Source organism: Brachybacterium vulturis (assembly GCF_043641765.1).
In the GTDB taxonomy this organism is placed as follows: Bacteria; Actinomycetota; Actinomycetes; order Actinomycetales; family Dermabacteraceae; genus Brachybacterium; species Brachybacterium vulturis_A.
On the sequence record NZ_JBHZRO010000001.1, the window covers coordinates 1 to 56,246 of the forward strand.

Consider the following 56,246-nt stretch of genomic DNA (forward strand, 5'->3'; position numbering starts at 1 on the left):
AGCGCCTCCATGCCGAGGAGCAGGCCCGCCCCCGCGCGGAACGGGCCGCGGAGCAGCGCGCCAACGCCTACCGACGCGCCTACCCCGGCCGCTACGCCCGCCGGATCATCCCTCCCGGCCCCACCCCGGAGGAGAGCGACCCACCCTTCTGACCACCTGGGGGTGAGCGTGTCCATGGCCGAGGGCGGGACCGAAAGGGATCACGAATCCGTTCTGACATCGATGTGAAGCCGCATGGTGACCTGCGATCGGGTCGCCGCACGCCCGTCCATCCGTCGGCTGACGACGCCGCGTCCGGCCCGGGACCTGCACGTTCGCCGCGGGCATCACATCGATGTCATCCCGGAATGCAACGCCCGCCCCGGAGACGGCCAGGCAGCCCCGGGACGGGCGCTGACGACCGGACTGCTCAGACCGGCTGCACCTTGCCGGTCATGCCATGGGGATCGATGACGTACTTCGTGGCGACCCCTGCATCGAACTTCTCGTAGCCGGCCGGGGCATCGTCCAGCGAGATCGCTGCGGCATTGACGGCGTCGGCGATCTGCACCTTGTCGTGCAGGATCGCCTCCATCAGCTGCCGGTGGTACTTCATCACCGGGCACTGACCGGTGGTGAACGCCAGCGCCTTCGCCCAGCCCAATCCGAGGCGCAGCGAGAGCGAGCCCTCCTGCGCCGCCTCGTCCACACCGCCCGGGTCACCGGTCACGTACAGACCGGGGATGCCGAGCGCACCACCGGCACGCGTCACATCCATCAGCGTGTTCAGCACCGTCGCCGGCGCCTCCTGCGCATCCTTGCCATGCCCGCGGGCCTCGAAGCCGACCGCATCCACTCCCGCGTCGACCTCCTCCCGGCCGAGGATCCGGGCGATGCCCTCGCGCGGGTCCTCCGTCGACACGTCGATCGTCTCGCAGCCGAACTTCGCCGCATTGGCCAGACGCTCAGCGTTCATGTCCGCCATGATCACCACCGAGGCGCCCAGCAGCTGAGCACCCACGGCGGCCGCCGTGCCCACCGGGCCGGCACCGGCGATGTACACCGAGGAGCCGGGACCCACCCCGGCGGAGACCGCGCCGTGGAAGCCGGTGGGGAAGATGTCCGAGAGCATGGTCAGATCGAGAATCTTCTCCATGGCCTGGTCCTTGTCCGGGAACTTCAGCAGGTTCCAGTCCGCATACGGCACCAGCACGTACTCGGCCTGACCGCCGACCCAGCCGCCCATGTCCACGTAGCCGTAGGCACTGCCGGGACGGTCGGGATTCACGTTCAGGCAGATCTCGGTGCGGCGGGTCTTGCACATCTCGCAGCGTCCGCAGGAGATGTTGAAGGGCACCGAGACCAGGTCGCCCTTCTGGATGAACTCGACCCCGGGACCGGTCTCGATCACCTCACCGGTGATCTCGTGCCCGAGCACCAGGTCCTTGGGAGCCGTGGTGCGGCCGCGCACCATGTGCTGGTCGGAGCCGCAGATGTTCGTCGTGACCACTTTGAGGATCGCGGCATGGGGGAGTTTCCGGCCCACATTGTCCGGATTCACGCCCGGTCCGTCCTGCAGCTCGTAGGTGGGGTAGTCGATGTCGATCACCTCGACCTTGCCCGGTCCCTTGTATGCGACTGCGCGATTGCTGGACATCGATGAGCCTCCTTGCCCTCTCGGGCGGCTCCCGATGCGCCATCGCACCTGTCGCCGAGCCGCACGTTCCCCCAGGCTCCGTGAACTGCGTCACAAAGTCAACGGGTGGCAGGGGCGGCCCGCGACGGGCTCGCCAGCTCAGACGAGGGAGACCTCTCGACCGGTCTCGGCCGACTCGTAGATCGCCTCGAGGATGCGCACGATCTCGACTCCGTGCCAGGCCGGAGCGATCGACTCGGCCCGCCCCAGGGAGGTGTCGACGAAGTTCTGGATCTCGTTGGCGAACCCGACCCCGAACTCGAAGCTGCGCGAGGCGATCTGCGGCTCGATGTTGACCACCGAGTCGTGCATCTCCGTCGCGATGTGGAGCGAGGGCTCGAGCTCCGCGCCCCCCTTCTCGCCAAAGACCGAGACGTCGATCGAGTCCTTGGTGGCATGCAGCGAGAACGAGCAGTCCAGCAGCAGCGAGGCGCCGTTCTCGAAGCGGATCACCGCGTTGGCGAGGTCCTCGACGGTGTTCTTGTCGGGGTCGTAGTCCGCCGCCTTGTAGCGGGGCATGGTGGTGACGTTCCCGCGGCTGCCGAGCTTGTCGTAGGTGTTCCCGCTGACCGAGACCACTGTGGGGCTGCCCATCAGGTACCAGCACAGGTCCAGCACATGGATGCCGATGTCCAGCAGCGGGCCGCCTCCGGAGAGCTCCTTGTCCGCGAACCAGCCGCCGGGATTGCCGACGCGGCGCAGGCAGCTGGCCTTGGCGTAGTAGATCTCGCCCAGCTCGTCCGCATCGATGAAGGACTTCAGCACCTGGCAGTTGGGCGAGTGGCGGCGCACGAAGCCCACCTGCGCCACCCGGTCGCTCTGCGCGGCGACGCGCTGGATCTCCTCAGCCTCGGCCAGGGTGCGGGCCAGCGGCTTCTCGACCAGCACATGCTTGCCGGCCTCGAGCGCGGCGATCGCCCAGGAGGCGTGGGAGTTGTTCCAGGTGCAGATCGAGACGCCGTCGATCCCCGGATCGGCGAGCAGCTCGTGAGGGTCGGCGTAGGCGCGCGCCGCGCCGAACTGCGCGGCCACCGTCTGCGCCCGCTCGAGATTCATGTCGGCGACCGCGATCAGCTCGACCTCAGCGTTCTGGGAGTACGCGGTGAGGTGGGACTGGGCGATGCTGCCGGCGCCGATGACGCCGACTCGGAACTTCGTCATGGGTGATGCTTCCTTCGTCAGGGGGGGGACAGGCGTGGTCAGGTGAACAGGCTCTTGGCGTAGGCGATCCCGCGCTCGCAGCCCAGAAGGCAGTCCTCCCAGCCCTCGAACTCGATCGCGGCGTAGCCGGAGAAGTCGGAGTCATGGATGGCCCGGGCCACGGCCCGCAGATCGATGTCGCCGCTTCCCACGACCGCCCCGCGCAATGGCTTGCCGCCACGGCTGCGGAACCACCCCTCGCCGGGGGCGGCGTCGGCCGGTCGCACGTAGAAGTCCTTGATGTGCACGACCATCGCGTACGGGAGGTTCTGGGCGACCGAGACCGCGGGATCCTCGTCGACGCACACGAAGTTGCCCACGTCGAGGGTGGTGAGGAAGTTCGGCTCGTCGACCGCGTGGATGATGCGACGGATCCTGTCCGCGGCCTGCACGAAGTATCCGTGGTTCTCGAGGCTGGTGGTGATGCCCTTCGTCGCGGCGTACTGCGCGATCTCCTTGCTCGCCGCGACGATCTGCGGCACCACCCGCTCGAACAGCGGGGTGTCGTCCCCCTCGTGGCCGCCGTGGGGCACCACGTCGTGGCGCATCCGGGTGATCCCCAGCCGTGCGGCGAGATCGACGTACTCCTTCACCCGCGCGGTCTGCGCCGGGTCGCCGGAGGAGAGGTCGGCGCCGATGGCGAGGTTGCTCAGCAGGACACCGGCCGCGGCGGCGTGGTCGCGGATGCGGTCCACGTAGGTCGGGTCGGAGGCGAGGTTGGGGATCGGGGAGGCGGGATCGTCGGCCAGGACGGCGAGCTCGAGATGCTCCCCCTCGCTCGCGGCGATCCAGTCGATGACCTGCGGCAGGGTCATCTCCCCGGTGGAGAGCTTCGCGTGGAAGCTGTAGGAACTGAAGCCGAAGGTGATGTCGGCGGTCATGGGGCGTCCTTGCAGGTCGGGGGGGTGGTCAGGACAGGGTGGCGTGGAAGCGGTGCCAGGGGGCCGGGACCTCGGGGATGCCGGTGATCTGCGAGGAGCCGTGGGCGAAGCCCAGGCCGAGCGCCCCGATGAGGGCGCCGTCGGTGGTCAGCCGCGCGGGCACCAGCTCGGGGGTGAGCTCGGTCATCAGCAACCGGCCGACGGCGCGGCGCAGCGGCGTCAGCAGGGTCTCGCCGGCGCGGGAGAGGCCGCCGCCGACGACGACCCGTTCGGGGTCGACGGTGAGCAGCACGGTGGCCAGCCGCGGGGCGATCTGGGTGCAGAAGTCCTCGACCTCGGCCTGGGCGGCGGCGTCCCCGGCGGCGGCACGCTCGAGGAGCGCTCGTCCGTCGTCACCGCTGGACCAGGTCAGCCGGCCGCGCACCGAGCTGTCGGTCCACCGCATCCCGCGCTGGCTGCCGAGCTCGCCGGCCAGGCGATGGGCTCCCTGCAGGATCTCGCCGCCGACCACGACGGCGACGGAGATCCGGTGGCCCAGCTGGAGGAGCACGATGCTGTGGGCAGGCGGGGCGAGGTGGTGCTCGGCGAGCGCGGCGAGCTTGATGTCGTTCTCGACCGCCACCGGGCAGCCCAGGCGCTCGGCGAGCACCGTGCCGAGATCGAGACCCTCCAGGCCGGGCACCGCGAGGCTCCGGGTGATGCGGCCGTCGGGCCCCAGGATCCCGGGGACGGCGACCCCGACCGCGGTGGGAGTCGTCCCGGTCTCGTGCAGCGCCTGCGTGAGCGGGGCGAGGGGGTCGGAGCCCGTGGCGGGCGCGGAGGAGCGGGCCAGGACGTGCCCGGCGGCATCGGAGACCAGGCAGCGCACGGTGCTGGTGCCGATGTCGAAGGCGGCGACCGTCGCCGCGGAGGCGTCGAATCCGAAGCGGCGCGCCGGACGCCCGGCCCCACCCGGGGTCGCGGCCGGGGCGGGCGCGACGAGCCCGGTGGCGCGCAGGTCCTCCAGCACGGCCTCGACGGTGGGGCGGGAGAGTCCCGTCGCCGCGGCGAGCTCGGCCAGGCTCAGCGCCGCGGTGGCCTCCCGCAGCACGACCACGCAGTCACGCGCATTGGCGAGGCGGACCGCAGAGGGATGGGAGAGCGCCGTGGCCATCGGTCCCTCTCGCGTCGCAGGTCCCCACCACTATTACGTAAGGGGGTTGCACATTGTGCGTGTCCAGTGTGCTCCCCGCGGCCGGAGCCGTCAAGCGGTCAGTGCTCCTCGCCCATTTCCTGCAGGGTCGCGACGAGGGTGGTGACGGCGTCGTCGGAGGCGGTGGGCAGCGGCGTGCGCACGGCGCCCTGTGCGAGGCCGAGCTCCCCGAGAGCACGCTTGATCAGGGAGATGAAGGCGGGATCCGCCTCGATCTGCCCGAGCGGACCGGCGAGGCGGTCCCACGACTGGACCGCTGCGGACCAGTCGCCCTCGCGCGCCTGGCGCCAGAGCTCGACGCAGCGGGCGGGGGTGAGCCATGACGAGGCGGCGACCCAGCCGTTCGCCCCTTGGGTGAAGCCCTCCAGGGCGAGACCGTCAGCGCCGACGAAGACCTCCACGCCGTCTCCGAGGGCCCCACGCAGCTCCCGTATCCGCGTCGCCTCGCCGGAGGTCTCCTTGACGCTCCAGAACGCCTCGTGCTCCAGGAGCGGCACGAGATCCGCGGGGAGCAGGTCCACGCCGGTGGAGTGAGGGTTGTTGTAGACCATGACCGGCAGCTCGGAGGTCGCGAGGACGGGGGAGAGCGCCGCGACCGCGTCGGCCGCGGCGAGACCGCCGTAGAACGGCGGGGTGACCATTGCGGCGGAGGCGCCGAGCTCTGCGGCCTGCGTGATCAGGGCGGAGACCTCGTGCGGCCGGTAGGCCATGCAGCCCACCACCACGGGCACACGGCCGTCGACCGTGGTGATCAGGTGGCGGATCTGGGCCTCGCGCTCGGAGTCCGTGAGGGCGAGCGCTTCGCCGGTCGCGCCGAGGGCGAGGACCCCGTCGACCCCTGCCGCGAGCACCCGCTCGATGCTGCGGGCGTACATGGCGAGGTCCTGCGCACCGTCGGGGGTGAAGGGAGTGGTCGAGACGGCGAAGACTCCGCGCATCGAGCTGTGGGTCATGGTGGGTCCTTTCGGAAGGGGCGCCGGTCAGCGCAGGGTGATCCAGATCGTCTTGGTCTCGGTGTACTGCGCGAAGGCCTCGAGCCCGTTGTCCCGGCCGCCGAAGCCGGACTCCCTGTAGCCGCCGAACGGGGTGGTGATGTCCCCTTCGGAGTAGCCGTTGATGGAGACGGTCCCGGCTCGTACCGCACGCGCCGCGGTGAGGGCGTCGTCGAGGTCACGGGACCAGACGGTCGCGGCGAGGCCGTAGGGAGTGTCGTTCGCGATCCGGATCGCGTCGTCCAGGTCGGTGAACGGCAGCACCGCCACGACTGGTCCGAAGATCTCCTCACGGGCGATGGCCATGTCCTCGCGGACGTCGGTGACCACGGTGGGCGGGTAGAACCAGCCACCGGACTCCTGCCGCGTCCGAGCGCCGCCGGTGCGCACGGTGGCACCGTCGGCCACCGCGTCCTCGACGAATCCGGCGACCCGCACTAGGGCGGGCTCCTCGACCAGGGCACCGATGGTGGTGGTCGGGTTCAAGGGGTCGCCGACCACGTTCCTCTCGGTGGCCGTGACCAGATGCCCCACGAAGTCATCGAGGATCGAGGTGTGGACCAGGATCCGTGAGCCGGCGGTGCAGTTCTGGCCCATGTTGCCGAAGGCCGCCTCGGCGAGGTCGTCCGCGACCAGCTCAAGGCGGTCGGCATTGTCGGCGGTGACGATCTGCGGGGCCTTGCCGCCCAGCTCCAGCACGATCTTCTTGAGGTTCGACTCCGCCGAGTAGCGCAGGAACTCGCGGCCCACCTCGTTGGAGCCGGTGAAGGAGATGGCATCCACGTCGCCGTGGAGGCCCAGCGCCCTGCCGGTGACGTGGCCGAGGCCGGGGACGACATTGAGCACGCCATCCGGGAGCCCCGCTTCCGTGGCGAGCTCCGCGAAGCGCAGGCTGGTCAGGGTGGTCAGCTCCGGGGGCTTGACCACCACGGAGTTGCCCGAGGCCAGCGCCGGGCCGAGCTTCCAGGCAAGCATCGCCAGCGGGAAGTTCCACGGCAGCACCGCACCGACCACGCCGATCGGCTCGTGCACGATCATGCCGAGGGTGCCCTCGGCGGTGGGGGTGGTCTTCCCGAAGACCTTGTCCGCCGCCTCGGCGTACCAGCGGATGGAGTTGATGGTGTCGGGGAGGTCGAACTCGCGGCAGTCGGTGATCGGCTTGCCGGCGTCGATCGCCTCCGTGAGCGCGAGGTCCTCGAGGTTCTCCTCGAGCAGTGCGACCAGGCGCATCAGCACCTCGCGGCGCTCGGAGGGGTGCGTGCGGCTCCAGACGCCGGACTCGAAGGCCGCGCGGGCGGAGGCGACGGCGCGGTCGACGTCCTCTGCATCGCAGGCGGCGATGTCGACGAGTTTCTCGCCCGTCGCCGGGTTGATGCTGGCCAGGGTGGCACCGGAGACGGCGGGCACGAAGGCGCCGTCGAGATAGGCGAGGGTGCGGACGGGCTCGGGGAGCGTGGCGGTCACGGGAGGTCCTCTCGTCGTCGAGCGCCCGGTCGGGCGGGACTGTCGTTCACACTACCATGTGCAATTGCACAGGGTGAGGTGCTGGTCAGGAAAGTTCGTCGACCGTGAGGGGGAGGGCCAGCGGACGCTTCGCGACCGCCCGGGAGGCCTCGTGACGGGTGCGCTCGTCACTGCCGAGGCACAGCATCGCCGCCCCGCAGATCCGGCCCTGGCAGATGCCCATCCCCGCCCGGGTCACGCCTTTGAGGGAGCGCGGGTCCGTCGCGCCCAGCTCCTCGCGGGCCGCGGTGATCTCCCCGAGGGTGACCTCTTCGCAGCGGCATACCACGGTGTCGGCGCTGGCCGCCTCGATCCAGCCCTCCGGGGCCGGGTGCGCATGGTGCATGACGCCGGCGAAGAGGCGATGGCGGATGCGCGCGGAGAGGTCCCGGCGCGCGGCGAGGGAGGAGTGGCCGACGGGGGAGCTGCCGACGGCGCGGCCGGCGGCGGCGCGACCGGCGAGCCGGCCCTCGGCCACCGCACCGCTCGCCCCGGTCACTCCCGTGATCTCTCCGGCCAGGAACAGTCCGGGCACGGTCGAGGCCTGCTCGGCGTCCACCACGCCCACCAGGGACCCGTCGACATCCAGCCGGGTCGCGGCGCCGGCCTGCAGCAGCAGCTCGGCCTGGGGGACGAATCCCCAGCCCAGCCCCACCACGTCCACGTCCTCGAGAACTCGGGAGGTGCCCGGGATCGGGGCGCCTCGGCGGTCGGTGCGGGAGATCTCCACCGAGCGGACCCGGTCCTTGCCGAGAATCGCCGAGACCACGTGGCGTCTCCGGTAGGGGACGCGATGGTGGGCGAGGAGCGCTGCGTACTGGGCGCCCTCGAGGCCCTTGCCGGGGACCAGCGCCCCGGTGATCCCGCGCGGCACCCAGCCGCTGAGATCGCCGGACTCGCAGATCGCGACCACCTCTGCCCCGGCCTCGAGCACCGAGGCGGCGGCGGCCAGCAGGAACGGACCGGTCCCGGCCAGCAGCACGCGCCTGCCCGGGGCCTGCTGCTGGACCTTGATGAAGGCCTGCACCCCGCCCGCGGCCATCACCCCCGGGAGCGTCCAGCCCCGCACCGGGAGCTGTCGGTCGTAGGCGCCGGGGCACAGCACCACCGTCTCGGCCGCGAGCGTCCTCGGGATCGGCGTGGCGGGGCGGGCCTCGGGGGTGGGGGCGAGGTGGACGAGCAGCCCGCCGTCGGCATCGACGTCGAGGGCATGGACGTGGGTCGAGGTCAGCAGGCGCAGGCGTCCGTCCTCGCGCTCCGCGAGGACGTCCTCGTGCAGGGCACGGTAGGTCGACCAGCCGTGGTGCCAGCGCGGGGCAGGGGCCCCGGGAAGCTCGTCCTTCGCCCCGTGGCGCCAGAACTGCCCGCCCAGACGCGGCCCGGCATCGATCAGCACCACGTCCTCGCAGGTGCGGGCCGCTTCGACGGCGGCGGCGAGACCGGCGGGACCGCCGCCGATCACCACCACCGCGACGGGCTGCGGTGCAGCGGGAGTGGATGCAGCGGGGCGCTCAGTCATCGTCGGTCCCCGTCCGCACGTCCATCCCGTCGGCCACCTCGACCAGGCAGGTGCGCTGGCCGCGCCGCCCGTCGACCGTGGCCAGGCAGTCGAAGCAGACCCCGATCCCGCAGAAGAGGCCGCGCTGCTCACCGGTGCGGCGGGTGGTGCGCCAGCCGGCGTCCTCGCCCTCGAGCATCAGGGCCGCGGCGACGGTGCGGTGGGCGGGGACGGTGAGCGGCGTGCCGTCCACGGTGAGGCGGACGGCGGGGTCCGAGGGGGTGCTCATGCGGTGCCTCCTGTGGAGAAGCGGGCCGGGTCGAAGGGGGAGAGGTCGAGGTCGGGGCGGTGGCCGGCGAGGGCCTGCGCGAGGAGCTTGCCGGTGCCGACGCTGAGCCCGATCCCGGCGCCCTCGTGACCGCCCGCGTGCCACAGGCCCGGTGCGCGGGAATCGGGGCCGATCGTCGGCACGTGGTCCGGGGAGTAGGGGCGGAAGCCGTGGTAGTGCCGCAGCACGCGCACGTCGCGGAGGAAGGGGAACAGCGCCGCGGCGTTCGCAGCGATGCGGCGCAGCGCCTCACGGCTGAGCGCGTCGGAGAAGCCCACCTGCTCGCGCGAGGAGCCCAGCAGGATGCTCCCGGCGGGCGTGGACTCCACCACCGGGGAGGACTGCAGGGAGGCGTCCGAGCTGCCGACGTCGTCGATGTACTCCGCGGCGTAGACCTTGTGGAACACCCGCGGCGGCATCGGCTCGGTGACCATCACGTAGCCGCGCCGGGGGGCGATCGGCAGCTCCACCCCGGCCAGCGCCGCGAGCTGGGCGGCCCAGGGCCCGGCGGCGTCGACCACCGCGCCGGCGGGCAGGTCCCCATCCGTGGTGCGGGCGCCGACGATGCGCTCGCCGTCCCGCAGCAGGCCGGTGACCTCGCAGTGCGGGAGCACCTCGGCGCCCAGCCCACGGGCGAGGGAGAGCAGATGCGCGACCAGCTGCATCGGCATGACCTGCGAATCGTCGGGGTACAGGGCCGCGCCCACCGCATCGGGGGAGACGTGCGGCTCGAGCTCGAGCAGCTCGGCGGCGTCGATCTCCTGCACCCTGATGCCGTACTCGCGCTGCGCGGCCAGCACCCGGCGCAGCGAGACCATGCTCGAGTCGCGGGAGGCGACGATGATGCCGCCCTTCTGCTCGAACTCCCAGCGGTGGCCGTGCTCGGCCAGCTCCCCGTGCCAGAGGCCCAAGGAGTAGTTCGCCAGGTCCAGCTCGGGACCGTGCTCCTTGTCCGAGACCAGGATGTTCCCCTCGCAGCGGGAGCTGGTCCCGCCGCCGGGGGCGCCGCGGTCCACCACCCGCACGGACAGCCCGAGCAGGGCGCAGTAGTAGGTGATCGCGGCCCCGATCGCGCCGGCCCCGATCACCAGGACGTCGGTGCCGCGGGTCATGTCGGGGGCACCAGATCGAGCAGCGGCGAATCGGTCCCGCCGGTCTCCTCGTCGCCCGTGGACCACAGCCGCGAGGTGTGGCCGATGTGCTGCACGATCAGCCCGTAGGCACCCTCGCCGTCCCCGGCGGCCAGCAGGTCCAGCAGCCGATGGTGCTCCTGCGCGGAGCCGACGAGGCGGCCGCTGTCGGCCAATCGGCGCAGCGCCCGCATGCGGGTCTGACCGCGCAGCCGGGTGGTGAGGTCCACCAGTCGACGATTCCCGGTGTGCTCGAGGAGGCGGGCATGGAACTCGCGGTCGCCCTGGAGATAGCTGTGCAGGTCGCCCTCCCGGGCCCCGTCGGCGATGCGATCCGCCAGCTCGCGCAGGGAGGCGAGGTCCGCCTCCGGCACGTGCCCGGCCAGCGCCCGCATCGCGGGACCCTCGAGCAGCTGGCGCACCTGGGTCTGCTCCTCGAGATCGGCACCGGTCATCTCCGTGATCCGGAAGCCCTTGTTCTTCATGGTGGTCACCAGGCCCTCGCGGGCGAGATCCATCATCGCCTCGCGCACGGGGGTCGCCGAGACGCCCAGCGGTGCCGCCAGGGCGGGGGCGGAGTACAGCTGCCCCTCCTCGAGGTCGCCCAGGATGATCGCGCTGCGCAGCGCATCGGTCACCGAGGCGCGCAGACTCTTGTACTGCTGGATCTCTCCCAGTGGGATCTCGCTCGCGGACATGGGGTGCTCCTGTCGGGCCGGCTCGTGGACCCTCACCGTAATGGCCGTCGGTGCGCTCACAGCTCGAAGCCCTCGGGATACGGATCCGTGGGATCCAGCATGTACTGCGCGGTGCCGGTCACCCAGGCGCGTCCGGTGACCAGGGGGAGCACCGCGTCATGGCCGCCGACGGTGGTGGTCCCGACCAGTCGGCCGACGAACCTCGAGCCGATGAAGGACTCGTTGAGGAAGTCGGTCTCCAGGGCGAGCTCGCCACGGGCGTGGAGCTGCGCCATCCGGGCACTCGTGCCGGTACCGCAGGGGGACCGGTCGAACCAGCCCGGATGGATCGCCATCGCGTGACGGGAGTGCTGCGCGGTCGACCCGGGCGCGGCGAGGTAGACGTGGTGGACCTCGCGGATGTCCTCCCGCTCGGGGTGGACCGGCGCGTCGGCGGCGTTGATCGCCTCCATGATCGCCAGGCCCGCCGTGAGCAGACGACCCTTCTCGGCCCGGTCGAAGGGCAGGCCGAGGTCCGCCAGCTCCACGATCGCGTAGAAGTTCCCGCCGAATCCCAGGTCGTAGCGGACGCTGCCGTGGCCCGGGACCTCGATGCTCGCCTCGCGGCGCATCAGGAACGAGGGGACGTTGCGCAGTGTCACCGCGTCGGCGCGGCCGTCGCTCACCGCGACCTCGGCGACCACCAGCCCGGCGGGAGTGTCCAGACGGATCGTGGTGACCGGCTCGGTCACCTCGACCATGCCGGTCTCCACGAGCACGGTCGCGACGCCGATGGTGCCGTGACCGCACATCGGCAGCAGGCCGGAGACCTCGATGTAGAGCACACCCCAGTCGGCGTCGGGCCGTGTCGGGGGCTGCAGGATGGCCCCGCTCATCGCGCCGTGGCCGCGCGGCTCGCGCATCAGGAGCTTCCGCAGCCCGTCGCGATGCTCCATGAACCACAGCCGGCGATCGGCCATCGTGGCCCCCGGGATCGGGGGGACGCCGCCGGTGATGACGCGCGTGGGCATGCCCTCCGTGTGCGAGTCGACGGCGTGGTAGACGTGTGTGGTGCGCATCGGGAGCTCTCCTTCGAGGGGTCAGCGGGCGACGTCGGCGTCGGCGTCGGCGGGGGTGGAGCTGGTCCAGAAGTCGGCGTCGGAGATGCCGAGACCGGCCGGATCGAAGGACGGGTCCAGGCCCTGCTTCCGCTGACGGTCGTAATCCTTGATCACTGTGTACACCACAGGGCTGAGGGCCAGGATGATCAGCATGTTCGTCCAGCCCAGCAGGCCGTAGCCGATATCGCCGATCAGCCACATCGCATCGGCGGAGACCAGCGCGCCGAAGGCAGTGATGGCCATGGCCCCGGTCTTCAGGACCGCACTGGGCCAGCCTCCGGTGGAGCCGCAGAGGTAGCCGAGGTTCGTCTCGGCGATGTAGTAGAAGGCGACCATCGTGGTGAAGGCGAAGAAGAACAGGGCGATCGCGACGAAGGCGGGGCCGAAGCCGCCGACCGCGGAGTCGATGGCGGTCTGCGTGTAGGTCACTCCCGCCTCGACGCCGGGGATGTTCTCCACGAGGGTCTGCCCGCGATGGACGACATTGAAGGAACCGGTGATGATGATCATGATGCCGGTGGCGGTGCAGACGACGATCGTGTCGAGGAAGACCGACAGGGACTGCACCAGGCCCTGCTTGGCCGGATGGCTGGTGGAGGCCGCGGCGGAGCCGAAGGTGCCCTCGCCGACGCCGGCGACGTTCGAGAAGACCGCGCGTCGCACGCCCCAGGCGATCGCGGCGCCGGCGATGCCGCCGAAGATCTGGTCGCGACCGAAGGCGGAGGCGAGCACGAGCTCGATCGTGGGCAGGACCTGATCGAGGTTCAGGACGATGATCACCGCGGTGAAGAGGATGTAGACGAGTGCCATCACCGGCACCATGATCTGGGCGGCGTGGATGATGCGCTTGGTGCCGCCGATGACGGTGAAGCCGAGCAGGCCGGTGAGCAGGATCGCAGTGACCCAGGTCGGCACGCCGAAGGCGACCTCGACGGAGGTGGCGATGTTGTTGGACTGCACACCGGAGAAGACGAAGCCGTAGAAGAACATGTAGCCGACCGCGAGGGACACGGCCAGCCACTTCAGGTGCAGCCCGAACTCGACGTAGAAGGGTGCGCCGCCGCGGTGCTCACCGTCGATGCGCCGCTTGAAGACCTGGGCGAGGACGGTCTCCGCGAAGGCGCTGGCGGAGCCGAGCAGGGCGGTCACCACCATCCAGAACAGGGCTCCGGGGCCTCCGGCGGCGATCGCCGTGGCGACGCCGGCGATATTTCCGACGCCGACGCGGCTGGCCAGGGTCAGCAGCAGCGCCTGCAGCGGCGCGACCCCCTCGCTGTCATGGGGCTTCGCCAGGACCTGGCGGAACATGTCCGGGAGCCGTCGGAACTGCACCGCCCCGGTGAGGATGGTGAAGAACAGGCCGACCGCGAGGGCGAAGTACGCCATCGGGTTCCAGATCCAGCCGTTCAGGGTGCTGAGCAGGTCCATATCCGAGATTCCTCTGCCACATCGTCGTGAGTCGGCGCGGATGACAGTAGGTCGCAGATCACACAATGTCAACTGTGACATTGCACTAAGTGCGGATGGGAGACTGGGGAGATGGAGAAGTTCGCCCCGCCCGTCCCGGTGCTCCAGCAGAGCTACGCCGACGCGCTCCCCGAGCTGTCGGTCCCCTGGCGTGCCGAGGCGCCGCCGCGCCCGGAGATCGCCTGGCTGAACGAGCCGCTCGCCGCGGAGCTGGGGTTCGATGCGACGTGGCTGCGCAGCGAGGAGGGGCTCGCACTGCTGACCGGGCAGATCGACGCCACCACCGCACAGGCCTACGCCGGTCACCAGTTCGGCAGCCCGAACCCGCAGCTGGGCGACGGTCGGGCGGTGCTGCTGGGCGATCTTGTGGACCCCCATGGCCGCCACCGCGATCTGCATCTGAAAGGTTCCGGCCGCACTCCTTTCGCGCGTGGCGGCGACGGGAAGGCACCGCTGGGGCCGATGCTGCGCGAGGCCGTGATCGGTGAATGGCTGCACGCCACGGGCGTGCCCACCAGCCGGGCGCTCGCCGTGGTGAGCACCGGGGAGCAGATCGCCCCGCGTCAGGGCGTGACCCCGGAACCCGGTGCGCTGCTGGTGCGGGTCGCCGCGAGCCACCTGCGGGTGGGGACCTTCGAGTACGCGACCTGGCACCTGGACGAGGAGGTGCGCGCGCGGCTCGTCGAGTTCACGATCCGGCGCCACCACCCGTCGGCCGAGGGGCCGCTGGGACTGCTCGAGGCCGTGACCCGCGCCCAGGCGGAGCTGGTGGCGCGGTGGATGCTGCTGGGCTTCGTGCATGGCGTGATGAACACCGACAACATGGCTCTGTCCGGTCAGGGCATCGATTACGGGCCCTGCGCCGTGCTCGACGTGCACCGTCGTGGTGCCGTGTTCAGCTCGATCGACCGGGGCGGCCGGTACGCCTACGGCAGTCAGCCCGGCATCGCCCTGTGGAACCTCTCCCGCTTCGCCGAGACCCTCCTGCCGCTGCTGGAGGCGACGGACCCGAATGTCGCGGTGGAGCAGGCCACCGCGGTGCTCGAGCAGTACGAGGGCTGGTATCAGCAGGCCTGGACCCGGCAGTTGGCCGGCAAGCTGGGGATCCGCGATGACGTCGAGGGGGTGTCCGCGCTCGGCCAGGAGCTGTTCACTCTGCTCGAGGAGCAGCAGGTCGATCACACCGGCTTCTTCCGGGCGCTCGGGGAGGGCAGGGCCGCGGAGCTCGTCGCGGGCGCCTCCTTCGCGCAGTGGATGCAGCGCTGGGAGCCGCGGCGGTCCGCGACGCCCGCGGAGATGGCCCGCCGCAACCCGCTGTACATCCCGCGCAACGTCCACCTCGAGGTGGCGCTGCGCTCGGCGCACCTGGGTGACCTGGGGCCTGTGCGGGAGCTGCTCGGCGCGGTGTCCGCGCCGTTCACCCGCCGTACGGGGCTCGAGCACCTCGAGGGCCCGGGTGACGGCGGCGAGCATTTCCTGACCTTCTGCGGGACCTGAGGCGAGGCGGGCGCGTCGGTTCCTCTCCTCGTCCGCCCGGCACCCGATCGGTCGGGACCGTGCGGAGCGTCGGTGGTACCGTCGCCGCACAGATCCCCGACGTGAGGAGACGCCATGACCAGCACCCTCGACGGACGTACTATTCTGCTGCTGACCAGCAACTTCGGCACGGAGACCGACGAGATCCGCATCCCACTGGCCACCCTGCGCGAGGCGGGCGCGCGCGTCACCGTGGTCGCCCCGGACACGGGCGTGGTCACGACCCTCGAGCGCGACCGCGAGCTGGGCCCCGTGGTCCCCGTCGACGCCACCCATGCCACGGTGAAGGCCGCGGACTTCGACGCCTTGGTGCTGCCCGGGGGCACCCTCAACGCGGATGCGCTGCGCGGGGACGAGACCGCGCAGTTCCTGACCCGCGCCTTCGCCGCTGACGGCAAGCCCGTCGCCGCGATCTGCCATGCACCCTGGCTGCTGGTCGAGACGGGCCTGGCCGACGGCCGCGCGCTCACCTCGGTCCCCACGATCCGTACCGATCTCGTCAACGCGGGCGGGCGATGGGTCGATGAGGAGGTGGTGGTCGACGACTCCGCCGGCTTCCGCCTCATCACCTCCCGCACGCCCGATGACCTCGACGCCTTCACCGCGGCGATCATCGACGCCCTCAGCTGACCCACCCCAGGAGGACCCCATGACCCAGATGCAGCCGAACGATCCCGCCGACGATCCCGAGCTCGACCGGATGACCGCGACCAGCGAGGACGAGTACGAGCGCGGCGCCGACGAGGACCTCGAGGAGGTGAGCATCGATGATGCCCTCGAGACCGACCGCGTCGCCGCCGAGGGGCCGGATTCCCGCAACGCCGACGGTTACGGATTCGACACGGACCGCGATCGCGGCGGGGACGACGCCACGGCCGCCGAGCAGGGCAACCGCGAGGAGGACCGCATGGAGGCCGAGACCGCCGAGCAGGAGCTGCCCGAGCTCTGAGGATCAGCCCCCCAGAGCGGCGAGGATCTTCTCGTCGACCGCGTGCCGTGCGCGCAGGTGCTCGTCCACGTCGTAGGAGAACGACGAGTAGGTCAGCGTGCCGCCCTCGTCGATCAGCGCCGTCGCGCTCGCACGATCGGTGAGCTCCGCGAGCCAGGTCAGTGCCCGGTGGTCGGCCATGGCCTGCACGAACACGCGGTAGCGCAGCGAGAGCCAGGGGGTGCCGTCGGGCCCCGGGTAGACGACGAAGGGATCGCCGCCGAAGAAGCCGCCGCCCGAGCAGGTGTCCTCGAAGGGGTCGATCGGCCGCAGCGAGTACTGCGCCCACCAGAAGTTGAAGCCCCAGTGCAGGAAGCCGGGCGCCTCGAAGGCGAACAGCTGCCGGCCCAGCACCCGATTGCGCACCGAGGGCAGGGCGATGAAGCGATTGGCGACCTCGCGGTTCTGGGAGACGCAGTAGTACACCCAGGGGTGCCGGCCGGCCTCGAGGAACGGGGCCACGTGATCGGTCGCGACGATCGGGGTGTCCACCACGCCCCGCTCGGCGAAGGCGAAGGGGCTCAGGGCATCGACCACCTCCGCGCCCACGAGCAGGTCCGCCACCTGAGCCTTCGCCGCGCTGTAGTCCTCGAGCTGGTGCTCGCGCGGTTCGTCCGAGATGTGCCAGAGCACCCGTCCCTCCCAGTGCTCATCCAGGTGGGCGCGCAGCGTCGGGATCAGCGCCTCCAGGAGCCGGCGGTAGTCGGGCGAGGTCGCCGGGACGTGCCAGCCGAAGCGGTGCTCGAGGCCGGTGGCCGTCCGCACCTGGATCGCCGGGGTCTGCAGCGCACCCCACTGGGTGAACAGGTGCGCGATCTCCAGGCCGGTGAAGCCCAGCCTGCGGCAGATCTCCAGCCAGCGGTCCAGGCGGGAGAGGTCGAAGGAGTACTTGCCGCCCTGCTCGCGGATGCCGATGAGCTGGACGAAGGGCCGGGTGTGCCCCTCGGCGGTGTCCAGCGGCGGGGTCCAGGTGGGGGTGAGCACGCTGTTCACGTCCATCTCCCGGGCCGAGACGAGGTACTTCTCGATCAGCTCCCAGTGCTCCTCGGAGAACACCTCCACGTCGTAGTACGTCGAGAGGCTGTCGACATGGAACCAGTGGGTGTTGGTGATCGACAGCGGCGGCAGGCCATGCTCGTGCACACGCAGCTGCAGGACGTGCTCGGCGAGGACCTGCCCGTCGGTGGCGTCGAAGAGGGTGAGGGTCAGGTCGTGCTCGCCGGGGACGGCGTCCACGACGTCGATCCACAGGGCCTCCCAGATCTCCGGGCCCATCCGCACGATGCCGTCGGTGACGGGCTCGAGCAGGTCGGGGTACTCGCCCGGTCCGGTGACGAGATAGTGCTCGTCGGGATCCTCGGGGGCGGCGGAGGAGACCGGCACCCGACGCACCGCATGGACCCGGGCGCTGCCGGCGACCTCGCCGGTGAGCTCGACGCGCAGATCCGGACCCTCGGCGGCCTCGAGGCGGAGCGCGACCTGGAGCGAGAGCACCTCGCCGCGGAAGCCCGAGGCGTGGGCACCGCTGATCAGCGCGACCGGGCGCGGTGCGGCCTCGCCCAGCATCTTCTCCAGGGAATCGATCAGGACGGACTGCATGGTGGGTCTCCTCGAAGGGACGACGATGTCTCGGGCCGGCGCCCGGCATGCATCCTGCCACTCGACCGCTGGCTCAGATCATCGCGACCACCGCGTTCATCCTCCGGCGGGGGCCCCCGGCCGCGGTCACGCCCCTCCTTCCGGTGGGAGCTGAGCACGGAACGGCGCCCAGTGGAAAATCCATTGCGCTGTCCGCGCGGCGGTCCTACGGTGGAGGCACACAGGGAAGGAGGTGGTCCGAGAAGTGATTGATCATCGGACGTGTGAGGTGGCTCGCCGCTGAGGCGACCGTTCATCCGGACGCGCAGCGAATACCACCGAGCTGCCGGGACCCCCAGGGGGTCGGATCTCGTCCTTCCGACCAGCGCACCGCGCGACCTGGGGGTTCTTCCCTGCCGGGAGGCTGCGCCGGTTATCCTGCCGTGATGACGAACGCCTCCCAGTACGCACCGGTCGAGCTGATCGCGACGGAGATCGACGAGGACGCCGTGGTGCGCTCGGATCCGGGCCGGATGCGCAGTGCTCCGATCGTGCTCCTGCTCCACGGCCTGGGCAGCAACGAGGACGACCTCGCCGGGCTGGTCCCTTTCCTGCCTGCGGACTTCACCTACGCCTCCCTGCGCGGCATCTATCGCTACGTGCAGGGCTACGCCTGGTTCGAGATGCCGATGGACCCAGCGCGTCCGGAGGCGCTGCAGGCCTCGGCCGCCGCGGTCGAGAGCTGGAGCGCTGCGCAGGACTCTCCGGTCGTCGGGGCCATCGGCTTCTCCCAGGGCGGGGCCCTCGCTCTGCAGTTGCTGCGACGCGATCCGCAGGCTCTCGACTTCGTCGTGAACCTCTCCGGATTCCCGTTCCCCGCCCCGATGCCCGGGGATCCCGCGCTCGCCGAGGTGTCCCCGCCGGTGCTGTGGGGGCACGGCGGCATGGATCCGCACTTCGCCGACGGGCGGGAGGAGGCGGTGCGCGACTTCCTGAACGCTCACACCCGGCTAAAGGAGGAGCGCAGACCGCAGCTGGGCCATGCGGTGGACGAGGTCGAGCTGCGCGCCGTCGCCTCCTTCCTGCAGCGACGGGCGGCCGAGCTGTGAGGCGTCCTCCACACCGGCCCCCGCATCCAGGGAGCGGGTTGTAACATTCCCTCATCCGCCTCCGATCGTCGGAGTCGTCATGAGGAGCACCAGGAGATCATGAGCGCCGCCAGCGACGCCCCCAGTGACAGTCCCGGGCCTTCGGGCCCGCATCTCATCACTTCCCATGGGGGGATCCGTCCATGGACCTGATCGGTCCCCTCATATCCCTGGCGGTCGGCCTCGTGCTGATCGCCGCCTGCGGTGGCTTCGTCGCCGCCGAGTTCTCCCTGATCACCGTCAACCGCAACGAGGTGGAGGCGGCCGCCGCTGCCGGCGACAGACGCGCCGGCGGTGTCCTGCAGGGGATGAAGACCCTCTCCACCCAGCTCTCCGGCGCCCAGCTCGGCATCACCGTCACGAACCTGGGGATCGGCTTCCTCGCGGAACCCGCGATCGCCGCGCTGATCGGCCCCGGCCTGCTCGACGCCGGCCTCGGCCAGGTCGCCGCCCGCTCGGTCTCCGTGACCATCGCCCTGGTCCTCGCCACCGGGATGACCATGATCTTCGGCGAGCTGGTGCCCAAGAACATGGCGATCGCGGAGCCGTTGCGCACGGCCAAGCTGGTCGTCGGCTTCCAGCGCCTGTTCACCACGATCTTCAAGCTGCCGATCCGCCTGTTCAACGGCAACGCCAACGCCGTGGTGCGCGCCCTCGGCGTCGAACCGCAGGAGGAGCTCGGCTCCGCCCGCAGTGCCGACGAGCTCGCGGTGCTCGTCAAGCGGTCCGCCGCCGAAGGCGCACTCGCCGCGGAGACCGCCTCGCTGGTCCAGCGCACGCTCGCCTTCGGCGACCGCCGTGCACATGACGCGATGGTCCCGCGTGGACGCATGGACTCCCTCGAGGTCGGCGACTCCGTGGCCGAGCTGCTCGAGCTCGCGAGGGTCACCGGCCATTCCCGCTTCCCGGTGCTGGACGACGACAACGAGATCGCAGGCGTCGCCCACATCCGCCACGGCCTCGCGGTCCCCTTCGACCAGCGCCCCAGCACCCTGGTCGAGACGGTGATGGGCACGGCGACCTTCGTGCCTGACACCGTGCCGCTGGACGACCTCATGGACACCCTGCGCGCCGGCGGCCTGCAGATGGCCGTGGTGGTCGACGAGTTCGGCGATCACGCCGGGCTCATCACCCTCGAGGACCTGGTCGAGGAGATCGTCGGCGAGGTCCGCGACGAGCACGACGAGGAGACGGACGACACCCCCGAGGCCGACGGCTCCTGGGACCTCGACGGCCGGATGCGCCCCGACGAGGCCACCGAGCGCCTCGGCGTCACCGTGCCCGAGCACGAGGACTACGACACCCTCGGCGGGCTGATCACGATGGAGCTGGGCCGTCTCGCGGAGGTCGGCGACGAGGTGCTCGTGGACACCGATCCCGCCCCGGGGGAGGAGCCCGCCCGGCTGCGGATCGAGGTCATCGAGGTCGACGGCATGCGCATCGAGACCGTCCACGTGAAGGTCGAGGTCCTCGAGGCCGATGACGAGGCCGAGGACGCGGCCGACCACGCCGGGCACGAGAAGGTGGACAGCTGATGAGCACTCCGACGGGCCTCGCCCTCACCTTCCTGCTGCTCCTGCTGAACGCCTTCTTCGTGGGGGCCGAGTTCGCCCTGATCTCCGCCCGCCGCTCGGTCATCGAGCCGAAGGCGCTCGAGGGCCGCTGGGCCGCGAAGGTCACCATCTCCGCGATGGAGCAGGTCTCGCTGATGATGGCCGGCGCGCAGATGGGCATCACCGTATGCTCCCTCGCCCTCGGCGCGATCAGCGAGCCCGCCATCGCACACCTGATCGCGGGGCCGCTGGAGCTGCTCGGCGTACCGGGCGCCCTCACCCACCCGATCGCCTTCGTGATCGCCCTGGCCCTGGTCACCTACCTGCACGTCGTCTTCGGCGAGATGGTGCCCAAGAACATCGCCCTGGCCGGACCGGAGCGGATGGCGCTGATCCTCAGCCCGCCGCTGATGGGCATCGTCACCGCGCTCCGCCCCCTGCTGTGGCTGCTCAACGCCTGCGGCAACCTGGTGCTGCGGATGCTCGGAGTCACCCCGAAAGCAGAGGTCACCAGTGTGTTCACCCGCAACGAGGTGGCGGCGATGGTGAGCGAGTCCCGCCAGGGCGGACTGCTCGAGGACAACGACGAGGCGCTCCTGCTGGGCGCCCTGCGCTTCGAGGCCCGCAGCGTCGCCAACCTGGTGATCCCGTTGGAGAAGGTCTCCACCCTCCCCGAGGGCGTCACCGCCGCACAGGCCGAGGCCGCCGCGGTCGAGGGCTACTCCCGGTTCCCGGTCCGAGCCGCCGATGGCCGCCTGACCGGCTACGTCCACATCAAGGACCTGCTGGACTCCGTGCAGGAGCACCGGGAGCTGCCGATCCCCGCCACGCGCATCCGGGCGCTGCCGGTGGTCGGGGCCGAGGCACCGCTGCGGCAGGCGCTCACCTCGATGCAGGACTCCGGGGCCCACCTGGGAGCGGCGAGCGACGAGACCGGCACGGTGATCGGCATCGTCACCCTGGAGGACATGCTCGAGGAGCTGGTGGGCCAGATCCGCGACGACTCGCGAGTCGCCGCATGAGCAGCTCGACCTCATCACCGGCGCGGGGAACGTGCTCCTCATCCTCTCCGCGGCGGAGCGCCTCCCCGCGCTCGTCGGGCTCGCCGCGCACCTGGCTCCCGGAGGACGGCTGGTGGTGGACGTCGGCCGGGACCGTGGGTACGCGTCCGAGGACTTCCTGGTGGCGATCCTGAGCCGCGACTGAACTCGTCGGGCACTATATGGCGATGAGCTCCCTCACCGACTCCCGCTGGCGGGTCCATCCGATCGGCCGAGCGGCGACGCTCCGCAGAGCCGCCGCGGAGGCGATGCTCTGGGGCCTGATGGGCCTGGTGGGGTTGTTCGCGATCGGCTTCCTCAGCGGCATCGTCGCGGAGGAGGTGCTGCCCGAGTCCGAGGCGGCGACCACCCTGGACCTGGTCACCCGCGCCTCTCTCGTCGGCGACCTCGCTCTGGGGCTGACCGGGCTGCTCGCGCTCGGGCTGCTCGGCGCGCTCGAGGGGCCGCTGATGGCCCGAGCCCTGGCAGGGGCGATGCGCCGTGGCGCGCCGGCGACGGCGGTGCCGTTCCCGCTGCAGTGGGAGGCGGCGCGGGAGAGCAGCGCGCGGACGTACAGGCTCATCGCGATCTGGCTGCTCGCGATCCTGGGCTTCTGCTATGTCATCGTCGTCTTCGCCGTGTTCGAGAGCGGTCTCGATCCCACGGGGCTGGCGATCCTCGGCGGGGGCGCACTCCTGCTCGCGGTGATCTGGGCCGGCATCCCGCTGACCGGGAGGGTGTTCCGCCGGTGGCAGTCGCGACACTTCGAGGAGCTGCCGCGATGGTGGACACAGCCGCACCGGATCATCGCCGCCGGCCGGGAGCTGACCGAGCAGGACGTCACCGCCGCCCGGTCGCGGGCGGGACTGGGCGTGGCCCTCCCCGGCGCCGGGGTGCGGAGACTCGTCACGGCGCTGGTCGCGATCATCACGGTCTCAGCGATCGCGTGGGAGATGGCCTTCACCCTGACTGTCGGTATCGCCTATCCCGATGCCACCCGCACGGCCAGCAGGCAGCTGGGCGAGCGCGCGGATCTGGAACCCGAGACCGAGCGCCTCGTGGACCTGCTGGCGATGGGGATGGGGGTCGCCGGCGGCGTGGCGCTGCTCGCCGTCGCCGGGATCGTGGTCTGCACGATCATCCTCCGCCGGCTCGAGCATCGCGTGCTGCGCCGAGCTCTTGCCGAGCCTGCGACCATCCCGCCGGCGCACGCCCTGCTCAGCCGGGCGATGGCCCCCACCTCGCTGACGATCCTGAAAGTGTTGTTCGCCGTTGCCGGGGCGGCCGCCGCCCTCGGCATTGCGCTGTGGTTCGTGGACGCGGTGGCCGAGCTGCCGGACTGGGACTTCTACGCCGCGGCCGGGCCGGAGCTGCGGGCCGCCGGCGCGCTCGGGCCCTGGATCGTGCTCGGGGCGCTCGTCGTCTTCGTGCTCGGGATCGTGGTCTCGAGCGTGCTCGATGCCCGGGATCAGGGCCTGCGGGACGAGCTGGTGCAGCGGTGGCCGGTGCGACCCGTCGAGGAGGACGGGGCAGCAGAGGACACGGCGGAGACGGAGGAGCCGGGCGAGAGCGAGAAGAGCCAGCCCTGATCGTCTGCTCATTCGTGCTCACGTGAACGCGCACGTCGCTGATCCTGCGCACTCCGGTGGTGAGCCGCACCACCTTCCTGGACGGCCCGTCCCTGTGCCTCCTCTCCCGGATACGGTGAGCCCAGCACATCGACGTGTCCCCGGTGCCCCGTCACCGGGCCCAGAGCAAGGGGCGCCCAGTGAACGCAGATCTTCCGCTCCCGCCACCGCTGCCCGCCGCCGCCGCCGGGAGGCCCTCGTCCGGAGCACCGGGCTCCACGGCTCCCACCGGTTCCGTCCGGCCCCCGGCCGTCCCGGTCTTCTTCATCTCCGACTCCACCGGCATCAGCGCCGAGACCATGGGAAACGCCCTGCTGCTGCAGTTCCCCACGATCCCCTTCGAGCGCCGGCTGATGCCCTTCGTGCGCACCGTCGAGGAGGCGCGTGAGGTGCGCAGGGACCTCGATGCGGCGATGGACGGCGCCGTCGCACCGTTGGTGTTCCTCACCGTGGTCGACGAGGCGGTGCGCGAGGAGCTGCGGGCCACGACGGCGCCGGTGATCGATTTCGTCAGCGGGCACCTGGCCCAGCTCGAGGACCGGCTCGGGGTCACCGGTGACCACGCGCCCGCGCGGCTGCACGGAGTGGGGGACTCCCGCCAGTACAACCGCCGCATGCAGGCGGTCGAGTTCGCGATCGAGCACGATGACGGCCAGTCCGTGCGGGCGATCGAGAAGGCTGACGTGGTGCTGATCGCGCCGTCCCGCTGCGGCAAGACCCCCACCAGCATGTACCTCGCCCTGCTGCACGGGATCTTCGTGGCGAACTACCCCTTGGTGGACGAGGACCTGAACGGCGAGGTGCTGCCCGCGTCGATCGCGGGCGTCGCCGACCGCTGCTTCGGTCTGCTCATCTCACCGCAGCGGCTCTCGGCGGTGCGCAGCGAACGCATGCCCGATTCGCGCTACGCCTCCCTCGAGCAGGCCCGCTGGGAGCTGTCCCGGGCCCGTCGCGTCTATGACGTGCACGGGGTCCCCTTCGTCGACTCCTCGAGCAAGTCCGTCGAGGAGATGTCCACCCTGATCCTCCAATCGCTCGCCCGCCGCGGGACCACCCCGCTCTGAGCACCCATCACTGAAGGAGCACGCCATGACGCAGAGCATCCGCCCGTTCTCCGAGCTCGGCATGTCGGACCTCGAGCAGGTGGGGGGCAAGAACGCCTCCCTCGGCGAGATGGTCTCGAACCTGACCCGGCTCGGGGTCCAGGTCCCCGACGGCTTCGCCACCACCGCGGACGCCTATCGCGAGTTCCTCGGCGCGACCGGGCTCGCCCAGCGGATCGAGGAGCGGCTGCAGGGTCTGGACACCGAGGACACGATCGCGCTGGCCGAGACCGGCAAGGAGATCCGGGAGCTGGTCGTCGCCCAGCCCTTCCCCGCCCGGCTCGAGGCGGACATCCGCGCCGCCTACGAGCAGCTCGCCGCCGGCAGCGGTGAGGCGGCCTCCTTCGCGGTGCGCTCCTCGGCCACCGCGGAGGACCTGCCCGACGCCTCCTTCGCCGGGCAGCAGGAGACGTTCCTGAACGTGCGCGGCATCGACTCCGTGCTCACCGCGATCCGCGAGGTGTTCGCCTCCCTGTACAACGACCGGGCGATCGCCTACCGCGTCCACCACGACTTCGAGCACGCCGCGGTGGCGCTCTCGGCCGGGGTGCAGAAGATGGTCCGCTCCGATCTCGGCTCCAGCGGGGTCATGTTCACCATGGACACCGAATCCGGCTTCGACCAGGCCGTGTTCATCACCTCCGCCTACGGGCTCGGCGAGGGCGTGGTCCAGGGTGCGGTCAACCCCGACGAGTTCTACGTGTACAAGCCCGGCCTGCGCGAGGGCCGCCCCGCGATCCTCAAGCGCGCCGTCGGCGAGAAGGCCACCAAGATGGTCTACACCGACGACGCGACCGTCGGCCGCACCACCGAGTTCATCGAGGTCGACCCCGCCGAGCGCACCCGCCTGTCCCTCACGGACCAGCAGGTGACGGACCTCGCCCGCCAGGCGCTGATCATCGAGGAGCACTACGGGCGGCCGATGGACATCGAATGGGGCCTCGACGGGGCCGACGGCGGGCTGTACATCCTCCAGGCCCGCCCCGAGACGGTGCAGTCCCGCGCCGGCAACACCGTCGAGAAGTACATCCTGGGCTCCCGCGGACCGATCCGCGCCGAGGGCCGGGCGATCGGCGCCCGGATCGGCGCCGGGGCCGTGCGGGTGCTGGACACGATCGAGCGGATGCATGAGTTCCGGCCCGGGGAGGTGCTGGTCGCCGACATGACCGATCCCGACTGGGAGCCGATCATGAAGCGGGCCAGCGCGATCGTCACCAACCGCGGCGGCCGCACCTGCCACGCCGCGATCATCGCCCGCGAGCTGGGGATCCCCGCCGTGGTCGGCACCGGCACCGCCACCGCCGAGCTGGCCGACGGCGACGAGGTCACGGTCTCGGCCGCCGAGGGCGACACCGGCTTCGTCTACCAGGGGCTGCTGGACTTCACCGTCTCCTCCTCCGAGGTCGACTCGATGCCGCCGCTGCGCACGAAGATCATGATGAACGTGGGCAACCCCGAGCAGGCCTTCGGCTTCTCCCGGCTGCCGCACGCCGGGGTGGGCCTGGCCCGCCTGGAGTTCATCGTGAACCGCCAGATCGGCATCCACCCCCGGGCCCTGCTGGAGCTGGACCGGCTGGAGCACGAGCATGCGGAGATCGCGCAGCAGGTGCACGAGAAGATCGCCGCCTACGCCTCCCCGCGCGAGTACTTCGTCCAGCGCGTCGCCGAGGGCGTGGCCACCATCGCCGCGGCCTTCGCGCCGGAGCCGGTGATCGTGCGGATGAGCGACTTCAAGTCCAACGAGTACGCGAACCTGCTGGCCGGGCCGCTGTTCGAGCCCGAGGAGGAGAACCCGATGATCGGGTACCGCGGCGCGTCCCGCTACCTCTCGAAGGACTTCGCGGACTGTTTCGCGATGGAGTGCGAGGCGCTGCGCTACGTGCGCGAGGACATGGGCCTGACCAACGTGAAGCTCATGATCCCCTTCGTGCGCACCCCCGCGGAGGGCAAGGGCGTCATCGAGCTGATGGCCACCCACGGCCTGGTCCGGGGTGAGAAGGACCTGCAGGTCATCATGATGTGCGAGATCCCCTCGAACGCCGCCACCCCGGAGCTGTTCCTCGAGCACTTCGACGGCTTCTCGATCGGCTCGAACGACATGACCCAGCTGACCCTGGGCCTGGACCGGGACTCGGCTCTGGTCGCGGACGCCTTCGACGAGCGGGACCCGGCGGTGAAGTTCATGCTCTCCCGGGCGATCGAGGCCTGCCGTGCGGCGGGGAAGTACGTGGGCATCTGCGGTCAGGGCCCGTCCGACCACCCGGACCTCGCCGAATGGCTGCTGGACCAGGGCATCGCCTCGATGTCCCTGAACCCGGACACCGTCGTGGACACCTGGCTCAAGCTCGCCGCCCAGGGCGGCGGCGAGGTCTCCTGAGCTGGGGCGTCTCAGTCGTCCTCGCGCACCCGCAGCGTCTCGCTGGTGTGGATGCTGGGGGCATGGTGGCTCTCCGCGCCCGGGACGCTGGTGACCGTGGTCAGCAGGAACACGGAGTCGTCGAGCGCCTCGACCGCGTGCCGGTAGTGGGTCAGCGCCGCGATGGTCCCGGTCTCGAGGGTCACGGTCTCCTGGCCGGTGACCGTCACCCGGCCGCGGATCATCTGGATGGAGGCGGCGGGCGGGGAGTTGTGCTCGGACAGCCGCACGCCCTGCAGGAGCGCGATGATGGTCTGCCGCAGGGGACCGTCGTGGACCAGCAGCTCGGCATGCCGGCCGTGCTCCGACTTGCGGGCCCGGTCCAGGGTCGTGGTGATCGCGTCGAACAGGGCAGCCATGGGAACCTCCGGGTGAGCAGTGATGTCCCTGTCCAGTATCCGTCAGTCGCCCGGTTCCGTCAGTCCTGTCGCGGATTCCTTCGCCAGCTCCAGCATCGCCCGCTCGCTGATGCCGAGCACCCGGGCGGCGGCGGCGACGTCCCGGAACTCCGGTTCGCGGCGCACCACGGCGCCCTCGGCATCGCGCGCGATCTTCACCGCGATCCGCTGCCCCTGCACCTCGATCTCGGCGAACTCTCGGGTGCGGATGTGGCGCTCCACCCGGTGCCTGCGCACTCCGAGGGTGCCGGTGCGGTCCATGATGAGCGCCGAGAACTTCTGCTCCGCCCCGTCCCTGACCAGGGCGTGGAGGGTGATCGCGGGACGGCCGCCCTTCATCGTGATCGGGGTGAGCCAGGCGTCCAGCGCGCCCTGCTCGAGCAGCTCGTCGATGAGGCGCGGCCACAGCCGCGGGTCGAGGTCGTCGACGTTGGCCTCGAGCTGGATCGCGGCGGTGGGGGTGTCGTGGGCGTCGGGCGCCGGTGCGGTGTCCGGGCGGCCGACGGGGTGACCCACCAGCACCCGCATCACGTTGGGACGGCCAGGGGTGTCCTTGGTGCCGGCGCCGACGCCGAGCGCCTCGGTGACCAGCATCGGCTGCGGTCCGTGGGAGGCGGCCAGCCCGCGCATCAGGGCCACGCCGGTGGGGGTGGCGAGCTCACCGATGCCGGGGGCGACCCCGGCGGGGACCCGGCGGCCGCCGTGCGCGTGGGGCCCGCCCTGGGCGTGGGCGGGCAGCGCGGCAGCGGAGTCGGGGACCTCGCCGGCGCGGCCCCCCTGGGGGTGCGGATGGTCGTGACCGTGCGCGTGCCCGCGCGGCGGCAGCAGCTCGCCGGCCACCGTCGGCCAGCCGAGCGCGAGGCGGGCCACCGCCGGGACCGGCACCGGGATGTCGCCGTGGGCGGCGCGGATCCGGCCCGAGCCCACCGCGATCACGCTGCCCGCGCCCTCGGTGATGCCCAGCTGGCGCCAGGCCTCGCACGCCCCGATCACATCGGCCAGGGAGTCCAGCGCGCCCACCTCGTGGAAGTGGACCTCCTCGGACGGGACCCCGTGAATCGCGCCCTCCGCCTCGGCGAGGAGGCCGAACACCGCCAGGGCCAGGTCGATCGTGCGCTCCGGGACGGCGGCGTCGGCGCGGGCCTGCTCGAGCTGGGCGAGGATCGAGGCCCAGGTGCGGTGCGGCGGGTCCTCGACCAGCACTTCCACGTCGATCTTCACCGCCCGCTGACCGCCGCGGTCCACGTCGCTGCGCACGAGCCGCACCGAGCCCGGGACCACCGCCTCCAGCACCCGCTGGACGCGCTCGAGATCGGCGCCGGCGTCGATCAGGGCGGCCAGCAGCATGTCGCCGGCGATCCCCGCGGTCGCGTCGATGTAGGCGAGGCGGACGGGGGCGGGGGACGAGGTCGAGGTCATGCTCTCGATCGTAGGCCGCGAGGAGACGGCCGGGACGGCGGTGAGCGGGTGTTGCCACCCTCGCGGCGCTCTGCGATCAGGGATGATGCCCTCATCCTCGTTCACCGTCCCGCCCCGCACCGCCTGGATCCTCGGAGCCGCCCCTCATGACCGTCCCCGCCCCCGTCGCCCGCTTCGACGATGTCGTCGCCGGCCGCAGCCTGCAGTTCGCGCGGGCCCAGCGCGTGATCCGGGCCGACCGCCCTGCGCAGGTGCGGTCGGCGCTGGCCGAGGTCGAGGAGGCGGTGGCCGGCGGCGCCTGGGCCTTTGGGATGATCGCCTACGAGGCCGCCGCGGGTCTGGATGCGGCTGCTCGCGTCCACGCCCCGCAGGAGGGTCTGCCCCTGGTGTGGTTCGGGATCGCGGAGGGGCCCGACGAGGTCGCGCCGCCGCTGACCACGGGGGAGGGGTACGAGCTCGGGCCGTGGGTGCCGGACTGGTCCGCGGCGGAGCATGCGCAGCGGGTGGAGGCGGTGCGGGCCGCGATCGCCGAGGGCGACACCTACCAGTGCAATCTCACCACCCGGCTGCGTTCGACGTTCGCCGGTGATGCCTTCGGGCTGTACGGCGAGCTCGCGCATCGTCAGCGCGGCGCCCATCACGCCTTCCTGGACCTGGGCCGGCACACCGTGGTCAGCGCCAGCCCCGAATCGTTCTTCACCTGGGAGGACGACTGGCTGCGCGCCGCCCCGATGAAGGGGACCGCCGCGCGGGGGCGGAGCCCGCAGCAGGACCGCGCCGCCCGGGACGCGCTGCTGGCCGGCGAGAAGGACCGCGCCGAGAACGTGATGATCGTGGACCTGCTGCGCAACGACCTCGCGAGGGTGTGCGAACCCGGCAGCGTGCAGGTCACCGAGCTGCTGCGGGTCGAGGAGTACCCGACGCTGTGGCAGCTGACCTCGACGGTCCAGGGCCGGCCGCGCTCCGGGACCGGCCTGGTGCAGACGCTCGAGGCGCTGTTCCCCTGCGGCTCGATCACCGGGGCCCCGAAGCTGTCCACCATGGACCTCATCGCCGAGCTCGAGGACGCCCCGCGCGGGGTGTACTGCGGGGCGCTCGGCTACCTCGCCCCGGGCCCGCAGCCGCGCGCCCGCTTCAACGTCGCGATCCGCACCGTCGTGATCGACGGGGCCGACGGCGCCGCGGCCTATGGCGCCGGCGGCGGCATCACCTGGGCCTCCACCGCCGAAGACGAGTACCAGGAGCTGCTGGTCAAGGCCGCCGTGCTGCCGGTGGGGACCCGGGACCCCTTCGCCCTGCTGGAGACCTTCGCGGTCGCGGACGGTGTCGCCCGGCATCTCGATGCGCATCTGGATCGGCTGTGTGCCTCAGCGGCGCACTTCGGGATATCGGCGGAGCGGGAGGCGCTCGAGGCCGCCGCGCGGCAGGCCGCCGCCGAGGTAGGGACCGACGCCGCGCTGCTGCGTATCGCGCTGCGGCGGGACGGGAGCGTGGAGATCACCTCCCGCCCGCTGGCCGCGACGCCCGCACCGGTGCGGCTCGCGCTCGACACCGTGCGCACCGCCTTCCCTCCCGGGCTCAGCGGCCACAAGACCACGGTGCGAGGCCACTTCACCGCGGCCCGGGAGCGCCACCCCGGTGCGGACGACGTGGTGCTGCTCGGTGCGCACGGACGGGCCGTCGAGACGACGATCTCGAGCCTCGCCGCCCGGATCGACGGCACCTGGTGCACCCCGCCGCTGGCCGACGGAGGTCTGGCCGGGGTGGGGCGGCGCCTCGCGCTGGAGCGCGGGGAGCTGGAGGAGCGCCCGCTGACGGTCCAGGCACTGCGCGGGGCGGAGGAGCTGGCCGTGCTCAGCTCCGCCCGGGGGTGGCGTCCGGCGGTGCTGGTGGAGGGGCCGAAGCACGACACCGCCGACGCCGGCACCGCGAGCAGTCGCCGTGCGCGGCCCTGAGGGTGCTCACCAGCTCGCCGCCCTCGACGTCGACCCGACCGCCGGCCAGGACCAGCTCGCGCCGCGGGGTGCGCAGCAGCGCATCCTGCACGTTCGCGGCCTCCAGCAGCACCACGTCGGCCCGGGAGCCGGGAGCGAGACCATGCTGGTCGCGATGCACGAAGGGGGCGGAGTCCGTGGAGGCCAGCTGCGCCGCCACAGCCAGCTCCTCGTCGTGGCGGAGCCCGTGCACCCGTGCGGAGCTCCCGCCGGGCGTCAGCGGGCGACGTCGAGGCGCCCCACCCAGGAGATCGGGGAGACCCGGCCCTCCTCCAGCTGGTACTGGCAGCCCACGATGCCCAGCTCGCCCGCGGCGACCGCGTCGGAGATGACCGTCGACTGCCGCATCAGGGCGTTGACCGTCTCGTCGAGGTGACGGCGACCCACCGCGTCCGCCTCGATCAGGGCCGGATCCACATAGGGGCTGACCTGCTGGGAGGCGAACCATTCCAGCTGCACGGACGGCTGGATCGCCTCGAGCTCCTTGCGGATCGCGGGGGTGACCTCGCTGGGGGTCGCGGTGGTCTGGTCGATCGCGGCCCTCACCGCACCGCAGGAGGCGTGGGCGAGCACCACGATCACCGCGACCCCCAGCTCCGCCACGGCGAACTCCATGGTCGCGACCGTGTTCTCGTTCGCGATCTGGCCGATGTTGCGCACCACGAACAGGTCCCCGAGACCGCAGTCGAAGAGGATCTCGGCCGCGACGCGGGAGTCCGAGCAGCCCAGGAAGGCCGCGTTCGGCGCCTGGCTGCCGCGCAGCTCGCTGCGGCGGGCCGCATTCTGCTGGGGGTGGTGCAGGTCTCCCGCCATGAACCGTTCGTTGCCTTCGACGAGGGCGTCCCAGGCCTGCTGGACGGTCACGCGGGGAGAGGTCATGGCGAGGATTCCTTCGGGTGAGTCGGTGGGGCCGGCGGTCGCCGACCCCGCCGCAGAATACTCCTGCGCTCCCCTCACCTCGAAGGAGAGCCGGCCACCTGCCGCACGATCTCGCCGCGGTCGGTGGACGGGGGTGGAGCAGGGGCGGCGACCCGCTCTTGAGAAATACCCCTAGGGGGTATAACCTGCAGAGATTCCATCACGCGCGAGGGAGAGGCGGCAGGCATGAGAGACGAGCAGACGCTCGACGTCCCGCACGGCCATGACGGGGTCGAGAGATCCCACAGCCACTCGGGGCACCCCGGCCACTCCGATCATTCCGACCACTCGGGGCACGGTGATCATGTCGCGCAGTTCCGGCGGCTGTTCTGGATCATGCTGGTGTTCGCGATCCCCGTCGTCGCCCTGAACCCGATGATCGCGGGGCTCGTCGGCCTCGAGGTGCCGGAGACGGGCTGGATCTCCTGGATCTCCCCGCTGCTCGGGACCGTCCTCTATGTCTGGGGCGGCAGGCCCTTCCTCACCGGGGGCGCCGACGAGATCCGCTCCCGGCAGCCGGGGATGATGCTGCTGATCGCGCTCGCGATCACCGTCGCCTTCCTCGCCTCCTGGGGCTCGACCCTCGGGGTGCTCGATCCGCAGCTGGACTTCTGGTGGGAGCTGGCGCTGCTGATCGTGATCATGCTGCTGGGCCACTGGATCGAGATGCGCTCCCTCGCGCAGACCGGCTCGGCCCTGGACTCGCTGGCGGCGCTGCTGCCCGATGAGGCGGAGAAGGTCGTGGGGGAGGAGGTCGTCACCGTCGCGCCGGCGGAGCTGGTCGTCGGGGACATCGTCCTCGTCCGTCCCGGCGCCTCCGTGCCCGCGGACGGCCGGATCGTCGACGGCTCCGCGAGCATGGACGAATCCATGATCACCGGAGAATCCACCACCGTGCGGCGGGACACCGGAGACGAGGTGGTCGCCGGCACCGTCGCCACCGACTCCGGGGTCCGCCTCGAGGTCACCGCCACCGGTGACGACACCGCGCTGGCCGGCATCCGCGCCCTCGTCTCCGAGGCGCAGAGCTCCTCCTCGCGCGCGCAGCGCCTCGCCGACACCGCCGCCGGCTGGCTGTTCTGGTTCGCGCTCGGCGCCGCGATCCTCACCGCGGTGGTGTGGCTGCTGCTGGGCAGCCCGGACCAGGCCGTGATCCGGGCGATCACCGTGCTGGTCATCGCCTGCCCCCACGCCCTGGGCCTCGCCATCCCGCTGGTCGTCTCGATCGCCACCGAGCGCGCCGCCCGCGGCGGCGTGCTGGTCAAGGACCGCCTGGCCCTCGAGCAGATGCGCACCGTGGACACCGTGCTGTTCGACAAGACCGGCACCCTCACCAAGGGCGAGCCCGCGGTGACCGGGATCGAGCCCGGTGCCGGGCGCACCGAGGACGAGCTGCTCGCCCTCGCCGCCGCGGCCGAGGCCCCCAGCGAGCATCCGCTGGCTCGGGCCATCGTGCGCGCCGCCGAGGAGCGCGAGATCGGCTACCGTGCCGGGGACGACTTCACCTCCTCCCCGGCGGTCGGGGTGCGCGCCACCGTGGACGGAGGCCTCGTCGAGGTGGGCGGGCCGTACCTGCTCGAGCAGCATGAGGCCGAGGAGCTGGCCGGGGCTGCGGCCTGGCACCGGGAAGGGGCGACCGTGCTCCACGTCCTCGCGGACGGGGAGGTCATCGGCGCGCTGCGGCTCGTCGACGAGATCCGTCCCGAGTCGCGTGACGCCGTCGCTGCGCTGCACACCCAGGACGTGCAGGTCGTGATGCTCACCGGCGATGCGCAGGCGGTGGCCGAGTCCGTCGCCGCCGAGCTCGGCATCGACCGGGTGTTCGCCGGCGTGCGGCCCGAGGACAAGGCCTCCACGGTCGCGACCCTCCAGCAGGAGGGACGGAAGGTCGCGATGGTCGGCGACGGCGTCAACGACGCCCCGGCGCTCGCCCAGGCCGACGTCGGTCTCGCGATCGGCGCCGGGACCGATGTCGCCATCGGCTCCGCCGGGGTGGTGCTGGCCTCCTCCGACCCGCGCTCGGTGCTGTCCGTGCTCGAGCTCTCCCGCGCCGCCTACCGGAAGATGCGCCAGAACCTCTGGTGGGCGGCCGGGTACAACCTGCTCGCGGTGCCGCTCGCGGCGGGCGTGCTCGCCCCGATCGGCTTCGTGCTGCCGATGAGCGTGGGGGCGCTGCTGATGTCCCTGTCGACGATCGTGGTGGCGCTGAACGCGCAGCTGCTGCGCCGACTGGATCTGCGGCCGCAGGCCAGCGGCGCGCGCCTGCTCGGGCAGACGCCCACGGACTGAGCCCGCACCGTGCCACCGCGCGGTGGCTCAGGCGCCCAGCTGCATCGTGGTGAGGCAGGTGGGAGCCTCGGGATCGGTGGCCAGCGGCGTCGAGGCGCTCGCGCCGTCGTGCGTGAGGCTCAGCGTGAACCGCCGGTCCCGGGGGAGCCAGAGGCCGAGGAAGCCGTTCGGCGCCGTGGTGAGCGTCTCGTCGAGCAGCACCTCCCCGGCGGACGTGGTCAGGTGGACCGCGAGGCTCTGCTCCTGCAGCTCGCCCCGGCACGTGGTGAGGCTGTGGAAGAAGCACTCGTGCGTGGCCTCGACGAACGGTGCGACCGAGACGTAGGCCTCCCCCTCCGGGAGAGGGAGCGAGACCTCCCGGCCCGCGGCATCGGAGAGCTCCACGCGGTCCGGCAGCACCGAGGCGAGCAGATCCGTGGGCCGCTCCGCGAGGGGCAGCGCCTCGAGCAGATCGATGATCTCCCGTGACTCGTGGCCGGCGAGGCCGTGCGCGCTCAGCAGGTCCTGCGCGGGGGCTGCCGGTGCAGCCGGCTCGCGGTCGGCCCCGCAGCCCGAGAGGGCCAGGGGGGACAGCACGAGGCCGCCGAGCAGGGCGCGGCGCGGAACGGTGGGGCGGGGGATGAGCACGGCAGGGTCCTCCAGACGTGGCGGCGGGTCGGTCCGGACGGTACCGGGCACGGATGTGCGCGGGCCGTGAGGCCGCTGCCGGCGACCGTCACCTCGGTGACGGCCGGTCACCAGGCGTAGGCCTCCGGGGCCGGGCCGCCGGGGCCCGGGAAGATCTCGTCGAGCGCGATCAGATCGTCCTCGCTCAGGGAGATGTCCACCGCGCCGATCGCCGAGTCCAGCTGGTCGATCGTGCGGGGGCCGATGATGGGGCCGAGCACGCCGGGGCGGTGCAGCAGCCAGGCCAGAGCCGCCGGGCCGGGGGCGAGGTCCCGCTGCCTGCAGAAGGCCTCCCAGCGGTCCAGCTGGGCGGTGGGCTCGACGTCGCCGCGACGCACGCCCTGCCCGGAACGGCCGCCGAGGCGGCCGCCCGCGAGCGGCGACCAGGCGATGACGCCGAGGCCGTAGTGCTCGGCGGAGGGCAGCACCTCGAGCTCGATATCGCGGGTCAGCAGGTTGTACAGCGACTGCTCGGAGACCAGCCCCAGGCTGTGCCGGGCGCGGGCGGTCTCGCTGGCCTGTGCGAGATGCCAGCCGGCGAAGTTCGAGGAGCCGACGTAGCTGATCTTCCCCTGCGCGACCAGCAGATCCATCGCCTGCCAGATCTCCTCCCAGGGCGCGGAGCGGTCCACGTGGTGCATCTGATAGAGGTCGATGTGGTCGGTCTGCAGGCGGCGCAGCGAGGCATCGACGGCGCGGCGGATGTTCAGGGCCGAGAGCCCGCGGTCGTTCCTGCCGGGTCCCATCTCGCCGAACACCTTGGTGGCGAGCACGATCTCCTCGCGCCGGCCGCGGGAGGCGAGCCAGCGGCCGATGATCTCCTCGGTCCAGCCGCGACGGTCCGTGCCGCCGTAGCCGTTGGCGGTGTCGAAGAAGGTCACGCCCGAGTCCAGGGCGCGGTCCATGATCGCGAAAGCGTCCTCCTCCGTGGTGTGGGGACCGAAGTTCATGGTCCCGAGCACGAGCCGGGAGACGGTCGCACCGGTGCGACCGAGCTGGGAGTACTGCATCGTCGTTCGCTCCTCGTGGTCGGCGGCCTCGCCGGAGGGCGAGCGGGAACCACCGCGGGGAAGCCTATTCCCGGTAGCGGGGGCGCACCAGGGGATATCACCCGCGAGGGCCGGGCTGTGCGCCGGACAGCGCGTCGGCAGCCCTCGCCCACCGGCCGTCGTCCTGCGACGGGATCGCCGCGATCCCCATCCACAGCGTGAGCGTCTCGAACCAGCGCGACCCCAGGGGATCCAGCGGCCGCACCGACTCGTAGCCGGCGCGGAGCGCGGCCCGAGCCGGGAGGGGCGTCGGGCCCCACCCCCGGAATCGCGTCGCCAGGTAGGTGCCGGCCTGCGCGAGGTCGGCGATCCGGTGGTCGAGGCGGACCTCGTCGAAGTCCAGCACCGCCGCGATCCCGCTGTCCCGCACCAGCAGGTTCGCGGCGCGGAAGTCGCCGTGGATCAGCTGCGGGGAGTCCTCCGGGGCAGGCAGCCCGGTCAGGAGCTCCGCGAGGCGGTCGGAGGCGGCGGGGAGAGGGCCCGGGTCGCGGTCGCAGAGCCAACCCGAGATGCGGTCGGGCTGGGGACGTGGGTACTGGTGGGAGAGGCCCTCGACCGTGATGTCCCCGAGGGCGCCGTGCAGGGCGGCGAGGCAGGCGCCGGCGGCATGCACGGCATGCAGGTCGGAGACGTCGAGCCAGTCCCCTGGGACCTCCGGAAGTACCGCGAGGGAGAGCGGACCGGCGGGACCGTCGACCTCGAGGCGCACCGACCCGCTGCGTGAGGGCAGAGGTGCGGGGACCGGGATTCCCCGGGCGGTGAGCTCGGTGAGCAGGCGCGTGGAGGCCGCGAGCTGTGTGAACCGGTCCTGCGCGCTCGAGAGCTTCACGACCAGCGGCCCGTGATCGCTGCCCACCCAGGCGATCGCGTTGTGGTCGCTGAGGGTCAGACGCGGGAGGGCCTGCACGGAGATCCCCCAGTGCTCGGCGAGCAGCGCCGTGAGCAGGCGGGTGGCAGCGGCCCGTCCCGCCAGGCCGAAGCGTTCCCGCAGCGCCTGCTCCGCATCGACCGTCTCCCACAGCATGGACAATCCCGGGTTCAGCATGGGCTCACGGTACTGCCGTCGGGACCTCCTGCCCGGAGGGCCGGAGATCCCCGGATTACGCTGGAGCAACAGCAGCGTCCTGCAGGCAGGGGGCGCTCTCGCCATCATCGAAGGGACCACCTCATGGCACGCACGATCGTCGTCACCGGAGCCGCCTCAGGGATCGGGAAGGCCACCGCCGAACTCCTGGAAGCCGGGGGTGACCGGGTGCTCCGCATCGATCTGCGCGAGGGCGATGTGATCGGCGACCTCTCCGACCCGGCGCAGATCGAGCGGGTCGCCGCCGAGATCGCCGAGCGCACCGGCGGGGTGCTCGATGGCCTGGTCGCCAATGCCGGGGTCTCGGCCCCCTCCGAGCTGTCCGTGAAGATCAACTACCTCGGCACCGTGCAGCTGATCGAGGCGCTGCGCCCACAGCTGGCGGCGGCCGAGGGCCCGCGGGTGAGCGTGACCACCTCCGCCGCCACCCTGCAGGGCAACGATCCGCAGCTGGTGGACCTGCTGCTGGCGGGAGACGCCGAGGCGGCGATCGCCCGGGGTGCCGCGCTCGCCGCGCAGGGCCCGGAGGCCGGGTACGCGAACTACTCCAGCTCCAAGCGGGCGATCTCCCGCTGGATCCGCCGCGCGGCGCCGAGCCCCGAGTATGCGGGAGCCGGGATCGGCCTGAACGGTGTGGGCCCCGGCCAGGTGCGCACCGGGATGACCACGGAGCTCTTCGCGAGCGAGGAGGGTCGCAAGATGGCCGATGACGCGATGCCCGCCCCCTACAACGGGGTCGCCGAGGCGGCGCACGTCGCAGCCGTGCACGCCTTCCTGGTCTCGGCCGCGAACGCCCGCATGACCGGTCAGGTGCTCTTCGTCGACGGCGGCTTCGATGCCCTGCGCCGCGGGGACGACATCTGGCAGAGCGTCTGAGCGGGACCTGATCAGGAGCCGAAGCGCACGAAGGCGCGCCCCGGGACGGCTGCACCGAACTGCGAGAACCCCAGTGATTCGTAGAAGACCTTCTGCCCGGGCTCCTCGTCGGTGATCAGCACGTGCTGGCGGACATCGCCGTACGGGGCGAAGGCCTCCTGCACGAGCCGTCCGCCGAGGCCCTCGCGTCGGGCGTCGGGATGGACGAGCACGTCCTGGAGGTAGCAGATGGTCGCGCCGTCGCCGACCACCCGTGCGAGGCCCACGAGCCGTCCCTCGTGGCGCGCGATGACCACGCGCAGCGAGCCGGCGAGGCCCTCCCACAGGGTCTCGGGATGGTCGGTGTAGGCGCTCCAACCCACCGCGTCGTAGAGCGCGACCGCCTCAGTGGGAGCGGGCAGGTCGGAGGCCGTGCAGGCGATGACGGTGGCAGTCATGGCGCCACGGTAGCCCGAGGTCGCGGTGAGTCCGCTCAGCGGGGGTCCGGCTGAGCCGCTTCGGCTTCTTCAGCGGCACCAGGTCACCGGGAGGGAGGAAGCACGTACTTACGATTCCGACTCTGGGGTGCGGCAGTGGCTACGACGAGACCCTGCTCGACGAGATCGCGGAGGAGCGGACGAAGTGCGGTGCGTGTCTTGCCGGTGATGTCAGCGATCTCTGCGATGGACATCTCGGTGGCGGGATCCAGGATCGAGAGGACCTCCCAGCGAGCACCTGAGGCCACAGCTGTCATCTGCAGGTCGGTCAAGACATAGGGTCCATCGTTCATGCCCACGAGCAGTCCGTCTGCGATGAGCTCGGCGAGCACATCTCGGCAGTCGTCCGAGTCGAGTCCGAGATTGTTCCGGAGATCTGCGACGGAGACCTGGCCGTTGAGCTTCGACAGGGCGAGGGCTATCGCCTGTTCCCGGCTTCGCCGGTCGTGCTGGGGGAGTCCGTCCAGCCACTCCTGCATGTGCGGATCGATCAGGCCGAAGCGGGAGAGTCTCACCACGACGTGGTCGATGGAGGAAGGACGGAAATCCGGAGCCGGCAGTCCGTGGCTGCGCATCGCGACGACCATCAGCGGTACACCCGAGCCCTGATTCTCGGCGACGGTCGACCGGCCGTCCGGCATGGGGACGACTCTCAAGAGCTGGGCGAGGCCCTCATTGCGCGAGGTCGAGTATCCCTCTGCGACATTCTCGCGAGTGCGGTCTCCCCAGAACCCTCCTGGGCTCTTCACGTCGACGCGATCCGGGTATACGTCCACGGCGACCTGCTGACCGCGAGTGTATGGCGAGTAGTCCCGATGCATCACAGCGTTCGTGATCGCCTCCCGAAGGACATCGGCGGGGATCTCCGGGATGTCCCGTCCTGCAGTGCCGCCGACGACACGACGGGTGCGAAGGTTTCTCAGGACAGCGCGCACGGCATCGTCGATGGCCTGAGGCAGGGGGCCGTCGCATCGCTGACGATCCAGGAACCGGGTCGTCGGGTCCTGTGCCTTCTCCGTCCCGGGATGTACTGCGACATCGATGACCAGGTTCGGGAACTCCTGCTGCGGATAGACCCCGAGCGCCAGGTAGCCGCCCAGAGTCGGCACCCCTTCGTCAGTGAGGGCATTGATCCGGCGCAGACCCCCGTGAAGATCGGTGGTCTCGATTCCGGTGAGTGCTCGACTGTGGGTGCGCAGCCGCTCGAGGGCGCGGGTCGCGAGGTCGGTGTAGAGGTCCGCCATCGTCGTGCCCTCGATCGGCGTCCGGTCGGAACGGTCGGCTTCCCTCTTCGAGTGCAGGAGGTAGACCTCGTACGGGGTGAGGCGCTTGTTCGCATCGGCGACCCTCTTGTAGCTCCCCGATTCGATCCCCTGCGATGTGACGAAGCAGGGCAGCTTCGCGCCGGGGACTCGATCCATTGCGTCGATGTGGATGGTGACGACGGGGGCCCCGTCCACGTCGCCTCGGTCGATCTCGTGCGGTGGGATCGGGGTGATCTTCGGATGCGCCTCGGGTGAGGTGTCGAACGCGTCGAGGACGGCGTCGAGTGTTCGTCGGGGGTCGAAGCCGTGTGCCGGGAGGAATCCGCTCGTCTCATCCAATCCGAGGATGATGAGTCCGCCATCGGTGTTGGCGAAGGCGGACACGCTGCGCCAGACGTCTTTCGGCATGCCTCCTGCGGCAGCTTTTGCCTCAACGTGTGCGTCGTCCTGTCGTCGCCGACGCAGACGGGAGACATGCTCCTGGAGCTCTCGGGGACCCATGCCCTCACTCTATTCACTGTACGCCTCAGTGAATAGAGTGAGGAGTCCTGTTTCTAGAGTGAAGGAATCACTCTCTAGAGTCAGGCGCCCACTCTGATGGTCGGCGCCCAGCTGCTTACGGGGCAGCTCGCGTGCACGAGTGCTCTCGAACGGGTGAGCCCCCAAGCCCTCACGTTTCGAGAGGACCGACCCGAGCACGTCAGAACCCGAGACCTGGCCCCACCAGCCCCCATCGGTGGCTCAGGGCTCAGTGGCCCCCGCCGAGATTCCCCGAGAGGCGCTCGAGCCGCTGCAGGCTCGCTCCGTCGAGGCCGATGATGCGGGCCTCCTTGCCGCGGGCGGCGTACTTGGACTGCACGGCGTCGAGGGTGGCGACGGTGGAGGCGTCCCAGATGTCGGCGGCCGTGAGATCGATGATCACGGTCTCGGGGTCGCCGGCGTAGTCGAACTGGTAGACGAGGTCGTTGCTGGAGGCCCAGAAGAGCTGGCCCTTGACGGCGTAGCGGCGGATGTCGATGGCGCCGTCGCCGTCGACGTCGGTCTCCCAGACCTTCTCGATCCCGACCAGGTGGGCGACCCGTCGGGCGAACAGCACCATGGCGGTCAGCACACCGAGCACCACGCCGATGGCGAGGTTGTCGGTCACGACGGTCGCCACGACGGTGACCAGCATGACGGCGGTCTCGGGCCAGGGCATCATCCGCAGCGTGGTGGGGCGGATGCTGTGCCAGTCGAAGGTGCCGACGGAGACCATGATCATCACCGCGACCAGGGCCGCCATCGGGATCAGTCCCACCACGTCCCCGAGGGCGACGACCAGGATCAGCAGGAAGACGCCGGCCAGGAAGGTGGACAGGCGGGTGCGGGCCCCGGACTGCTTCACGTTGATCATGGTCTGCCCGATCATGGCGCAGCCGCCCATGCCGCCGAAGAACCCGGTGACCAGGTTCGCGACGCCCTGGCCCCAGGTCTCGCGGGTCTTGTCCGAGTGGGTGTCGGTGATGTCGTCGACCAGCTTGGCGGTCATCAGCGACTCCATGATCCCCACCAGCGCCATCGCCAGCGCGAAGGGGGCGATGATCTGCAGCGTCTCGAGCGTCAGCGGGACGTCCGGGAAGAACAGCTCCGGCAGCGAGTCGGGCAGCTCGCCCTGATCGGAGACGTTCGGCATCGTCCAGCCGGCGGCGAGCACCGCGAGGGTGATGAGCACGATCGCGATCAGCGGTGCCGGCACCACGGTGGTCACCCGCGGCAGCAGCACCATGATCGCGATGCCCGCGGCGACCAGGGGATACACGATCCAGGGGATGTCCTCCCCGAAGAGGTGGGGGAGCTGAGCGGTGAAGATGAGGATCGCCAGCGCGTTGACGAAGCCGGTCATCACGCTGCGAGGGATGAAGCGCATCAGCTTCGCCACCCCCAGCAGGGCGAGCACGATCTGCAGGAGTCCGGCGAGGAGGACGGTGGCGACGAGGTAGTCCATCCCGTACTCGCGGGCGACGGGAGCGATGACCAGGGCGATAGCCCCGGTCGCGGCGGAGATCATCGCCGGACGGCCACCGACGACGGCGATCGTGACCGCCATGGTGAAGGAGGCGAACAGGCCCACCTGCGGCGGGACCCCGGCGATGATCGAGAAGGAGATCGCCTCGGGGATCAGGGCGAGGGCGACCACCAGGCCGCCGAGGACCTCGGTCCGCAGGCGGCGGGGGCTGCGCAGGGCGGCGCGCACGGTGGCGGGCTGCTGCTGCGAGTGCTGGGGCGCGGTGTCTGTCGATGCCGGGGCGGCGGAGGGGCTCACGGGTCGTCCTGACGTGGGGGAGGGAGTGGGCTCGTTGGCACGGAACGTCTCCGTGGGGGCCACACGACGCGACCCTCACGTTACGTGAGGGTCGTGGGTCCGGTGGGTGAGTGGTGATCCATATCCCACGCTCGGTTCAGTCCGTCCGTCGCCCCGGATCGTCCGGTGCCGCTGCGGAGGTCAGCGAGCGCAGGCGGGCGAGGAACTCGTCGGCCATGGCGACCTTCTGCTCCAGCGCGGAGCGACGTGCGATCGCGATCGCCTCGAGCTCGCGCAGCTTCTCCCGTGCTTCGGCCGGCGGATCCGGTTGGGCGACGTCGTGGGTGCTGTCGAGCAGCTCGCGCATCTGCTCCAGGGTGAAGTCCAGGGGCTTCATGCGGCGGATCAGCAGGATCCGTTCGACGTCCTGCTCCGAGTAGAGACGGAACCCGCCCTCGCTCCGCTGGAACGGGCGGACGAGCCCGATCTCGTCGTAGTGCCGCAGGGTCCGCAGACTGAGCTCGGTGCGGTCGGCGACCGCACCGATGTGCAATAGCCCAGGTTCCCCGCCCGCCTCGTCCATGGCGCCAGTGTGCCTCACGCTCACCGCGCACCCCGAGAGCATCAGCCCCCGTGCTGGGTGCTGTGCGGCGCCTCGTCCCCCCGGTGGCGCTCGATGAACGGCAGCAGGCTGGAGCCGTCCCCCATCGAGTCCTCCCCGATCACCCCGAGCGAACCGTCCTGATGCAGGACCACCGCCTGGACGCCCGCCAGGGAGCCGTGCGCGGACTGGCGAGCAGCGGTATGGACGTCGACCTCGGTGAGTCGGTGCTTGCGCAGCGCCCCGTGCTGCAGCTGACCGGCGTAGTAGAGCAGGACGGGAGGCGAGTCCAGGATCCGACGCATGAGGCGCCAGCGGGCGCGGGCGAACGCCAGGACCCACTGCACAACCACCAGCAGCACCAGCGCCACGACCGCCTGCGCGAGGCTCACCTTCTCCGCGGTGACGACGCGGCCGAACACCGAACCGAGGCTCACGGCGATCACGAAATCCAGCGAGGTCATCTTCGCCATCGTGCGCGGCCCCGTCCCCCGCAGCAGGATGACCAGGGTCAGATAGCCGACGATGCCGATCAGCAGGGTGTGCCAGATAGGGGCCCATCCGGTCCAGAAGTAGCTCAGATCCATGCCGTCAGCGTGGCATGCGTGCCGTCGGAGGCCGAATCGGGGCGTGAATCGGAGCGTGAGGACGAGCAGCGGCACGAGCTCGCGACCGTGCTCCGCCCGGTCGTGGCAACAACCGGGCTGTCCTTGTCGTCCCCGGTCAGGGCGTCCATCATGGGGGCATGACCGAGCACAGCCCGACGAGGCAGCCCACGATCCACCCGATCCCCGAGGGCCTCGCCGAGCGCGCCGCCCTCCTCGGCGGTCCGGAGGGGGTGCTCACCGAGGAGCAGATCACCGGCTTCATCGCCGAGCAGCTCGCCGGTCAGGACCTCGACGGCAAGAGCATCTGCCTGATCATCCCCGACGGCACCCGCTCCGTCCCGCTGCCGCTGGTGCTGTCCGCGATTCATGAGGCGCTCGCCGGGAGGGCCTCCTCGGTCACCGTGCTGATCGCACTGGGCACCCACGCGGCGATGAGCGAGGGGGCGATCGATACCCTGCTCGGCGCCACGGAGAAGGGCGCTGCCGCGACCTACCCCGGGTGGACCGTCCTCAACCACGCCTGGGATGACCCCGACCAGATCGCCGACCTCGGCGAGATCTCCGCCGAGCGGATCTCCGAGCTCACCGGCGGCCTGCTCACCGACATCCCCATGCGCGTGCAGATCAACCGGCTCGTGGTCGAGTCCGACGTCAACCTGATCGTCGGCCCCGTCTTCCCGCACGAGGTGGTCGGCTTCTCCGGCGGCAACAAGTACTTCTTCCCCGGCTGCTCGGTGCACGACGTCATCGACATCTCCCACTGGGTGGGCGCGCTGATCACCGCCAGTCGCATCATCGGCACCCTCGGCATCACCCCGGTCCGCCAGCTGATCGACGCCGCCAGCGAGCTGATCGACGCCGAGAAGCTCGCTGTCACCATGGACGTCGTCTCCGGCGGCCGGGAGCTGAACGCGATCGCCGTCGGCGACCCGCAGGCCGCCTGGGCCGCGATGGCGAAGATCTCCGCGCAGACCCACATCACCTACGTCGACAAGCCGTTCAAGCGGATCGTCGCCCTGGTCCCGGAGATGTACGACGACATGTGGACCGGGGCGAAGGGCTTCTACAAGTCCGAGCCCGTCTGCGCCGACGGCGGCGACGTGATCATCTATGCCCCGCACATCACCGAGGTCGCCGCCATGCACCCCGGGATCCGCGACATCGGGTATCACAACATCGAGTACTTCACGAAGCAGTGGGAGAGGTTCAAGGACCATCCCTGGGGCGAGCTCGCCCACTCCACCCACGTCACGGGCCTGGGCACCTTCGATCCGGAGACCGGGGAGGAGCGGCAGCGGGTGAACCGCTACTTCGCCACCTCGATCCCGCAGGAGGAGTGCGAGGCCCACAACGTCCTGTACATGGACCCCGCCTCCCTCGATATCGACGCGCTGCGCAACGACCCGGACACCCTCGTCATCGATCATGCCGGCGAGGTGCTCTTCCGCCTCGCCGCGGAGCGGAGCTCCCTGTGACCACCACCGATCACCGCCCCCTCCCCCTGCGACCCGGCGCCGAGCCGCCCGCCCCGAGCTCGCTGTTCTCGCCCGGTCACCCCGGCGTCACCGTCACCGAGATGACCCCGGAGGCGCTCACGGGCGAGGCGCTCGCGCTCGCCGACGCGGTCTCCGCCCAGCTCGAGGGGGTGGGCCGGCTCGGTGTCGCCTATTCCGGGGGCGTGGACTCCGCGACCCTGCTCGCGCTCGCGGTCCGGGCGCTCGGCACCGAGAACGTCGTGGCCCTGCTCGGCGTCTCCCCCTCGCTCGCCCGCCGCGAACGACGCCTCGCCCACCAGGTCGCCTCCGTGATCGGGGCGGAGGTGGTCGAGGTCTTCACCCACGAGGGGGAGAACCCCGAGTACCAGAAGAACGACGGCACCCGCTGCTTCCACTGCAAGGACGAGCTGTTCACCCGCATCGGCGACGACGTGGCCGGCGACCAGCAGCTGGACGCCGTCGCCTACGGCGAGAACGCCGACGACGCGACCCGCCATGACCGGCCCGGCGCGGGCGCCGCCACCCGCCACCGGGTGCTGCGCCCGCTGTCCGCGGTCGGCATGACGAAGCCTCAGGTGCGCGAGGTCGCGCGTCAGCTCTCGCTCCCGGTCGCGGACAAGCCCGCCGCCCCCTGTCTCGCCTCCCGGGTGCCCTTCGGCCAGGAGGTCACCCCCGAGAAGCTGCGCCAGATCGACGACCTCGAGGACGCCGTCTACGAGCAGGGCTTCAGCGACTGCCGGGTGCGCCACCACGGCACCGTGGGCCGCATCGAGCTGCCCACCGACGAGCTCGCCCGCGCCATGGAGCCCGAGATCCGCGCAGCCCTCGTGGCCGCCGGCAAGGAGACCGGGTTCCAGCACGTCACGATCGACCTCGACGGCATCCGCTCGGGATTGTTCTCCCTGCAGATCGTGGGCAGGAGTGCCGGGGCGCATGGCTGAGCCCGGCCCGGCCGAGGGGAAGATCGACGGCTTCCTGGAGCTGGACCTGGATCGCGCCCGCCGCCGCGGTGCCCCCGAGGCGGTGCTCTGCGACGCCAAGAGCATCGAGCAGGTCGACGCGATCGCCGCGGAATACGCGCGACTGCACGCCGAGGGCCGGGACGACCTCGGCCCGGTGCTGTTCACCCGGGCCGACGCCGCTCGCGCCGACGCGGTGCTGACCGCTCTGCCGGACGCCCTCCACGACGCCTCCGCCCGCCTGCTCGCCTGGCCCGCCACGCCTCCGGAGCCGTCGGGAGGCCTGGTGGTCGTCGCCTGCGCCGGCACCAGCGATCTCCCCGTGGCCCGCGAGGCGGAGCTCACCGCCCGCTACCTCGGCCGGCCCACCCGGCTCATCGCGGACATCGGCATCGCCGGGCTCCATCGCCTCCAGTCCCGCCTGCCGGAGCTGCGCGAGGCGGCCTGCGTGGTCGTCGCCGCCGGGATGGACGGGGCACTGCCCACCGTGGTCGCCGGGCAGATCAGCGCCCCGGTGGTCGCGCTGCCCACCTCGGTCGGCTACGGGGTCGCGGCCGGCGGCGTCACCGCGGCCCTCACCATGCTCTCGGCCTGCGCGCCCGGCATCGGCGTGGTCAACATCGACAACGGCTACGGCGCCGGACACCTCGCCGCGCAGATCGCACGCTGGGCCCCGGCGGCGGGGGAGTAGCCGCTCGTCGCGGTGCGGTCCGCCACAGCGCCGTGCGATGGCGGCCACCGCGCCACCCTCCGATCGGTAGCGTAGGGGCGTGGCCTCCCATTTCCCGGGTCGCGCTGACCGCGCACCGGCAGCAGCGGCTCGACCGCCGGCTCGAGGTGCCCGAGCACACTCCGTCCGCCCGCCGCGAGCGGCTGCTCGCCGTCGCCCGCGAATCGCTGGGGGAGGGCGCATGACCGCCTGGCTGCTGCTGGGCGTCGCGATCCTCAGCGAGGTCGCCGCCACCCTGTCCCTGCGCGGGGCGCTCGACCGTCCCGCACTCCATGCCGTGGTCGTCGTCGGCTACGCCCTGTCCTACGCGCTGCTCGTCCAGGTGCTGAAGCGCGGCATGGGGCTCGGCGTCGCCTACGGGATCTGGGGCGCCTGCGGGGTGGTGCTCACCGCACTGCTCTCCGCCGTCCTGTTCGGCGAGGTGTTCACGGCCCTGAAGATCACCGGGATCGTGCTGGTCGCCGCCGGGGTGGTGGTCGTCGAGCTCGGCGCCCAGTGGGCCCGACGGGAGGAGGCGGCATGAGCTGGCTGCTGCTGGGCGGCGCGATCCTCGCCGAGGTGGTGGGGACGCTGTCCCTGCGCGCGGCCACCGAGGGCCGTCGCGCCTGGTACGTGCTGGTCGTCGGCGCCTATGTGGTGGCCTTCGCGCTGCTGTCCGGGACGCTCGCGGAGGGGATGCCGCTCGGGGTCGCCTACGGCATGTGGGCTGCGGTGGGCATCGTGCTCACCGCCCTCGCCTCCCGGGTGCTGTTCCGCGAGAACCTGACCCTGATGATGCTCGCGGGGTTCGGGATGATCGCCGTCGGGGTGCTGCTGATCGAGCTCGGCGGGGGAGACACCTCGGCGGTTGCCGCCGGTTGCCTCTCGGCAGGGTAGGCTGATCACTCAGTATCGGGAGGCAGCGCCGACGTCGGCGAGGACGGAGCCGCAGGATGGCCGAGCAGCGCGTGACGATCTACGACGTCGCCAAGGCCGCCGGGGTCGCTCCGTCGACCGTGTCCCGTGCCTTCTCCCGTCCCGGACGGGTCAGCGCCGCGACGCATGCCAGGGTGATGGACGCCGCCAAAGCGCTGGACTACCGCACCGCCGCGCCCGCCGCACAGGAGCGCCCCGAGCGTCACCACCGCCTCGGGATCGAGGTCCCCGACCTCACCAACCCCTATTTCGCCGAGCTCGTCTCCGGCATGCAGGAGGCCGCCCACGAGCAGGGCTTCCTGCTGCTCCTGCTGGACACCGTCGAGGATGAGGCCCGGGAGCGCTCGAGCCTGGAGAGCGCCATCAACGTGGTCGACGGGATCGTGCTGGCCGGCACCCGCCTCTCCGACGCCACGCTGAACCACCTCACCAAGCGCATCCCGGTGGTGGTGCTGAACCGGCGCGTCGCCGGCCTGGACTCGGTGACCCCCGATTTCTCGAACGGGATGGGGCAGGCGCTCGAGCACCTCGCCGAGAACGGGATCCGCACCGTCACCTACGTCTCCGGCCCGGTCAACTCGTGGTCCGACGGGGAGCGCTGGCGCGCGGCCCGCGTCGCCGCCCGGCAGCACGGCGTGCAGATCCAGCGCCACGGCCCCTTCGCTCCCACCGCCGCGGGCGGCGAGCTGGCCTTCGGGGAGCTGCGGGACTCCCTCCCGCATGCGGTGGTCTGCTACAACGACCTGGTCGCCTTCGGCTTCCTGATCTCCGCGCTGCGTGCCGGGATCCGGGTGCCGGAGGAGCTGTCGGTGATGGGGCACGATGACATCCAGCTCTCGCGACTGGTCGGCGGCGGGCTCACCACCGTGGTCAGTCCCAAGCGGGCCCAGGGTCGGACCGCCGTCGAACGCCTGGTGCGCCGGATCGAGAACCCCTCGGCGCACCGCACCCCGGTCGAGGGCACACTGCCGGTGCGGCTGGTGCCGCGCGGCACCACCGGGCCCCGCGAACCCGGCCGCTGACCCGGCGGCATCCCGGACGCCCCGCACCGGCAACCCGTGACAACGTCCAGCAGGACCTGCACCGCCTTGCGAGGATGACGCCATGAGCAACGACGCCTACGTGCCACACCCGGACAGACTCCTTCCCGCCGACCCCGCCGTGCGCGAGATCGCCCGCGGGCTCTACGAGCTCGAGAAGGACCAGCCGATCGTCTCGCCCCACGGGCATGTCGACCCCCGGCTGCTGCTCGAGGACGAGCCCTTCCGCGACCCGACCTCGCTGTTCATCACCCCGGACCACTACGTCAACCGCCTGATGCACGCTCGTGGCGTGGACCTCGCGGAGCTGGGCGTGGGCCAGGGACCGTTGGACGAGAAGGCCTCCCGCCGGGCCTGGCACCTGCTGGCCGAGCACTGGCACGCCTATGCCGGCACTCCGTCCCGCTACTGGATGGAGCACGAGTTCTCCGAGGTCTTCGGCCTCGAGACCGTCCTGAATCCCCGCACCGCCGATGCGATGTACGACGCGCTCTGCGAGCAGCTCGCCCGGCCCGAGTTCCGCCCCCGCGCGCTGTTCGACCGGTTCAAGATCTCCGTCATGGCGACCACCGATGACCCCATCGACGACCTGGCCCCGCATGACGCGCTCGCCGCGGAGGCGTCCTTCACCGGGCGGGTGATCCCCACCTTCCGCCCGGACCGGTACCTCGAGCCCGCCCGCGCGGACTTCCGCGCGCTGACCGACGCTCTCGGCGAGGCCGCCGGGGTCGACGCCGGCAGCTACGACGGCCACCTCGAGGCGATGCGCCTCCGCCGCCTGTACTTCCGCGACCACGGTGCCGTCTCCTCCGATCACTCGCACCTCGACCCGGGCACCGCCCGGCTGAGCGACAGGGATGCCCGCCGCCTCTTCACCGCCGCTCGCGACGGGGCGATCGGGGCCGCCGAGGCGGTGGCGCTGCGCCGTCACCTGCTGGCCGATCAGGCCCGGCTGGCCGCCGAGGACGGCCTGGTCATGACCCTCCACCCGGGCGTCTCCCGCAACCACTCCGAGGCGATGTCCGAGCGGTTCGGCGCCGACGTCGGCTTCGACATCCCGGTCGCGGTCGACTACGTCGACCACGTGCGGCCGATGCTCAACGACGTGGGCCACTCCCCGAACTTCCGCACCGTGCTGTTCACGATCGACGAGACCGTGCTCTCGCGCGAGATCGCGCCGCTGGCCGGCGTGTACCCCTCCGTCTTCGCCGGTGCGCCCTGGTGGTTCATCGATGCCCCCGATGCGATCCTGCGCTACCGCCGTGCGGTCTCCGAGACCATCGGCTACAGCCGGACCAGCGGTTTCATCGACGACACCCGCGCCTTCTGCTCCATCCCGGCGCGTCACGACATGTCCCGCCGCCTGGACGCCTCGCACCTCGCGGGCCTGGTCGCCGAGCACCGGATCCGGCTCGAGGACGCCCAGGAGCTCGTGGTCACCCTGCCCGATCAGCAGCCGCGCGAGGTCTTCCGCCTCGGCGCCGCAGGAGAGGAGAACTGATGCACACCCCCAGTCCCTCCGACGTGGGCCGTCTGGTCCACCTCGGCATCGGCAACTTCGCCCGCGCCCACACCCTGCACCACACCGAGGTGGCCGGCGGCTGGTCCGTGGTGGCCTTCACCGGCCGCTCCGCCGAGATGGCCGATGCGCTGAACGCGCAGGGCGGCCGGTACGGACTGATCGTCCGGGGCCGGGAGCAGGACGAGGTCGGCCTCGTCGAGGTCATCGACGAGGTGCTCCCCGCCTCCGACGTCGACGCCCTGGTGCGCCTGCTCGCGGACCCCTTCACCGCCGTGGTCACCCTGACCATCACCGAGAAGGGCTACGCCGCCGGCAGCGATCCCGCCCGCTCCGCCCCCGCCCGGCTCGCGCTGGGCCTGCAGGCCCGCCGCGAGGCCGGGGTCACCGAGCCGATCGCCCTGGTCTCCTGCGACAACCTCACCGGCAACGGCGAGGTGCTGCGTCGAGCCGTCCTCGCCGAGCTCGACGAGGAGACCACCGCCTGGTTCGCGGACCATGTCGATGTGGTCTCCTCCATGGTCGACCGGATCACGCCCGCGGCCGACGAGCAGGCCGCGGACATCGTCCTGGCGCGGACCGGGCTCGCCGACAGCGTCCCGGTGGTCACCGAGCCCTTCTCCGAGTGGGTCCTGGAGGACAGCTTCCGCGGCCGCCGCCCCGAGTGGGAGAAGGCCGGAGCACAGCTGACCGACGACCTCGAGGTGCATGAGCTGCGCAAGCTGCGCCTGCTCAACGGCGCCCACACCCTGATGGCCTATGCCGGCCAGGTCGCCGGCGTCCAGCGCGTGGACGAGGCGATCGCGCACCGCGAGGTGCGGGCCCTGGTCGAGCAGCTGTGGGCCGAGGCCCGCGAGACGCTGCCGCTGCCCGCCGACGAGCTGGACGCCTACACGGCGGCGCTCGAGGAGCGCTTCCGCAACCCGCGCCTGGCCGACAACCTGATCCGCATCGCCGCCGACGGCTCCGTGAAGCTGCCGGTGCGCACCCTGCCCGTGATCGCCGAGCTCGGCGGGCCCGACCGGGCCTGCGGCGAGGTCGCGGCCGTCGCCGCCTGGACCGCCTGGGTCACCGATCGAGTGCGCGGCGGTCACGAGGTGCAGGACCCTCAGGCCGAGCAGATCGCCGCCGCCGCCGCACTGCCGGGAGACACCGAGCGCGTCACCGCGCTGCTCGCCCTGCTCGACGTGGCCGCCGACGATCCCCTGGTCATCGCCGTCGCCACGGAGGAGAAGCGCCTCCCGCGCCCTTGACGGGCATGCCCGGCCCCGGCCCCGGCCCCGGGCCCGGAGTCGGGCCGGGGCATGGTCGGGCACTGGCGTCACAGCGCTCTCTGCGGAGATATCGGCATACGGAGCGCTCCACGTCCAGTACGCGACCACGCCGGGGGCAGCCCGGCTCAGGGGCAGGGGCGCCGGTCAGGCCGGTGCACCGGCCGGCGGGGCTCAGGCCAGGTCGGCGAGCTCCTCGAAGCGCTCGAGGCGCTCGCGGTAGTAGTCCTGATGGGCCGCGACCGGCTCCACATGGGTCAGCACCGGCGCCTCGGCGACGCGCGCTCCGGGAGCGGCCTGCTCGAGAGCCAGCACGGCGGCGCCCCGCATGGTCGAGCGGGAGATCGCGACATGGTCGAGCGGCATGCCGAGCGCGTCCGAGAGCAGGTGCAGCCAGCCGGGGATCACCCCCGTCATGCCGCCCGAGAGCACGATCCGCTCCGGCTCGCCGCCGGCCTCGCGCATCTGGTCGGCGATCCGCAGGAACGACAGGGCCACCCCCTCCATCGCCCCACGCAGCATGTCCTCCCAGGTGGTGGACGCACCGATGTTCGCGAACAGGGCCCGTGAGCTGCCCCGCCACTTGGTGCCCCGCTCCCCGGAGAAGAAGGGGACCACCAGCGGGGTCCCGGCGGAGACCGGGGCGGAGAAGAGGGCGGTGGTGTCCGTCGTCGCCACATCGGACGGCATCGCCAGCTCGTGGCGGCACCAGTCCAGCACCCGGCCGCAGTCGCTCATCGCGGAGCCGACGAGGGTGCGCTGCTGGTCCACGCGGTAGGCCCACAGCCCGCTGGGCAGCGAGGGGATCTCGGTGGAGAGCAGCTGCCGGATCGCCCCGGAGGTGGCGGTGGAGATGCCCCAGGTGCCCTCGCCGAGCGCGCCGATGCCGAGGTTCGCGGCGAGGCCGTCGCCGATCACCGGCACCCACACGGCGTCCTCCAGCTGCGGGAACTCCGCAGCCAGCGGGGTGCCGTCGACGGGCAGGGCGTCGGAGGGGTCCAGTGCCGGGCCCATCGCGGAGACGTCCACCCCGACGGCCTCGAGCAGCTCGGGCACGTACTGCCCGGTGCGGCGGTCGATCATGCCGGACCAGGCGGCCGAGGCGGTGCCCAGCGCGGGAGTGCCCAGCAGCTTCGAGGCCACGTACTCGCCGAGGGCCATGAAGCGCTCGGTGCGGGCGAAGACCTCGGGCCGGGTCTCGCGCAGCCATGCCAGGCGCGGCGCGGTGTAGGAGGAGTGCAGGCGGGCACCGGTGCGCTCGTGGAGCTCGTCCACGTCGAGGCTCGCCGCGAGGCGGTCCACCTGAGCATGGCAGCGGGTGTCCGCGTAGGTGATGCAGGGGGTCAGCGCCTCACCCGCCGCGTCGACCGCGACCAGCGAGGAGGCGAAGGTGTCGACGCCGATCGCACGCACCTGCCCGGGCAGCGGGGCGGCGGCCAGCACCGCGGTCAGAGCGGCGCGGATCTCTTCGACGATCTGATCGGCGTCGATGGTGCTGGTGCCGTCGTCGTCGACGGTGAACTCGTGGCTCTCCTTGTGATGGAGCGCGCCGACCTCGCGGCCGGAGATGTCGTAGACCGCGGCGCGGGTGCCGCCGGAGCCGATGTCGATGGCGACCACGAGCGGTCCCTGGGCGTCCTCGGCCGGGACGTGGAATCGGGGCATGGGAGGTCTCCTGCACGGGTCGGTCCAGCTGCGCCGGCATAGCGCCGACGCAGGTCTTCCGGCCAGCATACGAGCCGGGCAGAGCGTCGTGAGGGGCCTCGCCACGGGTTGCCACGGCGGGCGCGGCAGGGATCAGATCCCGGTCTCCGCGCCTCGCGGCGGGACCACCATCACCGGGCCCTCGGCGCGCTGGAGCACGGCCTGGGAGACCGAGCCCAGCAGGGTGCTGGCCAATCGGCCGTGGCCGCGCGTCCCGAGCACCGTGAGCTGGGCGCCCGCGGTCTGCTCGAGCAGGGCGGCGACCGGCTCGGCCAGCACCGCCCGGCTGGTGATCGTGAGGTCCGGGTGCTCGGTCCGCAGCGCCGTCGCATCGGCCTCGAGCTGGTCGCCGAGCTCGCGCCGGTGGCGCTCCAGCAGCTCCGGGTCGGGCAGCCAGGCCATGGACGCGCCGCCCCAGTCCTCGAGCGAGGACATCACCATCAGCAGGTGCAGCGGCGCGTTCCGGGTGCGGGCGGCGACGACGGCGTGGCGCACGGTGAGGCGGCTGGTGGCCGAGCCGTCCACCCCGACCACCACCGGGGTGCGCTCGTCCCGCGGGGTGAAGCGTGCGGCTCCGGTCTCCGTGCCCACCTCGTACTGGCGCGGGACGACGATGGTGGGGCAGTGCGCGTGCGCCGGCAGCGCCGAGGAGACGGAACCGAGCAGACGGCCGAAGAAGCCTCCGCGACCGCGGGCTCCGACCACCGCGAGCTGGGCCCGTGCGGACATCTCCACCAGCACGCCGGCGGCGTCACCCTGTGCGGTGCGCAGGTCGACCTCGCCGGGGAATCCGCGCAGGTGCTCGCGAGCTTCCTCGAGCTGCTCCTGGGCGGCGGCCAGGCGGGCGACCTCCACGGGGACGGTGGGGGTCAGCGAGGCATCGGCGTAGGCGAGGCTCGGCACCGTGAAGGCGGTGACGACGGTGAGCGGGCTGCCGAGCCGTCGCGCGGCGCGCGCCGCGTAGAACAGCGCCCGGACGGACTGGTCGGAGCCGTCGAAGCCGACCAGCACGCCGAGCGGTCGGACGCCCGGGTCCGCGGGGACCGGGGACTGCGGGGTGGAGCCATCGTCGTGCATCTCGACCTCCTGCATCGGGGGCGCTGCGGGGCCGACGACGTCGCCCCCGGGTCGACTCGGTCGTCGGTGAGCCCATCGTAGGCCCGGTGGGCCGCGTGTCCGCGGCCCCTTGGTCCTGGCGCTCGCCCCGCGCTCACACCTCGGGCTGATCGGGCAGGTCGAGCTCCTGCGCGTAGCGGTCGCGCAGCTCGCGCCAGCCGTGCTCCAGGGCGTCGCGCCCCACGATCCGCTCCTGGTCCAGGCCCTCGAGGCGGGCATCGAGCACGCCGAGGCACACCTGCCAGCCGGCCAGGTAGGTCGGTGCGTACTGCGGCGTCGAGAGCTTCATCAGCAGGGTCAGGCGGGCCTCGTCGATCAGCCATTCCAGGAGATCATCGCCCCAGCGGTGGGTCAGCGCATGATCCCCGGCGGTGGCGAGCACGTCCACGGCCACCGGCTCCGCTTCCGGGGTCTCCCGGGAGAGGACGGGGCCGGGCTCGGTCAGCGGCCGTTCGGGGACGATCGGCGACCAGGTCGCCAGCAGCTCCGGAGACGTGAGGTGCTCCCAGATCTGCGCGCCGGAGCCGGAGAGGTCCACCTCGAGGATCACGGCGTCCTCGGTGAGGTCGACGGCGACCGGGAGGTCGGCGATGCGCTGGGCGATGGCTGAGCGGTCCATGGCTGCGGGGTCCATGGCTGAGTCGTTCCCGGACGTGTTCACGTGGCTCCTCCCCTGCGCCGCCCTGTGCGGCGTTGACATCTCCTGCCATTGTCCACCCGGGCCCTGCGCGGTGGCCGGGACCGTCGACCCCGCCCGACCGCAGCGGCGCGCACGGCAGCTGCACGGTCGGCCGTGGCCCGGATTGTCAGGATCCGTTCCAGAATCTGCGGGCGAACGGAACGGATCCTGACAATCCATGCCGCTGGTCCGGCGGCGCGGGCCCCGCTGGTCCGGCGGCGCGGGCGGGTACGGCCCGGCCCGGCGTGCGGACCGGCCCGAGGCTCAGCGCGTGTCGGGACCGAAGCGCGGCGCCGGCAGCGGGGGCGCCACCGCAGCGGGCTCCTGCTCCAGCAGCGCGAGCGCCTCGGTGACCCCGCGCGTGAGCTGCGGGTCCTCGCCCGCGACCCAGGCGTTCGGCGGCAGCGGCACCTCGATGTCCGGCTCCACGCCGTAGTTCTCGATCGCCCAGTCCTCGCCCTCGAACCAGCTGGCGTACTTCGGCTGGGTGACGCCGGTGCCGTCGACCAGGTCGTAGCGACCGTCGATGCCGATCACGCCGCCCCAGGTGCGGGTGCCGATGATCGGCCCGATCTCCAGGGCGCGGGAGACGGCGTTCACGATGTCGCCGTCGGAGCCCGCCTCCTGGTTGGTCACCAGCACCACCGCACCGCGCGGGGCGAAGGACGGGTAGGTGCCGGGGCGCTCATGGCGCGGGTAGCCCCAGGAGAGCACCCGGCGGGCGATCCGGTCGGTGACCAGCTGCGAGGTGTGCCCGCCGCTGTTGTAGCGCACGTCCACCACCAGTCCCTCCTTGGTGGAGGCCTCGCGCAGGTCACGGTGCATCTGCGCCCAGCCGGAGGAGACCATGTCGGGGATGTGCAGGTAGCCGAGGCGACCGCCCGAGAGGTCTTCCACCAGCGCGCGCCGGGCGGCGACCCAGTCCTGGTAGCGCAGCGCGGAGTCGTCGGCGAGCGGGGTGACCGCCACCCGGTGCTCCGCCCCGTCGCGCAGCAGCACCAGCTCGGTGGGCTTGTCCGCGGCGCCGACCAGCGCGGCCTCGACGCCCTCGCGGGGCACCGGCCGGCCGTCGACGCGGAGCACCGCATCGCCCACCTGCGCCCCCACCCCGGGGGCGAGCAGCGGGGAGCGGGCATCGGGATCGGAGGAGTCGCCGGGCAGGATCCGGGTGATCACCCAGCGCCCGTCGCGGAGCTCGAGGTCGGCCCCCAGATGGGCGGGGAGCATCGGCGGATCGGCCTGGTAGACCGGGCCCTTCACGTAGGCGTGCGAGGTGCCCAGCTCGCCCTGGACCTCCCACATCAGGTCCTGGAAGTCGTCCTCGGTGACCAGCCGCTCGATGACGGGGTCGTACCAGGAGGTCATCGCGTGCCAGTCCATGCCGTCCAGATCCGCGCGCCAGTACTGCTGGGCCATGATCCGGTAGTTGTCCCAGAGCATGCCGCGACGCTCGGCGACCGGGTCGACGCTCAGCCGCATCCGGGAGGTGTCGATGACGATCCGTGCCGGATCCTCGTCCTCGACCTTGCGGGTCGCCGGCACCTGCACCCACTTCTCGCCCTGCCGGATCACCAGGGAGTCCCCGTCGCCGGAGGCGGAGAGGTCGGTGACGCCCTCGGCGAGCACGGTGAGCTTGCGGTCTGCGAGGTTCCAGTGCTCGAGCGTCGGCGTCGGGGCCTCCGCCTCCACCCCGGCGCGGGCGCTGCCCAGCACCCCCTGCTGCGGGTGGCGCAGCCAGACGAAGCCGCCGCTGACCGCGGTGAGGTGCGAGTAGTAGCCCGAGACCACCGGGAAGGGCACCAGGCGCGACTCCACCGACTCGAGATCGATGCGGGTGGTGGGCGGGCGGTGCGCCGCCTCGGCGCCGGCGGCGCTGTGCGAGGTGGCCGGCTGCGCCGAGGCCGCGGTCGCCGCCTCCGGGCCCGCCGCGCCGCCCGGGACTGCGGAGCCGTCGGACCCTGGGGTGCTCGCGGCGTCCTTCCCGCCCGGACCGCCAGCGCCCTCGGCATCCTTGCCCGTCGCGGCGGCGCCCCAGCCGTCGGGGTGCGGGCCGAAGGGATCGGGGGTGGTGCGCTCCAGCGGCAGCAGGAACGGGCGCTCGGCGTTGACGAAGCCGAGGTCGAAGACCATGTCGTCGTAGACCGTCTCGAAGGTGCGCAGGCTCAGCAGGGCCAGGTGCTTGCCGTCGGCGCTGAAGGCCGGGGCGGCGTCCTGGTACTTCCCGGTGGTCAGTGCGCGA

The 56,246-nt window shown here is 71.7% G+C and carries 49 protein-coding genes (1 of these 49 running past the window's edge); 21 read left to right on the plus strand and 28 right to left on the minus strand.

All coding sequences use genetic code 11. The features are described from left to right. Nucleotides 1-409: 409 nt before the first annotated feature. The 12 genes from fdhA to ACHUEU_RS00060 form a co-directional block, all read right to left on the minus strand. On the minus strand, nucleotides 410-1,636 hold the full coding sequence (fdhA, locus tag ACHUEU_RS00005) for a formaldehyde dehydrogenase, glutathione-independent (protein ID WP_394213808.1): 1,227 nt from the start codon (nucleotides 1,634-1,636) through the stop codon (nucleotides 410-412). Nucleotides 1,637-1,774: 138 nt separating this feature from the next. Further along, nucleotides 1,775-2,836 carry a Gfo/Idh/MocA family protein gene (locus ACHUEU_RS00010; RefSeq protein ID WP_394213809.1) on the minus strand — a complete coding sequence of 354 codons (1,062 nt, stop codon included), beginning with the start codon at nucleotides 2,834-2,836 and terminating at the stop codon, nucleotides 1,775-1,777. 38 nt (nucleotides 2,837-2,874) lie between these two features. Further along, nucleotides 2,875-3,756 (minus strand): sugar phosphate isomerase/epimerase family protein, encoded by an 882-nt coding sequence (locus tag ACHUEU_RS00015; protein ID WP_394213810.1) that lies wholly within the window; start codon nucleotides 3,754-3,756, stop codon nucleotides 2,875-2,877. A 28-nt stretch (nucleotides 3,757-3,784) separates the two neighbouring features. Next, the gene (locus ACHUEU_RS00020) at nucleotides 3,785-4,909 is read right to left on the minus strand and encodes an ROK family protein (RefSeq protein WP_394213811.1); all 1,125 of its coding nucleotides are present in this window, start codon (nucleotides 4,907-4,909) and stop codon (nucleotides 3,785-3,787) included. Between the two features lie 98 nt (nucleotides 4,910-5,007). Further along, nucleotides 5,008-5,901 carry a dihydrodipicolinate synthase family protein gene (locus tag ACHUEU_RS00025; RefSeq protein WP_394213812.1) on the minus strand — a complete coding sequence of 298 codons (894 nt, stop codon included), beginning with the start codon at nucleotides 5,899-5,901 and terminating at the stop codon, nucleotides 5,008-5,010. A 27-nt stretch (nucleotides 5,902-5,928) separates the two neighbouring features. Further along, entirely contained in the window at nucleotides 5,929-7,404 is a 1,476-nt protein-coding gene (locus ACHUEU_RS00030) for an aldehyde dehydrogenase (protein WP_394213813.1), read from the minus strand. An 85-nt stretch (nucleotides 7,405-7,489) separates the two neighbouring features. Then, the gene (locus ACHUEU_RS00035) at nucleotides 7,490-8,962 is read right to left on the minus strand and encodes an FAD-dependent oxidoreductase (protein ID WP_394213814.1); all 1,473 of its coding nucleotides are present in this window, start codon (nucleotides 8,960-8,962) and stop codon (nucleotides 7,490-7,492) included. After that, nucleotides 8,955-9,230, minus strand: coding sequence for a (2Fe-2S)-binding protein (locus ACHUEU_RS00040; protein ID WP_394213815.1), 276 nt, complete (start codon nucleotides 9,228-9,230; stop codon nucleotides 8,955-8,957). Before ACHUEU_RS00040 ends, ACHUEU_RS00035 begins: the two co-directional genes overlap by 8 nt. Beyond that, nucleotides 9,227-10,381 (minus strand): NAD(P)/FAD-dependent oxidoreductase, encoded by a 1,155-nt coding sequence (locus ACHUEU_RS00045; protein WP_394213816.1) that lies wholly within the window; start codon nucleotides 10,379-10,381, stop codon nucleotides 9,227-9,229. The genes ACHUEU_RS00040 and ACHUEU_RS00045 overlap by 4 nt, the downstream gene beginning before the upstream one ends. Next, the gene (locus tag ACHUEU_RS00050) at nucleotides 10,378-11,097 is read right to left on the minus strand and encodes a GntR family transcriptional regulator (protein WP_394213817.1); all 720 of its coding nucleotides are present in this window, start codon (nucleotides 11,095-11,097) and stop codon (nucleotides 10,378-10,380) included. Before ACHUEU_RS00050 ends, ACHUEU_RS00045 begins: the two co-directional genes overlap by 4 nt. A 56-nt stretch (nucleotides 11,098-11,153) precedes the next feature. Further along, nucleotides 11,154-12,155, minus strand: coding sequence for a proline racemase family protein (locus ACHUEU_RS00055; protein ID WP_394213818.1), 1,002 nt, complete (start codon nucleotides 12,153-12,155; stop codon nucleotides 11,154-11,156). Between the two features lie 21 nt (nucleotides 12,156-12,176). Continuing rightward, a complete protein-coding gene (locus tag ACHUEU_RS00060) occupies nucleotides 12,177-13,625 on the minus strand; it encodes an alanine/glycine:cation symporter family protein (RefSeq protein ID WP_394213819.1) in 1,449 nt (482 codons plus the stop codon). Nucleotides 13,626-13,736: 111 nt separating this feature from the next. Between ACHUEU_RS00060 and ACHUEU_RS00065 the strand changes: the two genes are divergently transcribed. From ACHUEU_RS00065 to ACHUEU_RS00075, 3 genes are all read left to right on the plus strand, one after another. After that, on the plus strand, nucleotides 13,737-15,161 hold the full coding sequence (locus ACHUEU_RS00065; protein WP_394213821.1) for a protein adenylyltransferase SelO: 1,425 nt from the start codon (nucleotides 13,737-13,739) through the stop codon (nucleotides 15,159-15,161). A 114-nt stretch (nucleotides 15,162-15,275) separates the two neighbouring features. Continuing rightward, entirely contained in the window at nucleotides 15,276-15,830 is a 555-nt protein-coding gene (locus ACHUEU_RS00070) for a type 1 glutamine amidotransferase domain-containing protein (RefSeq protein WP_394213822.1), read from the plus strand. 19 nt (nucleotides 15,831-15,849) lie between these two features. Then, complete coding sequence (locus ACHUEU_RS00075; RefSeq protein WP_394213823.1) at nucleotides 15,850-16,149, plus strand: hypothetical protein; 300 nt, start codon at nucleotides 15,850-15,852, stop codon at nucleotides 16,147-16,149. A gap of 3 nt (nucleotides 16,150-16,152) precedes the next feature. Here ACHUEU_RS00075 and ACHUEU_RS00080 read toward each other — a convergent pair whose 3' ends face one another. Next, nucleotides 16,153-17,787: a glycoside hydrolase domain-containing protein gene (locus ACHUEU_RS00080; protein ID WP_394213824.1), complete on the minus strand. Its 1,635-nt coding sequence runs from the start codon at nucleotides 17,785-17,787 to the stop codon at nucleotides 16,153-16,155. Between the two features lie 425 nt (nucleotides 17,788-18,212). Between ACHUEU_RS00080 and ACHUEU_RS00085 the strand changes: the two genes are divergently transcribed. The 7 genes from ACHUEU_RS00085 (at nucleotide 18,213) to ppsA (ending at nucleotide 26,615) form a co-directional block, all read left to right on the plus strand. Next, nucleotides 18,213-18,875, plus strand: a complete 663-nt coding sequence (locus ACHUEU_RS00085; RefSeq protein WP_394213825.1) for an alpha/beta hydrolase — start codon at nucleotides 18,213-18,215, stop codon at nucleotides 18,873-18,875. Nucleotides 18,876-19,057: 182 nt separating this feature from the next. Then, nucleotides 19,058-20,449 (plus strand): hemolysin family protein, encoded by a 1,392-nt coding sequence (locus tag ACHUEU_RS00090; protein ID WP_394213826.1) that lies wholly within the window; start codon nucleotides 19,058-19,060, stop codon nucleotides 20,447-20,449. Continuing rightward, nucleotides 20,449-21,489, plus strand: a complete 1,041-nt coding sequence (locus ACHUEU_RS00095) for a hemolysin family protein (RefSeq protein ID WP_394213827.1) — start codon at nucleotides 20,449-20,451, stop codon at nucleotides 21,487-21,489. Before ACHUEU_RS00090 ends, ACHUEU_RS00095 begins: the two co-directional genes overlap by 1 nt. 31 nt (nucleotides 21,490-21,520) lie before the next feature. Next, nucleotides 21,521-21,673, plus strand: coding sequence for a hypothetical protein (locus tag ACHUEU_RS00100; protein WP_394213828.1), 153 nt, complete (start codon nucleotides 21,521-21,523; stop codon nucleotides 21,671-21,673). A gap of 22 nt (nucleotides 21,674-21,695) precedes the next feature. Then, a complete protein-coding gene (locus ACHUEU_RS00105; RefSeq protein ID WP_394213829.1) occupies nucleotides 21,696-23,096 on the plus strand; it encodes a hypothetical protein in 1,401 nt (466 codons plus the stop codon). A 179-nt stretch (nucleotides 23,097-23,275) separates the two neighbouring features. Continuing rightward, on the plus strand, nucleotides 23,276-24,199 hold the full coding sequence (locus ACHUEU_RS00110; protein ID WP_394213830.1) for a pyruvate, water dikinase regulatory protein: 924 nt from the start codon (nucleotides 23,276-23,278) through the stop codon (nucleotides 24,197-24,199). A 25-nt stretch (nucleotides 24,200-24,224) separates the two neighbouring features. After that, nucleotides 24,225-26,615, plus strand: coding sequence for a phosphoenolpyruvate synthase (ppsA, locus tag ACHUEU_RS00115; RefSeq protein ID WP_394213831.1), 2,391 nt, complete (start codon nucleotides 24,225-24,227; stop codon nucleotides 26,613-26,615). A gap of 11 nt (nucleotides 26,616-26,626) precedes the next feature. Here the strand turns inward: ppsA and ACHUEU_RS00120 are convergent, their stop codons facing one another. Further along, the gene (locus tag ACHUEU_RS00120) at nucleotides 26,627-27,013 is read right to left on the minus strand and encodes a cupin domain-containing protein (protein ID WP_394213832.1); all 387 of its coding nucleotides are present in this window, start codon (nucleotides 27,011-27,013) and stop codon (nucleotides 26,627-26,629) included. Between the two features lie 42 nt (nucleotides 27,014-27,055). Further along, nucleotides 27,056-28,471, minus strand: coding sequence for a nickel pincer cofactor biosynthesis protein LarC (larC, locus tag ACHUEU_RS00125; RefSeq protein WP_394213833.1), 1,416 nt, complete (start codon nucleotides 28,469-28,471; stop codon nucleotides 27,056-27,058). Between the two features lie 146 nt (nucleotides 28,472-28,617). On the opposite strand from larC, the gene pabB reads away from it, so the two are divergent. Next, complete coding sequence (pabB, locus tag ACHUEU_RS00130) at nucleotides 28,618-30,426, plus strand: aminodeoxychorismate synthase component I (RefSeq protein ID WP_394213834.1); 1,809 nt, start codon at nucleotides 28,618-28,620, stop codon at nucleotides 30,424-30,426. A gap of 255 nt (nucleotides 30,427-30,681) precedes the next feature. On the opposite strand, the gene ACHUEU_RS00135 is transcribed toward pabB, so the two are convergent. Beyond that, nucleotides 30,682-31,344 (minus strand): carbonic anhydrase, encoded by a 663-nt coding sequence (locus ACHUEU_RS00135; protein ID WP_394213835.1) that lies wholly within the window; start codon nucleotides 31,342-31,344, stop codon nucleotides 30,682-30,684. 225 nt (nucleotides 31,345-31,569) lie between these two features. On the opposite strand from ACHUEU_RS00135, the gene ACHUEU_RS00140 reads away from it, so the two are divergent. Continuing rightward, nucleotides 31,570-33,672, plus strand: a complete 2,103-nt coding sequence (locus ACHUEU_RS00140) for a heavy metal translocating P-type ATPase (RefSeq protein WP_394213836.1) — start codon at nucleotides 31,570-31,572, stop codon at nucleotides 33,670-33,672. A gap of 27 nt (nucleotides 33,673-33,699) precedes the next feature. Here the strand turns inward: ACHUEU_RS00140 and ACHUEU_RS00145 are convergent, their stop codons facing one another. From ACHUEU_RS00145 to ACHUEU_RS00155, 3 genes are all read right to left on the minus strand, one after another. After that, nucleotides 33,700-34,299, minus strand: coding sequence for a CueP family metal-binding protein (locus ACHUEU_RS00145; protein WP_394213837.1), 600 nt, complete (start codon nucleotides 34,297-34,299; stop codon nucleotides 33,700-33,702). Between the two features lie 107 nt (nucleotides 34,300-34,406). Continuing rightward, entirely contained in the window at nucleotides 34,407-35,348 is a 942-nt protein-coding gene (locus ACHUEU_RS00150; RefSeq protein ID WP_394213838.1) for an aldo/keto reductase, read from the minus strand. A 97-nt stretch (nucleotides 35,349-35,445) separates the two neighbouring features. Next, a complete protein-coding gene (locus tag ACHUEU_RS00155) occupies nucleotides 35,446-36,432 on the minus strand; it encodes a phosphotransferase enzyme family protein (protein ID WP_394213839.1) in 987 nt (328 codons plus the stop codon). 123 nt (nucleotides 36,433-36,555) lie between these two features. Here ACHUEU_RS00155 and ACHUEU_RS00160 point away from each other — a divergent pair, with 123 nt between their 5' ends. Continuing rightward, the gene (locus tag ACHUEU_RS00160) at nucleotides 36,556-37,347 is read left to right on the plus strand and encodes an SDR family oxidoreductase (RefSeq protein WP_394213840.1); all 792 of its coding nucleotides are present in this window, start codon (nucleotides 36,556-36,558) and stop codon (nucleotides 37,345-37,347) included. Between the two features lie 11 nt (nucleotides 37,348-37,358). Here ACHUEU_RS00160 and ACHUEU_RS00165 read toward each other — a convergent pair whose 3' ends face one another. The 5 genes from ACHUEU_RS00165 to ACHUEU_RS00185 all read right to left on the minus strand — a co-directional run bounded on the left by ACHUEU_RS00165 (nucleotide 37,359) and on the right by ACHUEU_RS00185 (nucleotide 42,557). After that, entirely contained in the window at nucleotides 37,359-37,784 is a 426-nt protein-coding gene (locus tag ACHUEU_RS00165) for a GNAT family N-acetyltransferase (RefSeq protein WP_394213841.1), read from the minus strand. Nucleotides 37,785-37,867: 83 nt separating this feature from the next. Then, entirely contained in the window at nucleotides 37,868-39,589 is a 1,722-nt protein-coding gene (locus tag ACHUEU_RS00170) for an ATP-binding protein (protein ID WP_394213842.1), read from the minus strand. A 247-nt stretch (nucleotides 39,590-39,836) separates the two neighbouring features. Further along, nucleotides 39,837-41,390 carry a SulP family inorganic anion transporter gene (locus tag ACHUEU_RS00175; protein WP_394213843.1) on the minus strand — a complete coding sequence of 518 codons (1,554 nt, stop codon included), beginning with the start codon at nucleotides 41,388-41,390 and terminating at the stop codon, nucleotides 39,837-39,839. A 136-nt stretch (nucleotides 41,391-41,526) separates the two neighbouring features. Next, a complete protein-coding gene (locus tag ACHUEU_RS00180) occupies nucleotides 41,527-41,952 on the minus strand; it encodes a MerR family transcriptional regulator (protein ID WP_394213844.1) in 426 nt (141 codons plus the stop codon). 41 nt (nucleotides 41,953-41,993) lie between these two features. Beyond that, a complete protein-coding gene (locus ACHUEU_RS00185; protein WP_394213845.1) occupies nucleotides 41,994-42,557 on the minus strand; it encodes a DUF421 domain-containing protein in 564 nt (187 codons plus the stop codon). Between the two features lie 158 nt (nucleotides 42,558-42,715). Here ACHUEU_RS00185 and ACHUEU_RS00190 point away from each other — a divergent pair, with 158 nt between their 5' ends. The 8 genes from ACHUEU_RS00190 to ACHUEU_RS00225 all read left to right on the plus strand — a co-directional run bounded on the left by ACHUEU_RS00190 (nucleotide 42,716) and on the right by ACHUEU_RS00225 (nucleotide 50,490). Next, a complete protein-coding gene (locus ACHUEU_RS00190; protein ID WP_394213846.1) occupies nucleotides 42,716-44,053 on the plus strand; it encodes a lactate racemase domain-containing protein in 1,338 nt (445 codons plus the stop codon). A 101-nt stretch (nucleotides 44,054-44,154) separates the two neighbouring features. After that, complete coding sequence (gene larE / locus ACHUEU_RS00195; protein WP_394214105.1) at nucleotides 44,155-45,015, plus strand: ATP-dependent sacrificial sulfur transferase LarE; 861 nt, start codon at nucleotides 44,155-44,157, stop codon at nucleotides 45,013-45,015. Next, complete coding sequence (larB, locus tag ACHUEU_RS00200; protein ID WP_394213847.1) at nucleotides 45,008-45,724, plus strand: nickel pincer cofactor biosynthesis protein LarB; 717 nt, start codon at nucleotides 45,008-45,010, stop codon at nucleotides 45,722-45,724. The genes larE and larB overlap by 8 nt, the downstream gene beginning before the upstream one ends. 220 nt (nucleotides 45,725-45,944) lie before the next feature. Next, entirely contained in the window at nucleotides 45,945-46,286 is a 342-nt protein-coding gene (locus ACHUEU_RS00205; protein WP_394213848.1) for a DMT family transporter, read from the plus strand. Beyond that, on the plus strand, nucleotides 46,283-46,639 hold the full coding sequence (locus tag ACHUEU_RS00210; protein ID WP_394213849.1) for a DMT family transporter: 357 nt from the start codon (nucleotides 46,283-46,285) through the stop codon (nucleotides 46,637-46,639). The genes ACHUEU_RS00205 and ACHUEU_RS00210 overlap by 4 nt, the downstream gene beginning before the upstream one ends. A gap of 56 nt (nucleotides 46,640-46,695) precedes the next feature. Then, the gene (locus ACHUEU_RS00215; RefSeq protein ID WP_394213850.1) at nucleotides 46,696-47,700 is read left to right on the plus strand and encodes a LacI family DNA-binding transcriptional regulator; all 1,005 of its coding nucleotides are present in this window, start codon (nucleotides 46,696-46,698) and stop codon (nucleotides 47,698-47,700) included. 82 nt (nucleotides 47,701-47,782) lie between these two features. Then, nucleotides 47,783-49,219, plus strand: a complete 1,437-nt coding sequence (gene uxaC / locus ACHUEU_RS00220) for a glucuronate isomerase (RefSeq protein WP_394213851.1) — start codon at nucleotides 47,783-47,785, stop codon at nucleotides 49,217-49,219. Continuing rightward, nucleotides 49,219-50,490 (plus strand): mannitol dehydrogenase family protein, encoded by a 1,272-nt coding sequence (locus ACHUEU_RS00225; protein ID WP_394213852.1) that lies wholly within the window; start codon nucleotides 49,219-49,221, stop codon nucleotides 50,488-50,490. Before uxaC ends, ACHUEU_RS00225 begins: the two co-directional genes overlap by 1 nt. A gap of 192 nt (nucleotides 50,491-50,682) precedes the next feature. On the opposite strand, the gene ACHUEU_RS00230 is transcribed toward ACHUEU_RS00225, so the two are convergent. The 4 genes from ACHUEU_RS00230 to ACHUEU_RS00245 all read right to left on the minus strand — a co-directional run. Beyond that, nucleotides 50,683-52,173, minus strand: coding sequence for a gluconokinase (locus ACHUEU_RS00230; protein ID WP_394213853.1), 1,491 nt, complete (start codon nucleotides 52,171-52,173; stop codon nucleotides 50,683-50,685). Nucleotides 52,174-52,305: 132 nt separating this feature from the next. Then, a complete protein-coding gene (locus tag ACHUEU_RS00235; protein WP_394213854.1) occupies nucleotides 52,306-53,289 on the minus strand; it encodes a universal stress protein in 984 nt (327 codons plus the stop codon). Between the two features lie 133 nt (nucleotides 53,290-53,422). Further along, entirely contained in the window at nucleotides 53,423-53,989 is a 567-nt protein-coding gene (locus tag ACHUEU_RS00240; protein ID WP_394213855.1) for an SRPBCC family protein, read from the minus strand. Nucleotides 53,990-54,271: 282 nt separating this feature from the next. Next, nucleotides 54,272-56,246 carry the 3' portion of a S41 family peptidase gene (locus ACHUEU_RS00245; protein ID WP_394213856.1) on the minus strand. 1,568 nt of this gene lie beyond the right edge of the window, so 1,975 of the gene's 3,543 nt are visible here — the last part of the coding sequence; its start codon lies beyond the right edge, outside the window — the gene reads right to left on this strand; it ends in the stop codon at nucleotides 54,272-54,274.

What these genes read in the sequence shown, in the direction of transcription:
- fdhA (WP_394213808.1), bottom strand. Translation starts at nt 1,636, where the DNA reads ATGTCCAGCAATCGCGCAGTCGCATACAAGGGACCGGGCAAGGTCGAG.
- ACHUEU_RS00010 (WP_394213809.1), bottom strand. Translation starts at nt 2,836, where the DNA reads ATGACGAAGTTCCGAGTCGGCGTCATCGGCGCCGGCAGCATCGCCCAG.
- ACHUEU_RS00015 (WP_394213810.1), bottom strand. Translation starts at nt 3,756, where the DNA reads ATGACCGCCGACATCACCTTCGGCTTCAGTTCCTACAGCTTCCACGCG.
- ACHUEU_RS00020 (WP_394213811.1), bottom strand. Translation starts at nt 4,909, where the DNA reads ATGGCCACGGCGCTCTCCCATCCCTCTGCGGTCCGCCTCGCCAATGCG.
- ACHUEU_RS00025 (WP_394213812.1), bottom strand. Translation starts at nt 5,901, where the DNA reads ATGACCCACAGCTCGATGCGCGGAGTCTTCGCCGTCTCGACCACTCCC.
- ACHUEU_RS00035 (WP_394213814.1), bottom strand. Translation starts at nt 8,962, where the DNA reads ATGACTGAGCGCCCCGCTGCATCCACTCCCGCTGCACCGCAGCCCGTC.
- ACHUEU_RS00040 (WP_394213815.1), bottom strand. Translation starts at nt 9,230, where the DNA reads ATGAGCACCCCCTCGGACCCCGCCGTCCGCCTCACCGTGGACGGCACG.
- ACHUEU_RS00045 (WP_394213816.1), bottom strand. Translation starts at nt 10,381, where the DNA reads ATGACCCGCGGCACCGACGTCCTGGTGATCGGGGCCGGCGCGATCGGG.
- ACHUEU_RS00050 (WP_394213817.1), bottom strand. Translation starts at nt 11,097, where the DNA reads ATGTCCGCGAGCGAGATCCCACTGGGAGAGATCCAGCAGTACAAGAGT.
- ACHUEU_RS00055 (WP_394213818.1), bottom strand. Translation starts at nt 12,155, where the DNA reads ATGCGCACCACACACGTCTACCACGCCGTCGACTCGCACACGGAGGGC.
- ACHUEU_RS00060 (WP_394213819.1), bottom strand. Translation starts at nt 13,625, where the DNA reads ATGGACCTGCTCAGCACCCTGAACGGCTGGATCTGGAACCCGATGGCG.
- ACHUEU_RS00065 (WP_394213821.1), top strand. Translation starts at nt 13,737, where the DNA reads ATGGAGAAGTTCGCCCCGCCCGTCCCGGTGCTCCAGCAGAGCTACGCC.
- ACHUEU_RS00070 (WP_394213822.1), top strand. Translation starts at nt 15,276, where the DNA reads ATGACCAGCACCCTCGACGGACGTACTATTCTGCTGCTGACCAGCAAC.
- ACHUEU_RS00075 (WP_394213823.1), top strand. Translation starts at nt 15,850, where the DNA reads ATGACCCAGATGCAGCCGAACGATCCCGCCGACGATCCCGAGCTCGAC.
- ACHUEU_RS00080 (WP_394213824.1), bottom strand. Translation starts at nt 17,787, where the DNA reads ATGCAGTCCGTCCTGATCGATTCCCTGGAGAAGATGCTGGGCGAGGCC.
- ACHUEU_RS00085 (WP_394213825.1), top strand. Translation starts at nt 18,213, where the DNA reads ATGACGAACGCCTCCCAGTACGCACCGGTCGAGCTGATCGCGACGGAG.
- ACHUEU_RS00090 (WP_394213826.1), top strand. Translation starts at nt 19,058, where the DNA reads ATGGACCTGATCGGTCCCCTCATATCCCTGGCGGTCGGCCTCGTGCTG.
- ACHUEU_RS00095 (WP_394213827.1), top strand. Translation starts at nt 20,449, where the DNA reads ATGAGCACTCCGACGGGCCTCGCCCTCACCTTCCTGCTGCTCCTGCTG.
- ACHUEU_RS00105 (WP_394213829.1), top strand. Translation starts at nt 21,696, where the DNA reads ATGAGCTCCCTCACCGACTCCCGCTGGCGGGTCCATCCGATCGGCCGA.
- ppsA (WP_394213831.1), top strand. Translation starts at nt 24,225, where the DNA reads ATGACGCAGAGCATCCGCCCGTTCTCCGAGCTCGGCATGTCGGACCTC.
- ACHUEU_RS00120 (WP_394213832.1), bottom strand. Translation starts at nt 27,013, where the DNA reads ATGGCTGCCCTGTTCGACGCGATCACCACGACCCTGGACCGGGCCCGC.
- larC (WP_394213833.1), bottom strand. Translation starts at nt 28,471, where the DNA reads ATGACCTCGACCTCGTCCCCCGCCCCCGTCCGCCTCGCCTACATCGAC.
- pabB (WP_394213834.1), top strand. Translation starts at nt 28,618, where the DNA reads ATGACCGTCCCCGCCCCCGTCGCCCGCTTCGACGATGTCGTCGCCGGC.
- ACHUEU_RS00135 (WP_394213835.1), bottom strand. Translation starts at nt 31,344, where the DNA reads ATGACCTCTCCCCGCGTGACCGTCCAGCAGGCCTGGGACGCCCTCGTC.
- ACHUEU_RS00140 (WP_394213836.1), top strand. Translation starts at nt 31,570, where the DNA reads ATGAGAGACGAGCAGACGCTCGACGTCCCGCACGGCCATGACGGGGTC.
- ACHUEU_RS00150 (WP_394213838.1), bottom strand. Translation starts at nt 35,348, where the DNA reads ATGCAGTACTCCCAGCTCGGTCGCACCGGTGCGACCGTCTCCCGGCTC.
- ACHUEU_RS00155 (WP_394213839.1), bottom strand. Translation starts at nt 36,432, where the DNA reads ATGCTGAACCCGGGATTGTCCATGCTGTGGGAGACGGTCGATGCGGAG.
- ACHUEU_RS00160 (WP_394213840.1), top strand. Translation starts at nt 36,556, where the DNA reads ATGGCACGCACGATCGTCGTCACCGGAGCCGCCTCAGGGATCGGGAAG.
- ACHUEU_RS00165 (WP_394213841.1), bottom strand. Translation starts at nt 37,784, where the DNA reads ATGACTGCCACCGTCATCGCCTGCACGGCCTCCGACCTGCCCGCTCCC.
- ACHUEU_RS00170 (WP_394213842.1), bottom strand. Translation starts at nt 39,589, where the DNA reads ATGGGTCCCCGAGAGCTCCAGGAGCATGTCTCCCGTCTGCGTCGGCGA.
- ACHUEU_RS00180 (WP_394213844.1), bottom strand. Translation starts at nt 41,952, where the DNA reads ATGGACGAGGCGGGCGGGGAACCTGGGCTATTGCACATCGGTGCGGTC.
- ACHUEU_RS00185 (WP_394213845.1), bottom strand. Translation starts at nt 42,557, where the DNA reads ATGGATCTGAGCTACTTCTGGACCGGATGGGCCCCTATCTGGCACACC.
- ACHUEU_RS00190 (WP_394213846.1), top strand. Translation starts at nt 42,716, where the DNA reads ATGACCGAGCACAGCCCGACGAGGCAGCCCACGATCCACCCGATCCCC.
- larE (WP_394214105.1), top strand. Translation starts at nt 44,155, where the DNA reads ATGACCCCGGAGGCGCTCACGGGCGAGGCGCTCGCGCTCGCCGACGCG.
- larB (WP_394213847.1), top strand. Translation starts at nt 45,008, where the DNA reads ATGGCTGAGCCCGGCCCGGCCGAGGGGAAGATCGACGGCTTCCTGGAG.
- ACHUEU_RS00205 (WP_394213848.1), top strand. Translation starts at nt 45,945, where the DNA reads ATGACCGCCTGGCTGCTGCTGGGCGTCGCGATCCTCAGCGAGGTCGCC.
- ACHUEU_RS00210 (WP_394213849.1), top strand. Translation starts at nt 46,283, where the DNA reads ATGAGCTGGCTGCTGCTGGGCGGCGCGATCCTCGCCGAGGTGGTGGGG.
- ACHUEU_RS00215 (WP_394213850.1), top strand. Translation starts at nt 46,696, where the DNA reads ATGGCCGAGCAGCGCGTGACGATCTACGACGTCGCCAAGGCCGCCGGG.
- uxaC (WP_394213851.1), top strand. Translation starts at nt 47,783, where the DNA reads ATGAGCAACGACGCCTACGTGCCACACCCGGACAGACTCCTTCCCGCC.
- ACHUEU_RS00225 (WP_394213852.1), top strand. Translation starts at nt 49,219, where the DNA reads ATGCACACCCCCAGTCCCTCCGACGTGGGCCGTCTGGTCCACCTCGGC.
- ACHUEU_RS00230 (WP_394213853.1), bottom strand. Translation starts at nt 52,173, where the DNA reads ATGCCCCGATTCCACGTCCCGGCCGAGGACGCCCAGGGACCGCTCGTG.
- ACHUEU_RS00235 (WP_394213854.1), bottom strand. Translation starts at nt 53,289, where the DNA reads ATGCACGACGATGGCTCCACCCCGCAGTCCCCGGTCCCCGCGGACCCG.